55 protein-coding genes and 1 riboswitch (2 of these 56 cut by a window edge) are annotated in these 57,671 nt (G+C 38.2%); of the genes, 37 read left to right on the top strand and 18 right to left on the bottom strand.

Going from position 1 to position 57,671, the window contains the following annotated elements; translation table 11 throughout:
* Positions 1 to 706 carry the 3' portion of a nitric oxide synthase oxygenase gene (locus V2145_RS20160; RefSeq protein WP_442956802.1) on the top strand. The gene continues 359 nt to the left of window position 1, outside the view, so only the last 706 of its 1,065 coding nucleotides appear in the window; its start codon lies beyond the left edge, outside the window; it ends in the stop codon at positions 704 to 706.
* Between the two features lie 112 nt (positions 707 to 818).
* Here V2145_RS20160 and V2145_RS20155 read toward each other — a convergent pair whose 3' ends face one another.
* Positions 819 to 950: a YflJ family protein gene (locus tag V2145_RS20155; RefSeq protein ID WP_094911318.1), complete on the bottom strand. Its 132-nt coding sequence runs from the start codon at positions 948 to 950 to the stop codon at positions 819 to 821.
* A 148-nt stretch (positions 951 to 1,098) separates the two neighbouring features.
* Positions 1,099 to 1,548 carry an RrF2 family transcriptional regulator gene (locus tag V2145_RS20150; RefSeq protein ID WP_210611252.1) on the bottom strand — a complete coding sequence of 150 codons (450 nt, stop codon included), beginning with the start codon at positions 1,546 to 1,548 and terminating at the stop codon, positions 1,099 to 1,101.
* 231 nt (positions 1,549 to 1,779) lie between these two features.
* Here V2145_RS20150 and hmpA point away from each other — a divergent pair, with 231 nt between their 5' ends.
* From hmpA to V2145_RS20130, 4 genes are all read left to right on the top strand, one after another.
* On the top strand, positions 1,780 to 2,982 hold the full coding sequence (gene hmpA, locus V2145_RS20145) for an NO-inducible flavohemoprotein (protein ID WP_311859704.1): 1,203 nt from the start codon (positions 1,780 to 1,782) through the stop codon (positions 2,980 to 2,982).
* A gap of 72 nt (positions 2,983 to 3,054) precedes the next feature.
* The gene (locus V2145_RS20140; RefSeq protein WP_311859703.1) at positions 3,055 to 4,344 is read left to right on the top strand and encodes a lysine N(6)-hydroxylase/L-ornithine N(5)-oxygenase family protein; all 1,290 of its coding nucleotides are present in this window, start codon (positions 3,055 to 3,057) and stop codon (positions 4,342 to 4,344) included.
* Positions 4,345 to 4,907: 563 nt separating this feature from the next.
* On the top strand, positions 4,908 to 6,239 hold the full coding sequence (locus tag V2145_RS20135) for an alanine/glycine:cation symporter family protein (RefSeq protein ID WP_256993332.1): 1,332 nt from the start codon (positions 4,908 to 4,910) through the stop codon (positions 6,237 to 6,239).
* A gap of 131 nt (positions 6,240 to 6,370) precedes the next feature.
* Entirely contained in the window at positions 6,371 to 6,886 is a 516-nt protein-coding gene (locus V2145_RS20130) for a type 1 glutamine amidotransferase domain-containing protein (RefSeq protein WP_094911323.1), read from the top strand.
* 13 nt (positions 6,887 to 6,899) lie between these two features.
* Here V2145_RS20130 and V2145_RS20125 read toward each other — a convergent pair whose 3' ends face one another.
* The gene (locus V2145_RS20125; RefSeq protein ID WP_131887217.1) at positions 6,900 to 8,111 is read right to left on the bottom strand and encodes an MFS transporter; all 1,212 of its coding nucleotides are present in this window, start codon (positions 8,109 to 8,111) and stop codon (positions 6,900 to 6,902) included.
* A 438-nt stretch (positions 8,112 to 8,549) separates the two neighbouring features.
* Here V2145_RS20125 and V2145_RS20120 point away from each other — a divergent pair, with 438 nt between their 5' ends.
* Complete coding sequence (locus V2145_RS20120) at positions 8,550 to 9,257, top strand: CAP domain-containing protein (RefSeq protein ID WP_094911325.1); 708 nt, start codon at positions 8,550 to 8,552, stop codon at positions 9,255 to 9,257.
* Positions 9,258 to 9,526: 269 nt separating this feature from the next.
* Here the strand turns inward: V2145_RS20120 and ade are convergent, their stop codons facing one another.
* Both ade and V2145_RS20110 read right to left on the bottom strand, forming a co-directional pair.
* On the bottom strand, positions 9,527 to 11,260 hold the full coding sequence (gene ade, locus V2145_RS20115; protein WP_330988181.1) for an adenine deaminase: 1,734 nt from the start codon (positions 11,258 to 11,260) through the stop codon (positions 9,527 to 9,529).
* 77 nt (positions 11,261 to 11,337) lie between these two features.
* Positions 11,338 to 11,439: riboswitch (purine riboswitch) on the bottom strand.
* Between the two features lie 184 nt (positions 11,440 to 11,623).
* Positions 11,624 to 11,851: a DUF1128 domain-containing protein gene (locus V2145_RS20110; RefSeq protein ID WP_094911327.1), complete on the bottom strand. Its 228-nt coding sequence runs from the start codon at positions 11,849 to 11,851 to the stop codon at positions 11,624 to 11,626.
* Between the two features lie 148 nt (positions 11,852 to 11,999).
* Between V2145_RS20110 and V2145_RS20105 the strand changes: the two genes are divergently transcribed.
* Genes V2145_RS20105 through V2145_RS20095 form a run of 3 tightly spaced genes read left to right on the top strand, consistent with a single transcriptional unit; the run spans position 12,000 to position 13,693 of the window.
* Positions 12,000 to 12,473 (top strand): low molecular weight protein-tyrosine-phosphatase, encoded by a 474-nt coding sequence (locus tag V2145_RS20105; protein ID WP_330988180.1) that lies wholly within the window; start codon positions 12,000 to 12,002, stop codon positions 12,471 to 12,473.
* Positions 12,474 to 12,496: 23 nt separating this feature from the next.
* The gene (locus V2145_RS20100; protein ID WP_094911329.1) at positions 12,497 to 12,841 is read left to right on the top strand and encodes a hypothetical protein; all 345 of its coding nucleotides are present in this window, start codon (positions 12,497 to 12,499) and stop codon (positions 12,839 to 12,841) included.
* Between the two features lie 15 nt (positions 12,842 to 12,856).
* A complete protein-coding gene (locus V2145_RS20095; protein WP_311859689.1) occupies positions 12,857 to 13,693 on the top strand; it encodes a YihY/virulence factor BrkB family protein in 837 nt (278 codons plus the stop codon).
* Between the two features lie 245 nt (positions 13,694 to 13,938).
* Here the strand turns inward: V2145_RS20095 and V2145_RS20090 are convergent, their stop codons facing one another.
* Entirely contained in the window at positions 13,939 to 15,855 is a 1,917-nt protein-coding gene (locus tag V2145_RS20090) for a heavy metal translocating P-type ATPase (RefSeq protein ID WP_222582524.1), read from the bottom strand.
* Between the two features lie 207 nt (positions 15,856 to 16,062).
* The gene (locus V2145_RS20085; RefSeq protein WP_035319822.1) at positions 16,063 to 16,212 is read right to left on the bottom strand and encodes a BH0509 family protein; all 150 of its coding nucleotides are present in this window, start codon (positions 16,210 to 16,212) and stop codon (positions 16,063 to 16,065) included.
* 325 nt (positions 16,213 to 16,537) lie between these two features.
* Between V2145_RS20085 and V2145_RS20080 the strand changes: the two genes are divergently transcribed.
* Complete coding sequence (locus V2145_RS20080) at positions 16,538 to 16,855, top strand: ArsR/SmtB family transcription factor (RefSeq protein WP_210611247.1); 318 nt, start codon at positions 16,538 to 16,540, stop codon at positions 16,853 to 16,855.
* A 12-nt stretch (positions 16,856 to 16,867) separates the two neighbouring features.
* Positions 16,868 to 17,803, top strand: a complete 936-nt coding sequence (locus V2145_RS20075) for a cation diffusion facilitator family transporter (RefSeq protein WP_094911334.1) — start codon at positions 16,868 to 16,870, stop codon at positions 17,801 to 17,803.
* Positions 17,804 to 17,849: 46 nt separating this feature from the next.
* Here the strand turns inward: V2145_RS20075 and V2145_RS20070 are convergent, their stop codons facing one another.
* Positions 17,850 to 19,079 carry an MFS transporter gene (locus V2145_RS20070; protein ID WP_286175257.1) on the bottom strand — a complete coding sequence of 410 codons (1,230 nt, stop codon included), beginning with the start codon at positions 19,077 to 19,079 and terminating at the stop codon, positions 17,850 to 17,852.
* Between the two features lie 104 nt (positions 19,080 to 19,183).
* Between V2145_RS20070 and V2145_RS20065 the strand changes: the two genes are divergently transcribed.
* The 6 genes from V2145_RS20065 (at position 19,184) to V2145_RS20040 (ending at position 27,224) form a co-directional block, all read left to right on the top strand.
* Entirely contained in the window at positions 19,184 to 19,567 is a 384-nt protein-coding gene (locus V2145_RS20065; RefSeq protein ID WP_094911336.1) for an OsmC family protein, read from the top strand.
* 198 nt (positions 19,568 to 19,765) lie between these two features.
* The gene (locus tag V2145_RS20060; RefSeq protein WP_094911337.1) at positions 19,766 to 20,278 is read left to right on the top strand and encodes a hypothetical protein; all 513 of its coding nucleotides are present in this window, start codon (positions 19,766 to 19,768) and stop codon (positions 20,276 to 20,278) included.
* A gap of 216 nt (positions 20,279 to 20,494) precedes the next feature.
* Positions 20,495 to 20,872, top strand: a complete 378-nt coding sequence (locus V2145_RS20055) for a hypothetical protein (RefSeq protein ID WP_094911338.1) — start codon at positions 20,495 to 20,497, stop codon at positions 20,870 to 20,872.
* Positions 20,872 to 21,351 (top strand): hypothetical protein, encoded by a 480-nt coding sequence (locus V2145_RS20050; protein ID WP_094911339.1) that lies wholly within the window; start codon positions 20,872 to 20,874, stop codon positions 21,349 to 21,351. The genes V2145_RS20055 and V2145_RS20050 overlap by 1 nt, the downstream gene beginning before the upstream one ends.
* A 368-nt stretch (positions 21,352 to 21,719) precedes the next feature.
* Positions 21,720 to 25,886 (top strand): S8 family serine peptidase, encoded by a 4,167-nt coding sequence (locus tag V2145_RS20045; RefSeq protein ID WP_330988179.1) that lies wholly within the window; start codon positions 21,720 to 21,722, stop codon positions 25,884 to 25,886.
* A gap of 90 nt (positions 25,887 to 25,976) precedes the next feature.
* Complete coding sequence (locus tag V2145_RS20040; RefSeq protein ID WP_330988178.1) at positions 25,977 to 27,224, top strand: helix-turn-helix domain-containing protein; 1,248 nt, start codon at positions 25,977 to 25,979, stop codon at positions 27,222 to 27,224.
* 99 nt (positions 27,225 to 27,323) lie between these two features.
* Here V2145_RS20040 and V2145_RS20035 read toward each other — a convergent pair whose 3' ends face one another.
* The 4 genes from V2145_RS20035 to V2145_RS20020 all read right to left on the bottom strand — a co-directional run bounded on the left by V2145_RS20035 (position 27,324) and on the right by V2145_RS20020 (position 32,047).
* A complete protein-coding gene (locus V2145_RS20035; RefSeq protein WP_094911342.1) occupies positions 27,324 to 28,736 on the bottom strand; it encodes a sodium:solute symporter in 1,413 nt (470 codons plus the stop codon).
* A 59-nt stretch (positions 28,737 to 28,795) separates the two neighbouring features.
* Positions 28,796 to 29,773 carry an agmatinase gene (speB, locus tag V2145_RS20030; RefSeq protein ID WP_094911343.1) on the bottom strand — a complete coding sequence of 326 codons (978 nt, stop codon included), beginning with the start codon at positions 29,771 to 29,773 and terminating at the stop codon, positions 28,796 to 28,798.
* 157 nt (positions 29,774 to 29,930) lie between these two features.
* Positions 29,931 to 31,340, bottom strand: a complete 1,410-nt coding sequence (locus tag V2145_RS20025) for a sigma-54 interaction domain-containing protein (protein WP_330988195.1) — start codon at positions 31,338 to 31,340, stop codon at positions 29,931 to 29,933.
* Between the two features lie 110 nt (positions 31,341 to 31,450).
* Positions 31,451 to 32,047, bottom strand: coding sequence for a class I SAM-dependent DNA methyltransferase (locus tag V2145_RS20020; protein WP_330988177.1), 597 nt, complete (start codon positions 32,045 to 32,047; stop codon positions 31,451 to 31,453).
* A 160-nt stretch (positions 32,048 to 32,207) separates the two neighbouring features.
* On the opposite strand from V2145_RS20020, the gene V2145_RS20015 reads away from it, so the two are divergent.
* Positions 32,208 to 33,260 (top strand): aldose epimerase family protein, encoded by a 1,053-nt coding sequence (locus V2145_RS20015; protein ID WP_222582529.1) that lies wholly within the window; start codon positions 32,208 to 32,210, stop codon positions 33,258 to 33,260.
* A gap of 46 nt (positions 33,261 to 33,306) precedes the next feature.
* Here the strand turns inward: V2145_RS20015 and amyS are convergent, their stop codons facing one another.
* Complete coding sequence (gene amyS, locus V2145_RS20010; protein ID WP_330988176.1) at positions 33,307 to 34,857, bottom strand: alpha-amylase; 1,551 nt, start codon at positions 34,855 to 34,857, stop codon at positions 33,307 to 33,309.
* 210 nt (positions 34,858 to 35,067) lie between these two features.
* Entirely contained in the window at positions 35,068 to 35,478 is a 411-nt protein-coding gene (locus V2145_RS20005; RefSeq protein ID WP_094911347.1) for a pyridoxamine 5'-phosphate oxidase family protein, read from the bottom strand.
* 202 nt (positions 35,479 to 35,680) lie between these two features.
* On the opposite strand from V2145_RS20005, the gene cax reads away from it, so the two are divergent.
* Together cax and V2145_RS19995 are read left to right on the top strand one after the other, a co-directional pair.
* Entirely contained in the window at positions 35,681 to 36,733 is a 1,053-nt protein-coding gene (cax, locus tag V2145_RS20000) for a calcium/proton exchanger (RefSeq protein WP_094911348.1), read from the top strand.
* A gap of 130 nt (positions 36,734 to 36,863) precedes the next feature.
* Positions 36,864 to 37,676 carry a YfkD famly protein gene (locus V2145_RS19995; RefSeq protein ID WP_094911349.1) on the top strand — a complete coding sequence of 271 codons (813 nt, stop codon included), beginning with the start codon at positions 36,864 to 36,866 and terminating at the stop codon, positions 37,674 to 37,676.
* A 40-nt stretch (positions 37,677 to 37,716) separates the two neighbouring features.
* Here the strand turns inward: V2145_RS19995 and yfkAB are convergent, their stop codons facing one another.
* Complete coding sequence (gene yfkAB / locus V2145_RS19990) at positions 37,717 to 38,835, bottom strand: radical SAM/CxCxxxxC motif protein YfkAB (protein ID WP_210611233.1); 1,119 nt, start codon at positions 38,833 to 38,835, stop codon at positions 37,717 to 37,719.
* Between the two features lie 181 nt (positions 38,836 to 39,016).
* Between yfkAB and V2145_RS19985 the strand changes: the two genes are divergently transcribed.
* The 5 genes from V2145_RS19985 to rlmD all read left to right on the top strand — a co-directional run bounded on the left by V2145_RS19985 (position 39,017) and on the right by rlmD (position 44,104).
* The gene (locus V2145_RS19985) at positions 39,017 to 39,208 is read left to right on the top strand and encodes an SE1561 family protein (RefSeq protein WP_025908669.1); all 192 of its coding nucleotides are present in this window, start codon (positions 39,017 to 39,019) and stop codon (positions 39,206 to 39,208) included.
* A 250-nt stretch (positions 39,209 to 39,458) separates the two neighbouring features.
* Entirely contained in the window at positions 39,459 to 39,977 is a 519-nt protein-coding gene (locus V2145_RS19980) for a YfiT family bacillithiol transferase (protein WP_330988175.1), read from the top strand.
* A 140-nt stretch (positions 39,978 to 40,117) separates the two neighbouring features.
* Positions 40,118 to 41,659, top strand: a complete 1,542-nt coding sequence (locus tag V2145_RS19975; protein WP_094911352.1) for a fumarate hydratase — start codon at positions 40,118 to 40,120, stop codon at positions 41,657 to 41,659.
* A 78-nt stretch (positions 41,660 to 41,737) separates the two neighbouring features.
* Positions 41,738 to 42,565 (top strand): delta-lactam-biosynthetic de-N-acetylase, encoded by an 828-nt coding sequence (gene pdaA, locus V2145_RS19970; RefSeq protein ID WP_094911353.1) that lies wholly within the window; start codon positions 41,738 to 41,740, stop codon positions 42,563 to 42,565.
* Between the two features lie 144 nt (positions 42,566 to 42,709).
* Positions 42,710 to 44,104, top strand: a complete 1,395-nt coding sequence (gene rlmD / locus V2145_RS19965; RefSeq protein ID WP_076512869.1) for a 23S rRNA (uracil(1939)-C(5))-methyltransferase RlmD — start codon at positions 42,710 to 42,712, stop codon at positions 44,102 to 44,104.
* A gap of 61 nt (positions 44,105 to 44,165) precedes the next feature.
* Here rlmD and V2145_RS19960 read toward each other — a convergent pair whose 3' ends face one another.
* A complete protein-coding gene (locus V2145_RS19960) occupies positions 44,166 to 44,378 on the bottom strand; it encodes a hypothetical protein (protein WP_094911354.1) in 213 nt (70 codons plus the stop codon).
* A 132-nt stretch (positions 44,379 to 44,510) separates the two neighbouring features.
* Between V2145_RS19960 and V2145_RS19955 the strand changes: the two genes are divergently transcribed.
* The 8 genes from V2145_RS19955 to V2145_RS19915 all read left to right on the top strand — a co-directional run bounded on the left by V2145_RS19955 (position 44,511) and on the right by V2145_RS19915 (position 52,681).
* Positions 44,511 to 45,785 (top strand): MFS transporter, encoded by a 1,275-nt coding sequence (locus V2145_RS19955; protein WP_330988174.1) that lies wholly within the window; start codon positions 44,511 to 44,513, stop codon positions 45,783 to 45,785.
* Positions 45,786 to 45,922: 137 nt separating this feature from the next.
* On the top strand, positions 45,923 to 46,486 hold the full coding sequence (locus tag V2145_RS19950; protein ID WP_094911356.1) for a DUF4256 domain-containing protein: 564 nt from the start codon (positions 45,923 to 45,925) through the stop codon (positions 46,484 to 46,486).
* Between the two features lie 446 nt (positions 46,487 to 46,932).
* The gene (locus V2145_RS19940; protein ID WP_311859637.1) at positions 46,933 to 48,195 is read left to right on the top strand and encodes a Y-family DNA polymerase; all 1,263 of its coding nucleotides are present in this window, start codon (positions 46,933 to 46,935) and stop codon (positions 48,193 to 48,195) included.
* 19 nt (positions 48,196 to 48,214) lie between these two features.
* Positions 48,215 to 48,547, top strand: coding sequence for a YolD-like family protein (locus V2145_RS19935; protein ID WP_131887206.1), 333 nt, complete (start codon positions 48,215 to 48,217; stop codon positions 48,545 to 48,547).
* A gap of 129 nt (positions 48,548 to 48,676) precedes the next feature.
* Positions 48,677 to 49,213 (top strand): WGR domain-containing protein, encoded by a 537-nt coding sequence (locus tag V2145_RS19930; protein WP_330988173.1) that lies wholly within the window; start codon positions 48,677 to 48,679, stop codon positions 49,211 to 49,213.
* Between the two features lie 154 nt (positions 49,214 to 49,367).
* The gene (locus V2145_RS19925) at positions 49,368 to 50,288 is read left to right on the top strand and encodes a DoxX-like family protein (protein WP_206782841.1); all 921 of its coding nucleotides are present in this window, start codon (positions 49,368 to 49,370) and stop codon (positions 50,286 to 50,288) included.
* A complete protein-coding gene (locus tag V2145_RS19920) occupies positions 50,285 to 50,962 on the top strand; it encodes a DUF4166 domain-containing protein (RefSeq protein ID WP_094911360.1) in 678 nt (225 codons plus the stop codon). The genes V2145_RS19925 and V2145_RS19920 overlap by 4 nt, the downstream gene beginning before the upstream one ends.
* Before the next feature lie 15 nt (positions 50,963 to 50,977).
* Complete coding sequence (locus V2145_RS19915; RefSeq protein WP_330988172.1) at positions 50,978 to 52,681, top strand: YndJ family protein; 1,704 nt, start codon at positions 50,978 to 50,980, stop codon at positions 52,679 to 52,681.
* A gap of 15 nt (positions 52,682 to 52,696) precedes the next feature.
* Here V2145_RS19915 and V2145_RS19910 read toward each other — a convergent pair whose 3' ends face one another.
* Positions 52,697 to 52,999 carry a hypothetical protein gene (locus tag V2145_RS19910; protein WP_330988171.1) on the bottom strand — a complete coding sequence of 101 codons (303 nt, stop codon included), beginning with the start codon at positions 52,997 to 52,999 and terminating at the stop codon, positions 52,697 to 52,699.
* Between the two features lie 121 nt (positions 53,000 to 53,120).
* Here V2145_RS19910 and V2145_RS19905 point away from each other — a divergent pair, with 121 nt between their 5' ends.
* From V2145_RS19905 to V2145_RS19890, 4 genes are all read left to right on the top strand, one after another.
* On the top strand, positions 53,121 to 54,440 hold the full coding sequence (locus V2145_RS19905) for a hemolysin family protein (RefSeq protein ID WP_094911363.1): 1,320 nt from the start codon (positions 53,121 to 53,123) through the stop codon (positions 54,438 to 54,440).
* A gap of 213 nt (positions 54,441 to 54,653) precedes the next feature.
* Entirely contained in the window at positions 54,654 to 55,139 is a 486-nt protein-coding gene (locus V2145_RS19900; RefSeq protein WP_222582536.1) for a DUF2975 domain-containing protein, read from the top strand.
* 10 nt (positions 55,140 to 55,149) lie between these two features.
* Positions 55,150 to 55,374, top strand: a complete 225-nt coding sequence (locus tag V2145_RS19895) for a helix-turn-helix domain-containing protein (RefSeq protein WP_094911365.1) — start codon at positions 55,150 to 55,152, stop codon at positions 55,372 to 55,374.
* A gap of 434 nt (positions 55,375 to 55,808) precedes the next feature.
* On the top strand, positions 55,809 to 57,050 hold the full coding sequence (locus V2145_RS19890; protein ID WP_094911366.1) for an MFS transporter: 1,242 nt from the start codon (positions 55,809 to 55,811) through the stop codon (positions 57,048 to 57,050).
* A 147-nt stretch (positions 57,051 to 57,197) separates the two neighbouring features.
* Here the strand turns inward: V2145_RS19890 and V2145_RS19885 are convergent, their stop codons facing one another.
* Positions 57,198 to 57,671: the 3' portion of an MFS transporter gene (locus V2145_RS19885; RefSeq protein WP_330988170.1), read on the bottom strand. It continues 888 nt past the right edge of the window; 474 of the gene's 1,362 nt are visible here — the last part of the coding sequence; its start codon lies off the right edge, out of view; its stop codon occupies positions 57,198 to 57,200.

Genomic DNA, 57,671 nt, shown 5'->3' with positions numbered 1-57,671 from the left:
TCACCAGCTTCTGAGGTACGCGGGCTATGAAATGGAATACGGCCAGCTTGGTGATGCGGCATCCAATGAGTTTACAAAAGTGTGCCAAGAGTTAGGTTGGGAAGGGGCAGGTACGCACTTTGATTTACTTCCTTTAGTTATTCAAGTGGATGAGAAGCAGCCACAATGGTTCTCGATTCCTAAAGAACTTGTCAAGGAAGTCATTATTACACACCCAGAGATAGCAGAATTTGCTGACCTACAGCTTAAATGGTATGGAGTGCCAATGATTTCTGATATGAAGCTAGAAATTGGTGGAATTGAATATGTTGCAGCACCGTTTAACGGCTGGTATATGGGTACAGAAATTGGTGCACGTAACTTAGCGGATACAGATCGTTATAATATGCTTCCTAAAGTGGCTTCTATTATGGATCTAGATACTCGCTATAATGCAACGTTATGGAAGGACAAAGCGCTTGTTGAACTAAATGTGGCCGTCTTGTCTTCTTTTAAAGAGCAAGGGGTCAGCATTGTTGACCATCATACAGCTGCTCAGCAGTTTCGCTTATTTGAAGAGCGTGAAGAGAAAAATGGACGAGAAGTAACGGGGAACTGGACTTGGCTCATCCCACCCGTTTCACCAGCAACTACGCATATTTTTCACAAGCCTTATAAAAACAAGGTGCTGTCACCAAATTATTTTTATCAGAAAAAACCATATTAAAAGCCACGAGAGTATGATTTCTCGTGGCTTTTATTTTCTTATAGAAAGAATATGTTCTTTATTTAGCGGTTTGACGTTACCAAAGCCGCGGAAAATTAGTTAATGGTTATGCTTATCTTTTGTGCTTATCAAGTAGATTAGCAAGTACATACGTTTTGTACTTTTCAATTTTACGTCCTTCATGGTGTCGTACACCATTTCGTTTTAATTGTTCAACGTACCAACCTTTACTTCCTACGTGCATCCTATAACACCCTTTCTTCTCATTTGTAGTTACACAGCTGAACAGAATGAGGTTCATTGTCTGCTTGAATGGAAGAGCTTTGTCTTTCCAATCTGTGTGCCATTGTAACATCTTTTAAAATAAGAAAAAAGGGGGTGAAATCAATTTTTTAATCGAGCTGCTGACGGGATAACAATAAGAAATTTAGTTCATCTTTATTTGTGATTAAGTCTTCAAGCGTATAACTATCAAGTACTTTAATAAAAGCCTGCATAGCCTCGTAAAGCACATGTTTAAGCTTACATGAAGGAGAAATGGTGCATTTATTGAGTTCATTGTTAAAACATTCAACAATATGAAAGTCTTCTTCAGTTTGGCGCACGACGGAGCCAATATTAATTTCTTTAGGGTTTTTTGCCAATCGAATGCCGCCTTTACGTCCGCGAATCGTCTCTATTAATCCAAGCTTTCCTAGTTCATGAGTTACCTTCATAAGGTGATTTTTTGATATTTGATAAGCATCGGCAATTTCTTTAATATTGCTTAAGCTTTGACGATCTCGAACAGCTAAGTAAAGCAGCACACGTAATGAATAGTCTGTATACTGTGTTAGCCTCATAGTCTCACGCTTCTTTCTTCACCAACTGTAGTAATCATATCATGCCTGTTTGCGAGAGGAATAGCAAGTTGCTCTTTTTTATACACATCACTAATTTGTGAATTATTTATTACGCTTTTCAGAAGTAGCTATTTTTTTCAAAAATTTTAGGTTATTATAAAGATGTATTTTTGATACATCTTTATAATTTAAAACATATATATTAAATATATCTTTTAGGGGGACAACAAAATGAATCAGCATGAAATTGATATTGTGAAAAGTACGGCTCCTATTTTAGCTCAGTATGGTGAACAAATTACAACCTGTTTTTATCGCAATTTATTTGAAGCTCATCCTGAGTTATTAAACGTATTTAATCGTACAAATCAAAGAACAGGGCGTCAACAAACTGCTCTTGCTAACACGGTGTATGCAGCCGCACAGCATATTGATCAGCTCCACGTATTAGTTCCGGTTGTGAAGCAAATTGCACATAAACACCGAAGCATTGGGGTGAAAGCTGAGCATTATCCAATTGTAGGTGAGTTTTTACTTGGTGCTATTAAAGAGGTCCTTGGAGACAACGCAACTGATGATATTTTGGAAGCTTGGAAAGAAGCATACGGAGAAATTGCTGCTATTTTTATCACTGTTGAAAAAGAGATGTACAAACAAGCTGAGCAAACTGATGGTGGATGGGGTGATTATAAACCGTTTGAGGTTGCTAAGAAAGTTAAAGAGTCGAGTGATGTGTATTCTTTTTATTTAAAACCAGTGGATCAAAATCCGTTACCTTCCTTTGTACCAGGACAATATGTAAGTATTCGTGTTCAAGTGCCTTCAGAAGAATATACGTCTATTCGTCAATATAGTTTATCTCATACTTGGGAGCAATCGTACTATCGCATTACGGTAAAAAGAGAGCTGCATGTAGAAGAAGGAAAGGTTTCAGCTTACTTACATGATCACTTAGAAGTAGGTGGCCAAATTGAAGTGAGCGCGCCTGCTGGTGACTTTGTTTTAGAAGGAAGTTCAGGACAGCCAATCGTCTTAATTAGCGGAGGAGTTGGCATAACGCCAACAATGTCAATGCTGAAAAAAGCTATTGAAGAGCATCAAGATGTTACGTTTATTCATGCAGCTAGAACGAAAGAACAGCATATTTTTAAAGAGGAGCTAGAGGAGCTTTTCGCTAAGCATCCGTTTAGCTACCATGTAGCATATAGTGGTGGGGATGTAGATGCTGACAAAACGTATGACCAAAAAGTTGGACGTATTACTCAAAAGGATTTACAAAAGTGGTGCAAAGACCCAGAAGCTTCTTTTTATATTTGTGGCTCACCATTCTTTATGGAAGAAATGATTAAAAGCTTAAAGATAATAGGAGTGAAAAGGAAAAACATTCATTTTGAAGCCTTTACCCCTAAAATGAGCGTAGCGATAGCTGAATAAATTTATGTAGAACGGGTAAAAAGCTAACAGGACTATAAACTGTTAGCTTTTTTGGTGAAAGGGAGTTTTTGAATGAATGAACAAGTATATGATGTGATTGGAATTGGTATTGGTCCATTTAATTTAGGACTTGCTGCGTTAATCGAGCCGGTTGAAGAAATAAGTGCAGTGTTTTTTGATAAAGAGGAGAACTTTGAATGGCATCCAGGTATGTTAATTAACGGAACAGATTTGCAAGTACCATTTTTAGCAGATTTAGTTACGTTTGCTGATCCGACTAGTCCCTACACGTTCTTAAATTATATCCATAAGCAAAAGCGGATGTATCCATTTTTCTATTTTAATCGATTTGATATTCCAAGGCAGGAATATAATGAGTATGCTAAGTGGGTAGAAGCTCAGCTTAATTCGTGCCATTTTCAACACGAAGTTGTTGATGTAAAGGATCACGAATATGGATATGAAGTAACGGTGAAGCAGACGAAGAGTAATAAAGAAGAGCTATTTTATGCGAAGCATGTGGTGCTAGGAACAGGTGCAGTCCCGTTCGTACCAAAAGGCCTTAAGTATTCCTTGGGAAATGATGTTGTACATAGCAGTTCATATTTACAACACAAAAAACATTTGCAAGAAGGGCATCATATTACCGTCGTTGGTTCTGGTCAGAGTGCAGCAGAGATTTTTTATGATCTTTTAGAAAATCAGCCTACATATGGCTATCATTTGAGCTGGTTTACCCGCTCTTCAAACTTTCAGCAATTGGATCAGTCAAAGCTTGCTCAAGAGCTATTCTCACCAGATTATGTTCAGCATTTTCACAGTCTACCTTTTAAAGAAAGAATGCAAGCATTAGAAGATTTAAATCCTTTACGAAATGGGATTGAAGCTTCTACTCTTCAGCACATTTATGATTTAATGTATCATCGCTCAATTCAAGGTGAGGTTCCAGTTACGATCCGAGCTTCAATCGAAGTAAAAGGAATAACAAATAAAGGTGGCTATCATTTACATTGCCGCCAAAAGCAAACGAATAAAGAATTCTCTTATGAAGCTGATCGAGTGGTTCTTGCAACGGGTTATAAGCCACATGTACCAAAGTGGATGGATAGATTTCATCATGAAATTGAGTGGGAAGATGATAAACGCTTTAAGGTAATGAAAGACTATCGTTTGCAGTTCAAAACTCCTCGTGACCATCACATATTTACATTAACAAATATTGAACACTCCCATGGTTCAAGCGCAACAAACTTAGGGTTATCTGTTCAGCGCAATCAATGTATCATTAATACAATTGCGGGGAAAGAAATTTATCCTGTTTCCTTTAATACGACCTTTCAACAATTCAATTTACCTGAGTGAGAGTGTGACCTAACTACATCAATGCTTCTTTAAAGAAGGATCGGAGCTGTTTTAAATAAGTTAAATTGTTAGAACACGTTCGTTTCATTTTACTACAGGCACTCGTTTTCCGCGGGGAGGAACCTTATCCTCCTCGCTTTGATGCGGGGTCTCAGTTTTTCCTCTAGTTCCCGCAGAAGTCGCATCTCCTAACCTGTATTCCGCGCTTTTCTTCAACTTGTTTTCCCAGTCAACAAATAATGGAATTATAAAAAAAGAGATAACTCTCAATCGTTTAGATATATGATGGAATGAAAGACTTATGTACCAGCCTCATTTTTATGAAAAATGTAAGTGTTTACAGTTAAAAACTTACTTTGTCTTTTTATTTTTTTTCGGTATAATGACATAATTGTGTTCAATAAATCAGGAGTTTTGTCTCAGTATTGTCAAAGGATATGGTTCGGTGTCTATCGCATCGACACTTCTACCTTCTACTTTGTCATGACAAAGTAGAAGGTAGAAGTGTGGATAAAACATACATGTTGATTTAACCATTATAGTATTTGAGGTGAGTAGAAAAAGTGAACATATCAGAATTTGTAAACAGCATAAATGGTTTTTTATGGGGGCCATTTATGATTACATTTTTATTGGGGATTGGTATTCTTTATACGTTTCGTTTAGGGTTTATCCAAGTAACAATGCTCAAGCAAGCATTTGTTCAAACGTTTGGCGGAATGTTTAAAAAGAACCCTGACAATAAAGATGGAATATCTCCCTTTCAAGCGCTGGCAACATCAGTTGCTGCTCAAGTTGGAACAGGGAATTTAGCAGGTGTGGCAACAGCCATTGCTCTTGGAGGGCCTGGGGCCATCTTTTGGATGTGGATTAGCTCATTTTTCGGCATGGCCACGATTTTTGCAGAGGCGGTTCTTGCACAAAAATATAAAGAAGAAAAAGATGGCCAGATTGTTGGAGGGCCGGCTTATTATATCCGAAAGGGCGTAGGGAGTAAATGGTTAGCAGGATTTTTTGCGGTGTCCATTATTATTGCGCTCGGGTTTATCGGAAATATGGTGCAGTCAAACTCCATTGCGGCATCATTTGATACGTTCAATATTCCACGCGTCGCTGTGGGAATTGTTGTTGCAGTGCTAATTGGCTTTATTATTTTTGGTGGAATTCAGCGGATCGCAAAAATTGCTGAGTTTGTTGTGCCGTTTATGGCGCTCTTCTATATAGGAGGAAGCTTAGTTATCGTATTTGCAAATTTCTCTGGAATCGTGGATGCATTTGTATTAATCGTAGAATCAGCGTTTAACCCCACTGCTGCCACTGGCGGTGTTATCGGGGCAACGATTAAAGAAGCGATTCGCTATGGGGTTTCAAGAGGTCTATTTTCGAACGAAGCAGGGATGGGTTCAACGCCTCACGCTCACGCTGCGGCAAACGTAAAACATCCTGCTCAACAGGGATTAGTGGCAATCATGGCCGTTGTAATCGATACAGTCATTATTTGTACCCTAACGGCTCTCGTTATTATTATGACTAAATCCTATGAAACGGGCTTAAATGGTATCCAGTTAACTCAGGAAAGCTTCACAAGAGGTCTCGGCGAGTTTGGCCATCCGTTTATTGCAATTTGTCTATTCTTCTTTGCTTTTACAACCATTTTAGGTTGGTATTACTTTGGAGAAAATAATATCAATTATCTGTTTGGAAAAAAAGGAATTAGCGTTTATCGTGCGCTTGTACTACTTTTTATCGTTTTAGGATCTACTTTAAACGTTACGCTTGTATGGGACTTGGCTGATACATTTAATGCATTAATGGTTCTTCCAAACGTAATTGCGCTCTTCATTTTGAGCCCTGTTGTAGTTAAAATTTATAAAGAATATAAGACAAAATGGTAAAGCTTTGCGATCAGCAAAGCTTTTTTTATACATATCGTTCTTCAATTCCATGTTTAAGGTGAAAGGACAGGGGTACATTATTTATAGAACAAAAGATATTACACATAGAAATAAAGGAGTTGCTTGTTGAGATGAGTAAAAAAATCGCAGTATTAGTAACAGATTTATTTGAAGATGTGGAATACACAGATCCTGCAAAAGCATTAAAAGAAGCAGGTCATGAGTTAACAACGATTGATGTTGAAGGTGGAAAAACGGTAAAAGGTAAGCAAGGGGAAGCAACGGTAAGCATTGATAAAGGCATTAAAGAGGTAAAGCCTGAGGAATTTGATGCTTTATTCTTACCAGGAGGCTTTTCACCTGATATTCTGCGTGCTAACGATGATGTTGTTGCATTTACAAAAGCATTTATGGATGAAAAGAAGCCAGTAATGGCGATTTGTCATGGCCCTCAACTTTTAATTAATGCGGATACGTTAAAAGGTCGCGATATTACAGGCTATAAGTCAATTGCAATTGACTTGAAAAACGCAGGCGCAAACTTCCATGATAAAGAAGTTGTTGTATGCCAAAACCAACTAGTTACAAGCCGTACGCCTGATGATCTACCTGCATTTATTCGTGAATCAGTAAATGTATTATCGTAAAAATAAAAAGCGCTCAGCTGAGCGCTTTTTTCTTGTTTAAGGTGACTTTTTGCCGCGTTTGTTGATACCAAATGTAAAATAGGATAGTAAGAACAATAGACACGATTCCAAAAGCAACCGTCATTAACTGAAAACCAATGCTGTCTAGCAAGAACCCTGTTGTTAAAAGCACCACTTGAAAGACGATACGCTCAAGCATATTACGGAACGAAAAAAAGCGACCATGAAAATCTTTTGGGACCGTTGTTTGAAAAATTGTTGCTGCTACTGGGAAGAAACAGCCGACGGCAAATCCAAAGATAGTAAAGGCGGTAATTGTGATAACAGAGCTTGTGGCCATGTAAAGCATGAGCTGCGACACGCCCACAAAAAATGAAAACACAAACAGAATGTGTACTTGGCTCATATATTTAGTGAGCGGTTTAACTGTAAATGCACCAAGCATAAAAGCGATGCCTTCTGCTGTGTAAATCCAACCTTTAATTGCAGCACTATCTTGTAGCTCGCTAATATTAATAACGATTAAGTTAAATCCACCAATAAATAACAAAGGAATTAACAGCATGATAAGCGTAATTGAAACAAGTGGCTCTTGCTTAATTATTGGGAATAAAGTGCTGAAATTCCGCTTTTCTTTAACACGATCTGCAACCTTAGACACGCTATCATCTTCAACTTTTAATAACATAGTTAATAGAAATAGAGCGAGATAAGCAGCGAATGAAAAAAGGTAAAGCATGTGTAAGGGTAAGACAACTAAAAGAGCACCGCCCAGTGCTGTACCTAAAATTCTAGACAGCGTAGAAACATTCATATATACGCCATTTAGCTGAAGTAATTCTTTCTCATCTACAACAAGAGGAAGCGTAGCCTGCAGAGCAGGAAAGTAGAACGCAGCAGAAATTTGAATTAAAATAAGGAAAACAATCATCCAACCAATCGAACCAGTTGCCAATGCAAGGAACATAAATAAGACGCTGATTGTTCGAAGCAATCCTGCTGCTAGCATTACTTTCTTTTTATGTATTTGGTCAGTAAGCTTTCCAGCAAGAGGGCCTAGAGCCACCCCAATGACAATTCCGATGGCTAAGATAATTGATTTCATAAAATCGGAAGGGATTTTAGCCTGCATAAACTCTAGGTTGCCGATAATCCCCATCCATAAACCTAATCCAGCGATTAGCTCACCCGACAGTAAAATCCATACGTTGCGATTTTTCCACATAATATCGTTCCCCGATCATTTTAGTAAGTATATCTACGAAGCACTTCTATTTACTAACTACTTCGTGTTTCTAAATGAATCCACACATTGAATCATATCACAAAACCTTTTTCTTGAATGGTAAAAAAGGATATAAAATGGTCTCGTTCCTATTATTCTCATTCTTTTCTTGTAACGTTTGTAACGCTATATTTACAGTTATATTACTAACGACTTTAATAGAGCAGGCAAAGAGAGGAGAAAAGTGAGGAATACCAACGGCTAACAATGTATTAAAAAAAATTACAAAAAACTCTAGTTAATTTTGGTAACGGAAAAGCGGTTGATTGACTCTATGAATCCATGTAACAATGAATATGCAACGCGAGATTAGCAGATTCATTCTGTAGCGTAGCTGTCTACAAATACAGATATATCATTCAAGGAGGAATTTACAACATGAATAAGAAGTTCCGTATTGCTACAATCGCAGGTGCCGTTTCAATCGGCTTATTAACAGCAGGACAAGCTAACGCAGCTGCACCTGACTGCAACACACCAAAGCAAATTACTATTAAAGATGCTCAAGCAGCACAAAATATAAATGTCGATGAGTTAGTAAAGAAATACAACGCTCAGCCACAAAAAGCTGAAGCAGCAGCACCAGCTAAAGAAGAAGCACAGCCAAAAGCTGAAGCTCAACCACAAAAAGAAGCTGCAAAGCCAGCTCAGCAAGCTGAAGCAAAGCCAGCAGAATCTAAAGATTCAAAAGCTGAAGCAAAAGACGTAAGTGAGTTTGAACAACAAGTAGTTACATTAGTAAACGAAGAGCGTGCGAAAGAAGGTTTAAAACCACTTGAGCTTGACACAGAACTAAGTGACGTAGCTCGTGAAAAATCAAAAGATATGATGGATAAAGGTTACTTTGATCACACTTCACCAACGTACGGTTCACCATTTGATATGATGAAGCAATTCGGTATTAAATATTCATCTGCAGGTGAAAACATTGCAAAAGGTCAAAAAACACCTGAAGAAGTAATGGAAGGCTGGATGAACAGTGATGGTCATCGTAAAAACATCATGAATCCTGACTTTACTCACATCGGTGTAGGTTTTGTTGAAGGAGATTCAACTTACTGGACACAAATGTTTATTTCAAAATAATTCATGACACAAGAAAGCAAGCAGAAGAAAATCTGCTTGCTTTTTTATGTTTTTTATTAAAGAAAGTCGGGTAAATTAATGTCATAAGACAAGGAAAGGGTGCGATGCACATGAGAAGAGTTTTAAAAAAAATCATAGTGGCTGTATTCCCTATTTTAATGAAAGAAGGCTACCAGTACTATAAAAACCGCAAGAACCGTTCAACAACGTCTACGCGTACGTATAAATAAAAAGCTCACTCTCGTTACGAGAGTGAGCTTTTTTATGAATTAATCTGCTTCTATTCCAATATGCTTAAAGCTTGTAAAGTCAAAAAGTCCTTTATCCGTCAATTTTAAGCATGGAATAACGGGTAAGCTTAAAAAAGATAAAGTAAGTAATGGATTGAAGGCATTGCTAATGTCTAATCCTTTTAACGCTTCATGCAGAACGTGAAGCTCTTTGTTTACTTGTTCGTAAGGGAGAGGAGACATTAGACCTCCAATTGAAAGTGGAAGAGAAGCAAGTACCTTTTCATCCTTCACCAGTACAATTCCACCTTGGATTTTTTCCATTTCTTTAATAGCCATCAGTAAATCCTGGTCATTTGTACCAACAGCAACAACATTGTGAGAGTCGTGGGCAATTGTTGTTGCGATGGCTCCATCTTTTAATTGAAACCCTTTAACAATCCCCAGTCCAATGTTTCCTGTTTGGTGATGACGCTCGGCCACGACTAACTTTAAATGATCTCTGTCTGTATCAATCCTAAATGTTCCGTTTTCAACTACTACTTCTTCCACTACGTGGTTGGTAATAAGCTGATTTGGAATGATTTCAATAATATTTGCTTTATTGTTTTTCATGTTAATTTGTAGCTGTTCAATGGAAATAGATTTTAAATTTACGGAGTGCATCAATTCTTTAGGGTCACTTGTTTCATTAGACGGTTTAATTACTAGCTGGCCGCTTTTGGCCACCACTTCTCCATTTGTAATAACCGTTGACGCATAAATATTTTCTAATTCATCAAATAGCATGATGTTTGCTTTATATCCAGGAGCAATAGCACCTTGTTGGGCTAATCCGTAGCACTCAGCCGCGTTTAATGAAGCCATTTGAATTGCCATAAAAGGGTCTAAACCTTCACTCACTGCAAGGCGAACGTTGTGGTCGACAGACCCTTCGGTTAGCAAATCATCTAGGTGCTTGTCGTCTGTACAGAATAAGAATCGTCGAACGTTGCGCTCGTTAACAGCCGGAAGTATTTGCTTCAAATCTTTAGCAACAGATCCTTCGCGAATAAGGACATGCATGCCCCGTTGTACGCGTTCTAGTGCTTCATCAGCCGTTACGCACTCATGGTCTGTGGAAATGTGAGCTGTTCGATAAATATTAATTCCTGTTGAATCTAGTCCTGCTCCGTGGCCATCGATTACGCCCTGATGATCTTTTGCTCCCTGAAGCTTAGCAAGCATATCATCGTTTGCGTCACGAACAGCAGGAAAGTCCATAACTTCAGCTAAACCAATCACGCGTTCATGGTTGAAAAATGGTCGTAAGTCCTCTGCTTTTAGGACAGCTCCAGAGCTTTCAAACGGAGTAGCTGGAACGCTTGATGGTAAGTTAACAAGTACTTCAAGCGGAAGGTTTTCAGAGTTTTGAAGCATAAATTCAATGCCTTTTTCGCCTGAAACGTTGGCAATTTCATGAGGATCGGTTACGACAGTAGTAACACCTCTTGGCACAAGAAGCTTTGCAAACTCTTTAGGTGTGACCATTGATGACTCAATATGAACGTGGCCATCAATGAAAGTGGGTGAGATATATTTACCAGTAGCATCAATTGTTTCTTTGCCATCATAGTGGCCAAGGCCGACAATCATTCCATCTGCAATGGCGATGTCTGCTTCAAGAATGCTTAACGTAAACACATCGATGATGCGTCCGTTTTTAATGACTAAATCAGCTGGGATTTGTTTATTTGCAACAGCAATTTGCTTTTTAAGTGAATGGTTTGACATAATGGTTTATCTCCTCTCATTGTGAAACAATGAAGGACTAAAAAGAGTAGAACACCGCTCAGAAGTAATATAGAGGTATAAAAATGTTCAACTCTCGTAGTCCAACTATTTACGGTAGTTTGGTAGAAACTCTTGGACCCTATTTCCAAGATTATACGAGTGTATGCTTATAGGTATTGCGATACATTGTATCTGTATTTTTAACTATCGTCAATTACTCTCGGAAAAGAAAGACTTTTTAAAAAATTCTACTCGTATAATGTTTTAAAGAAAGATAAACAAATGTAATGAAGTGAGAAGAAGCCGTGTAGGTAAGAAAACGCCGTCAATGTACAAGATAGACACTGACGGCGTTTGTGAAGCTTAAGCTTGCTTGCGTAATGCCCCTAATTCTTCTGCAATTGCTTGCATTTCACTTGGACTGAATGAATCTTTACGCATAACCATTTCATATAAATATTTTAAATCCTCGTACATTTCTTCATCAAACGCATCGCCTTTAATTGCACCGATGTTTAACATGCGAAGCTTTTCGCTAATTTGATCAATCATAAACGTAATGTTTTCTGGAGACTTTACTGATAAATCCACTATGTTCATCCTTCCGAGCTTTTTTTTCATTGTAACATGTTTTTATAAGAAGAACACTGTGTTGTCAAACTCTTTGACCAAAAACAGGGTTTTCTTAAATGAAAAGGCTTGTATATAATGTTTGTAATAAGAGAAAGGAGTCGAAACTATGGTTAAAGTACTATTTGTATGTCTTGGAAACATTTGTCGCTCTCCAATGGCAGAAGCAATCTTTCGAAAGCTCGTAAAAGACAAAGGACTTGAGAAGCAAATTGAGGTTGATTCAGCTGGAACAGGAAATTGGCATGAGGGCAAGCCACCCCATGAAGGAACGCTTAGCATCTTAACAGATAATAAAATTGACGTTACAGGTTTAAAAGCGCGCCAAGTTATTGAAGAAGATCTGAATCAGTTTGATTACATTATTGGCATGGACGCTGAAAATGTGGGGAACTTAAGACGTATGGCTGGACATCGTCGTGATGTATGCATTGAACGTCTGTTAGATTATGTCCCACATTTATCCGTTGAGAACGTTCCTGACCCTTATTATACGGGGAACTTTGACGAGGTATACGATCTGGTTACGGCAGGATGTAAGCAGTTAGTAGAAGAAATTATAACAGAGCATAAATTAAGTTAATTAAACAAGAGGAGAGTGAGAATATGAGTCAAGGAAAAAGCAAACTACTTGAAGGGATTATTATTGGAGCAATCGCTGGTGCTGCAATTTCAATGCTTGACAAAAATACGCGTAGAACGGTTATTGAAAACAGTAAAGCTGTTAAAAATAAGACGGTACATATGATTAAACATCCAGATGAGGTAAAGCAAAACCTTCAAGAAAAATATGCTGCCGTGCGTGAAACAATTGAGCAAGTATCCGATGACGTTTCGTTTTTAACGACACAGGTGGAGCAACTTAAGAAAACAACTCCCCAAGTGCTAGACGTAGTAAAAACAACAAAGGAGACTTTCTCACATAAGTATGGCCAAGACGAACAGGAATAATTGAGAGGTGAGCATATGGCCGACACAGCAAAGATTGTAGCTTTTATAAAAGAATTAGCAGCTCGCATTCATAACGATGAACTGCCAAGCCTGTCAGCGGAGCTAGCGTACTATCTGTTGTTATCCCTTTTTCCATTCTTAATCTTTCTCATTACGCTTATTGGCTTTTTACCCGTTCAGGCCCCTGATTTATTAGGGCTTGTTGAAAGTTTTGCGCCAGATCAAGCAATGAGCATGATTGAAAACAATCTAGATAATATTATAGGCTCTCATAACGGAAAGCTGTTATCGTTTGGAATCATCGCGACAATGTGGTCAGCGTCTAACGGAATTAATGCTATTGTCCGAGCGTTTAACCGTGCTTACCATGTACAAGAGAACCGTCCTTTTCTAGTGGCAAGGGGCATGGCTGTATTACTAACGTTTGCGATGATTTTCGTGATTATTGTGGCGCTGTTGTTGCCTGTGTTTGGTCATATGGTCGGCTTTTACCTATTCTCAACTTTTGGGCTATCTGAAACCTTTTTATCACTATGGGCCGCTTCTAGGTGGATTATTAGCGGCGTTATCTTATTTATTGTGTTTATGGGGCTATACTATTTTGCTCCTAATAAGCGCTTGACTTTAAAGAACGTTGTACAAGGAGCTGTTTTTGCAACGATTGGTTGGACAGTTGTGTCGTTTATTTTCTCTTATTACGTTAATAATTTTGGAAACTATACGGCGACATACGGAAGCTTAGGCGGCATTATTGTGTTGCTGATTTGGCTGTATTTATCAGGGATGATTATTGTCATTGGTGGAGAAATTAACGCTATCTTTTATGAGCGAAAAAAAGCAATCAAAGCATAAGGCGAAGACCCTATTTGCACATATTGGTATGAGACGAAGACTGGAAAGTGGGCATACTAATAGTGAAATGAAAGGGGGATTTACCATGACAAAACATACGAAAAAAGACGGAAGTAACACAAAACAAAACAAGAAAAGTCATCCAAAACATAAAACAAGCAACAGCCAAAATGGACAAAACGGTTACCATTAAGCAATTTGCTTTTATAAAAAAAGAGGCCTGATAAAAGGCCTCTTTTTGGGTGTTAAGACTTTAATAAACGCAGTCCATTTAAGATAACGAGAATTGTGCTCCCCTCATGTCCAATCACGCCAAAAGGCATATCGAGAACTTGAAGGAAGTTTGATGCGATTAATAAGAAAATAACGCTGATTGAAAAAATAACGTTTTGCTTAACAATGCTGTTCATTCGCTTAGATAATTTAACAGCATCGGCAATTCTAGATAGATTATTTTTCATTAATACAACGTCAGCCGTTTCTAATGCAACGTCTGTACCTTCTCCCATAGCAATTCCAACATTGGAAGTAGCAAGAGCCGGAGCGTCGTTAATTCCGTCTCCAACCATAGCTACAGTCGAATATTTTTCTTTTAATTCCTTTACTTTATCCACCTTTGTTTCAGGCAAGCATTCAGAAATATATTCATCTACCATGCATTCTTTTGCAATGGCTTCCGCTGTTTTTTCACTATCTCCCGTAATCATAACCGTGTGGATACCTAAAGATTTCAGGACTTTAATTGCTTCGACTGCTTCTGTTCGCACCACGTCTTTTAATGCTAGGATTCCAATAACGCCGTGTTCATCTCTTGCATAAACAACAGTTTTTCCCTCCGAAGCAAGAGCCGTTGCAGAACCGTCCTTAAAGGACATTGCATCGTTCTTGCCAATAAAATCTGCTTTTCCAATCTTCCACTGCTTACCTTGAATGGTACCAATAACACCAAATCCCGGAACATCTTCAAGAGATTCAGGTTGAAGTAACTGAAGGTTTTTTTTATCTTTTGCAAATTGTACAATTGATTGAGCAAGCGGATGGTTTGAATGACGTTCAATTGAAGCAATTTTAATTAAAAACTCATCTTCAGAAACGCCGTCACGAACAAGTACATCCGTTACCTCAGGCTTTCCTTTCGTAAGCGTCCCGGTTTTGTCAAATGCAACAGCGTTTAAATGGTTTAATCGCTCTAAATGTACGCCCCCTTTAAATAAGATTCCTTTACGGGCTCCGTTTGAAATAGCTGACAGAGAAGCTGGCGTAATAGACGCTACAAGTGCACAAGGAGAGGCGACAACCAGTAAAATCATCGCTCTGTAAAATGTTTCAGTCCAACTCCACCCAAGAACATAGTGAGGAAGGAATAGCATGATGGCAACAACGGATAGAACCACTTTTACATAGGTTCCTTCAAATCGTTCAATGAATAGCTGAGAAGGTGATTTCTCGCTTTGGGCACTTTGAACAAGCTGAATAATCTTTTGGAATAGCGTTTCCGTACTTGGCTTTGTCATTTGAATGACGATAGCGCCTTTTAAATTTACCGTACCTGCAAATACTTCTTCATCAGCCGTTTTTAAAATGGGAACTGATTCACCGGTAATCGCAGCCTGATCAATTGTTGTTTCACCTGATAAGACAATGCCATCTACAGGTACGCGTTCACCAGGCTTCACAAGTAAAGTATCGTTTACTCGTAGTTCAGAAATAGCTACGACTTCTTCATGATCCCCGTTTAAACGAGTTGCTTCTTGAGGCTGTAAATCCATTAAAGCACTGATTTCGCGACTGCTTTTATTCATGGTGTATGTTTCAAGCGCTCCGCTTAATGCAAAAATAAAGATAAGCATGGCACCCTCTGTCCAGTAACCAATTACAGCGGCACCAACAGCTGCAATAATCATCAGCATTTCTACGTTTAGTTCTTTATTTTCAATTGTTTCTTCAATGCCTTCTTTAGCTTTGGCAAATCCGCCAATAACATAAGCAAGCACGAATAACGTAATAGATAAGGTCGAAGCATCTTGTTTTGATAAAAGCCAAGCAGCTAAAATAAGCACGCCGCTTACAAGAGCAGCAATCAATTCGCCGTGTGCCTGCATGCCAGCAAGGAACGAAGAAGCTGATTGATTCTCTTGTTTTTTTGCTAATGTTTGTTCCATAAAAAGCCTCCTATAATGTAGTAGTTGAGAAGAATAATCACAATCATTACCTCTAAAAAAGCACAAAAGCTGCCATCTCAGCGATAGCAGCACGTCTTACAATTGTTATAAGGTTTTTTGAATATATTAGTAACAAAAGTATAACATGGAATAGCTACAGAAGGAATAGTGAAAATTGCGTTTATAATCTAAGAAGAGTATATGCTCTTACATATCTAAATGTTCTTCATACAGTCGATATGCAGAAGAATAAACATGTTCGATGTCAGCGTCCGTCATATACATTAATGTCTCACGATCAAACCCCTTAATTGTTTCAATAAACATAATCATATTCTTGCGTTCTTGTCTGCTCATTGTTATTTCTCCTCTCAATCTGTTTTAATACAGTTTATTATTATTAATTGTATTATATAACAGTTTTCTGAATTTTGTGTAGCTTTTTTTTAAAATTAGGCTTATTTTTTTAAAATGATTGATTCAGTCTAGAAATCACAGACGTTATATCTAGTTTTAACTCGTTAAATAAAGAATGATGAAGCAGCACGGCATGCTACCCCGTAGTAATGAAAACAGTATTTCTGGAAATAGTAACAGTTGACAAATATTTTTCTGAAATTTACAATAAAGTATATGAGCATATGTTCATATACTATTGTGTATTGTGGAAGGGGAAGCTTTAATGAAAAGAGAAGACCATCACTTTTTATCGGCCAGAACGGTCGATGAAGCGTCTCGCATGCTAAAAGCAATTTCTGATCCTACAAGAATGAAAATTTTATATTTACTGTTTCAAGAAGAGTGTTCCGTTGGCCATATGACAGAAGTATTAAACATTTCACAATCCGCTGTATCCCACCAGCTAAGCTATTTGCGAAATTTACGATTAGTGAAATACAGAAGAGAAGGGAATACATACTTTTACACATATGCCGACGAACATGTTGTAGGTATTTTAAATCAAGTGATTCAGCACATTGAATGCGTGCACGAAGAATAGGGAGGAGATTGAATGAGTCACCACCATCATCACCATCACGGCCATGACCACCATGGGCATCATCATTTTGACAGGCAGCGTGAGGGCAACCAAAAAGGACTTCTTATTGCTTTATGTATTACAGCAGGTATTATGATTTTAGAATTCATTGGAGGACTTGTGACAAACAGCTTGGCACTCCTATCCGACAGTGGGCATATGCTTTCGGATACAAGTTCACTAGCACTAAGTCTTGTAGCTATTTGGTTTGCAAACCGTGCAGCTTCATCGGAAAAAACGTACGGATACTATCGATTCGAAGTGTTGGCTGCCTTATTTAACGGAGTAACGCTCTTTGTTATCGCAGGTTTTATTATCTATGAAGCCTATGAACGCGTGCTGCATCCTCAAACGGTTGCGAGCGGTATGATGATGGTTATTGCAGCTATTGGTTTAGGTGCTAACCTGCTTAGTGCTTGGTCGCTTTTACGACAAGGCGACGTAAAGGATAACGTTAATTTGCGAAGTGCATATCTGCACGTGTTAGGAGATGCTTTAGGTTCTGTTGGCGCTTTAGTTGCCGGGTTACTCATGCTTTTATTTAATTGGTATATTGCCGACCCTATTATTTCTGTGGTGGTAGCACTCTTGATTTTAAAAAGTGCTTGGGGAGTGTTAACTCATAGCGTTCATATTTTGATGGAGGGTTCACCTGCACACGTAGATACAAACGAAATTAAGGGATTACTTAAAGAAATTGATGGTGTAAAAGATGTTCACGATATTCATGTATGGACGATTACATCTGGACTTCATTCTTTTAGCTGTCATTTACAAGTAAGTGACGACCAGGATTGTCAGGCTATTTTACAAAAGGCACTGAACTTAGTGAAGGAGCAGTGTGGTATTGAGCATTCGACGATTCAAGTTGAGAAGCCAGGACTTGAGCATGGTGAGCTGAAGGTATAGAGAAGAATAGAAAAGGAGGTTGCAATAAAGCAACCTCCTTTTCCATTCACTTTGATAAGGTAGTCTTTTTGTAGCTTTGCACGGATGTGCCAAATAAAAAGACGCACAGAAAAATTAAAAATAGTACAGAACTAATAACGACAAAAAAGCTTAGTCCTTCAAATAATCCGATAAAAGTTCCACCTAGGTACGGTCCCGCTAAGCTTCCAACGCTAAAGGAAATTCCACACAGCAAGTTGCCTGTTGGTAGCAGCGAGTTTGGCATGAGATCTGTCATATAACTGATTCCTAGACTAAACGTAGAGCCAAGGAGCATCCCTCCGATAAATAAGCAAGCTAATAGTGGAATTGTTGTAGATTCTAGTAGCGTTGCCAATAAAAATGCTCCAGAGCCTAAAAATAAAATCCAGTGAAGAACAAACTTTCGTCCATATTTATCACTCAGCATGCCAAGAGGGAGCTGAAATATAATACCGCCGACTGCGAAAGAGGTTAGCAAAAGTGAAATAAATTCTACGTTTAAACCAATTCGCAATCCGTAAATCGGAAAGCTTCCATTTAGTGACGACTCTAAGAACCCGTAACCAAGCGGTGGTAAAAACGCAATCCAACCGTATTTTATGGCTTGTGAAAAGCGCTTCATTGTTGCAGCAAAAGACATTGTACTTATTTCTTCATCACCCGTTGGAATTTCATTTTTTAATAAAAATAAAAATGCCCATGTGATGAAGCAAATGAAAGCTGAAAAAATAAACGGCAACGATTCACTTACGTTAACCAAATTGGCCATCAAAGGACCGACCGCAAAACCAATGCCAAAGGAAAGGCCGTACAGTGAGATGTTTCGTCCGCGCTTTTCAACAGGTGAAAATGCTGTAATCCACGTTTGCGTAGCAAAGTGAAGAGCATGATCCCCAATTCCAATTGCGAGACGAAGCAAAAACCAAAACGTAACCGATTTCCAAAGCGGAAACAAAAAGAGGGATAAGATTACTAAAGCTCCTCCCCACATGATAATCGGTTTATAGCCATACTTTCGTAAGAGTGGCTCCATAAATGGAGATGCCAGTAAAATACCAATATATAAGCCAGCAGCGTTTAATCCATTTAAAGTCGATGATACCCCATCTTTTTCAAAGATAATAGCAATAAGTGGTAACAACATACCTTGACTAAAGCCAGAAATCGCTACTAGGCTAACCAAGACCCAAAATCGTGTTCGTAACGTTCTGTTCATATAAGTGACCTCGTTTTTAGATGTTTTTTCTCCACGTATAATCGTATAGAATCTATCTGAAAATGACAATAAGGGAACTTAAATATTTGAGTATCGTTCCAATTCGTGATATAACGAATTAAAACCCTAGGAGGTATTTTGGGATGGAATTTAAAATGCAAGAAGTTGGTTTCTCAACAGATTTACCATTTGGGAATTTGCAGGTGGCAGGAGATGATGAATACGGCTTTCGTCCGTTTCAGCTAATGGTTTCATCCATTGCGGTTTGTAGCGGTGGCGTTCTTCGTAAAATATTAGAAAAGAAGCGCATTGAAGTGAAAGATATTCACATTTCAGCAGACGTGACGCGAAATGAAAAAGAAGCAAATCGCATTGAAAGCATCCATTTACACTATAAAATTAGCGGTGAAAATCTTCCGCACGATAAAATTGAAAAATCAATCGAACTTGCTAGAAAGAATTGTTCAATGCTTCAATCTGTTGTTAACAGCATCAATGTAACGGAAACATTTGAGTTGATCGCATAAATTTATCCCTCTCAGAATAAATCTGAGAGGGTTTTTTCTTGTTATCTATGATTATGCTTAATCTATTCCTTATGAAAGAAGGTTCAATTTTAACTAAAATCATCTATAATAAAAAAGTGTTTAGAATATATTCCCATATGTAAAGCAGAGCGTTTTAAAAATTAGGACGTCACCCTAAAAAAGAGGAGCTGATACAATTTGGTTCAATTAAAAGATTTTATGATTGATTTTGACTATACAAAAGGAATACCTTTTTTCCAAGTTCATCAGAACAATAGAATCCGATTTGATCTTTATGAACTATCGCTGGCTGATTTTAAAAGTATTATTAACGAAGTCTTTCCTGAGAGGAAAGACATTAATGCTATTTTTATTTCAGCGTACATCTTTAATGGAAAGCGTCGGTCAGCTAAATCCAGAGTTGGTCTTACCTTTCAGTTGAACAATTGGAAAGAATACATAGTAGGGGAAGATAAAAATAATGCAGTTGTCTATGCTTCTATCAAAAATTTAAGTTCTAACGATATTTATAATTATTGTTTGAGTATCAGAAAGGGAGGAAGGCCAGCATATATTTCATTTTATTCGAATGACTATTTGTTATATGTAAGTACGGATGTTATTGATATTGTCTCAAACGATACAATGAACATCGCTAAGTTAAAAGATGACTATAACGGCTTGTACGATACGTATTATGCACATCAATAAGATACGCATCACCTTACATGAAATAGGTGTATAGAACTAATTGAAGATTGAAAGAAAAGGAAAAGACAAGTAAGATAGATTTGATTACTAAAGGTTTCTTAGAATGATGATAGGACTATCGGCTAGTTTTAGGGCTTTGATTCGAAATGCTGAGTTTATCAATGTATAATTCAGTATGAATGAGATAATCGATATACAAATAAGGGAGGATTTACCATGGTATTACTTATAGTTAGTTTACTAGGAATAGCTATTGTATTGCTTATTCTATCTTTCAGAAAAACAAAACAAGCACAAACTCATACAGATCAGCAGCTAGAACAGTTGACGCTGACCATTGGACAAGAAATGAATGAATTGAATGACCGTATTCGTACTCTTGAAATTGATGCGGCGATTACAGCAGAAAAATCAGGTGTATTAGGTCTAGAATCACCTGAGCGTAAAGATCTTCGCAATATGATTGACATGCACAAGCGCGGTTATTCATCTGAAAGCATTGCAGGACGAATGAAAGGCTATACGCAACAAGAAGTGGAACAAATGCTAGCTCCTTACACGAAGAAGAAAGATGAAGGGAGCATGATGGCATAATGACACCGAATACGCTACGCAGCTTTGCTATGGGTTTACTCGTTGCAGCAACGGCAACTGGCATTGTGTACTTGCTTGAGCCATCTTCAACTTCAACTTCTAAAGAGTTATCAGAAGAAGAGATGCAAATTCAGTTAGAAGACAAAGGATTTGTGGTTCAAACACAAGATGAACTGGACAAGCAGTTAGCTGATGCGCAAGCAGAAGCAGCACAGGAAGCTCAAAAAGAATCGAAAGAAGAAAAAGAAGAGCAGTCAAAAGAAGAACCAGTTTATCGCACAATTATCAACGTGTCATCTGGTATGACGGCAGTTGATGTTGGTGAGGTTCTTGAAAAAGCTAAAATCGTAAAAAGCGGCTTTGAGTTCTACAAAAAGGTAGAAGGACAAGGCGTGGAAAACAAACTTCGTCCAGGAACGTTTGAAGTTGATAGCAGCATGACCGAAGATGAAATGATTGCTGTGATTTTTAAAGGGTAACAAGAAAACTCTCTTAAGTAAAACTTAAGAGAGTTTTCTTGTTATGGTTGATTGAAGGGCTTGGCTGTTTCACTCACAATAGTAGGCTATTGTAGTGATCTGGAAGTAACTTCTATATAAATTGTACCTTCTTTGTACTAAAAGAAGCAATTGGGGTTTTTTACTAGATATCAAAACATATTATGTAACATACAACTCTCTTTGTGAGAGTTCTTAGCATATATTTTCATAACTTTAAGGTTATTATTTGCCATCAATAGGTTCTTTCTTCCCGTTTTATTACCCCAATTTACTTCTTCTCCTTAATCCCGTTACGATAAATATAGATTCGATTTATAAACTATATTTTTCATATAAGGGGGATTCAAATGAAAGCAAAAAAACATTTGCTAAAATGTGCTTTAGTAGCTGGTGTGATAATTTCTACCTCTACACCTTACGCTGCTTTAGCAAAAGAGCCAAGTATCACGATGAGTGAAGCGGAACAAGTACTAAATAATTTATCAAAAGAACAAAGAGAAGCTTTACAACAACTTGAAATTGGACCTGGCTTTATTATTTCATCCGATATTAATACTACAACCCCAGAAAACGTTGAGATTATCGTTGAGTTTAAGCAAGATCCAGCAAAAGTAGAAGTGAAAAAACAAATGCTTAATCAAAAGAAAATCTCTTTAGGTACTGCAAAACAAAGAGTTGAACAGTCACATAAAGAATTCAAAACGTATATAGATCAATTAAAAACTAAGAAAAAAAAGGCGGTATACGATCCAAGTAAGATTAACGTGAAGCATGAGTATAAAAATGCCTTTAATGGTGTAGCAATGAGCCTTCCTGGAACGGCAGTTGAAGAATTATTGAATTCTGGAGAAGTAAAAAGAATTTGGAGCAATGTTCAAATTCAACTTGAACTTCCTAAGTCAAAAGGGGAGAAAGCTACTCCTAAAATGATTGACAGCATTCCACAAATTGGAGTAGATAAGCTTCATGATGAAGGAATTACAGGTCAAGGTATTAAAGTGGGAGTGCTGGATACAGGCATTGACTACACACATCCAGATTTATCAGATTCATATAAAGGATATCGATCAGCAGAAGGAAGCGATGGAAAAGGTGTAAATCCGTCTTCTGTAAAGGGATGGGATTTTATTAACAATGATGCCGATCCGATGGAAACAACGCATAAAGATTGGAAAGCAACGAGCTCTCCTGAATTTAATGCTTCAGGAAATGCATATTATACGTCTCATGGTACTCACGTATCCGGTACAATTGCGGCTCAAAAAGATAATAAGGTAGATTACGCAGTAAAAGGCGTAGCGCCAGATGTTGAATTATATGCTTATAAAGTACTTGGTCCCTATGGTTCTGGTGCAACTGAAGGAGTTTTAGCAGGTATCGATAAAGCTGTGGCAGATGGAATGGATGTCATCAATTTATCGCTAGGGGCAAATGTAAACGATCCGCTGTATCCTACATCTGTTGCAATTAACAATGCGATGCTATCAGGTGTTGTATCCGTAGTAGCAGCTGGAAATACGGGACCATCTGAAAAGACGGTTAATTCGCCGGGGACAAGTGCATTTGGAATTACCGTAGGAGCTAGTGATGCAGCTATTTCCATCCCAACTTTTTCAGTAACGGCAGGTAATAAAACAATTGAATCAATGAAGCTGTTAGGAAAACATTTTAATGACAGTTTAAGAGAATTTGAAGGACGTACCTATCCTATTGCGTCAGTTGGATTAGGAAAACCAGAAGACTTTAATGGTAAAGATTTAAATGGAAAGATAGCGCTTATTCAGCGCGGCGAGCTTACATTTGAAGCAAAAATACAAAATGCTAAGAAAGCAGGAGCAACAGCCGTCATTATTTATAATAATGAAGAGGGTGACATTCCTTCTTATATGGGTGAAAGTACGAAATATATTCCAACATTTCAGCTTACAAAAACAGATGGAGAACAATTAAAGAATGAAGAATCTATTACATTTAATACTCTATCTAGTGTGAAAACAGGAGGAGACTCTTTAGCAAGTTTTAGCTCTAGAGGCCCTGTTAATAGTAACGATGATATTAAGCCAGACATCGTTGCGCCAGGAGTATCCATTTTTTCTACGTATCCAGAATTTATGAATCACCCACAAGACGGTGAGGATTTTACAACTGCTTATGCTCGCTTAAACGGTACTTCAATGGCTACGCCACACGTAGCGGGTGTAGTAGCACTTATTTTACAAAAAAATCCAAATGTTGATCCGTTTGAAATGAAAGCTATGCTTATGAATACGGCAGAAGACCTAAAGAGCAATTATTCTGTTCACGAAGTAGGGGCTGGACGTATTGACGCATATCAAGCGGTTCATTCTGATATATCTTTTAAAGTATTAAATCGCACTGATGACATCCAAAACGGTGAGTATGTAGAAATCGATAATTTAACAGGTTCGATTAACTATGAAAGTCATTACTTAACAGGAAGTCCTATTAATGAAAACCGCCTCATCAAAATAATAAATAAAGGAAGAGAAGCGAAGTCGTTTCAAGTTAATGTGGAGTACCATAAAGCTGGGACAGGGATACAAGATGGCATAACCAATAAGATAAAAGTTAACGTACCTCAACAATTGCATCTTGACCCAGAAAGTACTCAAGAGATTTCTGCTGAAATTACGGTTCCAAGTGATGCAAAGCCTGGACGCTACGAAGGATATATTCATATTGTAAATGAAAAAGATGAGAAAGATCATTACCAAATTCCATTTGCTATACGAGTTGTTGAAAAAGGTATTGCCGTAGCGGAACCTCTTGTACCGTCCGTTACAAATAATACACCTTTTCATCAATATTACACGCCAGGAACTCACATTGTATTTAAGTTGAATAGTCCAATGGAGCATTTCGATATTGTAATGAGAGATAAAAAAACCGGCCAAGCAGTTGGAGTAATTGGTAGCTACGATGGAAAAGGTGCGATTCCTGATAAAGAATACTTAATTTATTTTGGGCATAGAGGCCTTGTCTATCCATTCACTGGTGACAAAAAGCAACCAATTGGCGATTATATTCAAAAAGTTCCAGAAGGTGAATATGTCATTGAATTTATTGGTAGAGATAAAGATGGAAAAACATATAGCAAAGAAAGTGTGGGAGTAATAGATAATACACCACCAAAGATAGATTTAGCTCTTGAACCAGGGCCGATTGAGGTTACGAAAGATATGTTATCTGAAGAAGATGGGTACTATGGGCTTTGGGTACATGGAACAGTCAAAGATAATACCGTCGACTTACTGAAACAAAGAGGCTTTAAGTATACTCAAAAAACAAATTCAGTTGCTTACTACGAAAGTGGCCCACCATTTATTAGAGGATTTTTGCAAATTGAAGATAATGGTGAGACAAAGTTTGGAGTTCTACCAGAAGAATATGAGAAAAAACCTTATGAACTACGCTTGTTCCCATGGGATATGGCAACAGCCGCTGATTATCATTACTCACCTCGTTATATCTTTATGAATGAAGGGACGGAGTATGCAGGAGGTTACTTTAATAAAGAAAAAGTGCAATTAAACGATGAGGCAACATTGACTGTAAGCCTTAATAATGTAAAAGAGTTTATGGCTGGCTCACTGAAAATAGATAATAACTATGTATTACAGTTCAAAGAAGTAAAAGTTAACAAGGAGTTTCAAGAATTAGCCAACAAATATGGAGCTGAGGTTAAGCTTGATGAGCCAAAGGTGTCTGAATCTTCTGTTCAGGTGGGGGCTTCTTTGGTGAAAGATGGATTTAATGGTATTAGCGGAGATACGCCTTTCCTGGATGTAACGTTTAAATTAATAAACGACACAGAGGTTTCTAAAAATACTGGTGCACAACTTACAAACCTGTCTTATAAAAAAGCAGGGAAGACAGAAGATATCAGTATTCCAGCTTATAGTTTCAAAAACATGGAGGTTATTTCAACACATAGTAGGTTTACTGGTAACTTCGCGCCGGAAGCATTTTTAACTCCAGAAGGATACAGTAATAATAAATATGATTTTACAAAGATTAATGCTAACATTTATGCCAAGAATAGTAAGGATGAAGTATTTGAAGCTAAATTAGATAAACGCGGGGGTTATGAATTCATTGTCCCAGCAGATAAAGACGCATATAAAATTTATGCAAAAGTTCCTGGACACCTCACACAATCTATGCACGTGATGGGAAGCATTGAAGAAGAAGGAGAATATCGCGGTATTTATTGGAGACAAAACCCAGGTAAAAACCTAGTAGGTGATGTAACTGGAGACGAAGTTATTGACATTCGTGATGTAAAAGAAGCAGTTGAAGACTACGGTAAACAAGGAGGAAAAGCAGATCTGAATCAAGATAACACAGTCAATGAAACCGATATTCGGTTAATTGAACAAAATTTCCTCACAAAAGGTCAATTGGCTGGAAAAGGCAATAATCCAAAAGAAACAATTGGTAAAAAGGATCTTGCATATTATCTAAAAGAAGTAGGTTTAACACCTAAAAATTAACGATAAATTTGAAAGAAAGCGTTGGAGATTTCCTTCGCTTTTTTTTTATGCTTGCTATAATATAGGAAAACACTTTAAGTGAGGTTGATTATGGTTGAAGAAAAAATTATAAAATTTTATCGAGAAAAAAGCGGTTTAACGCAAGCTCAACTATGTGAAGGTATTTGTTCAGTTACTCACTTAAGCAAGATTGAAAGAGGACTTACAGAGTATTCAAAAGAGATTACAGGTATGCTAGCTCAAAGGCTGAAAATTAACCTTCAAGCAGAAACTAATCGCTATCACCGCTTGTCTAAAAAATTGCAACAATGGGAACAAGCTATTGTCATGCAGCATGGCGCAGAGTCCAAAACCTATAGGGAGGAGCTAGAAAAAGAACCGCTTATTAAAATGCCTGAATTTCAACAAATCTATCAATTGCTTTCTGTTAGATACTTTTTGTTTAATCAAGACCTAAATACAGCTAACCAACTTATAAAAGAAATTCAAAGGCAGGAAGGAATTTTGTCGGGCTATACGCGTAATATGCTAAAACATATTATAGGTATTTATTATTTTCAAATGGGTGAATTTCGTCATTGCATTGAGCATCTTACCAAAATTGATATAGAGCACTATAATAACGAGGAATATTTTTACCATCTAGCACTTGCTTACCATTCAGTCCATTCTAATATCACTGCTTATTATTATGGAAAAAAAGCATTAAGTTTTTTTCAGCGAACGTTAAATATTCTACGTATTATTGATACAGAATTAATGCTCATTGTTCAACTTAATGCAAAAGAACTCCATCATTTTGAAGAAACAAAAGAGAAATATGAACAACTACTAAAATTATGTGATTCAGTGCGCTCGCCAGCATATAAAGCAAAGGTTTACCATAATTTTGGCTTTGAATGTTATAGAAGAAAGCTGTATTCCGAATCGGTAGGGTATTTTAATGATGCATTGGCACTGATGGATCAATCTTCTCCACAGTATTTAACAACGCTTTACCAATATATTAATGCTTCGTATAGAGGGAAATTAACTCCGGTGACTACATTGTTAACTTTAGCAGAAAAAGGGTTCAAAGGAGCGAAAAAAATAAATTCACCTCAATGGATGGATTTTCAAATGGTTATATATGAAATCAAGGACGATAATGAGAACTACTATACACTAATTGAAGAAACTATATTACCCTATTATCAAAAAATAGGTTATTTTATTCTTGTTGAGCACTATGAAAGAAAGCTTTTTTACTACTACTCTGAAAAGGGAGATTTAAAGAAGGCAATGAAAATAGCTCATTCTTATATCGGTTCAAAAACAAGCTTTTATGATCACCATTAAAACTATACATAAAATTAGCTATATGTTACTTCTACAAATAAAAAGGTAAGCCTTTTCATCAGCTTACCTTCTACTGTCCGGTAGATTTTATCTTTTTGTTTAAGAAACAGACTGTTTTTTTGGTAGCTTAGGATTAGTAGAGATTTGAGTTTGTTTACTAGTAAGTGAAATAGTAACAAAAGAAATAAAGCTCGTAATCAGTCCGTAAACGATAGGTTCGGTGGCTGTAATACCTTGAACAACCAGTCCGATTAAGATGACTGCTGCGCTTAATAGAATAGAGAAGAAAGCAGCTTTGGACGTTGCCTTTCTCCAGAAGAAGCCAAATACAATTGGAAAGAACAATGAACCAGATAGCACTGCGTACGCCACATCTAATGCGACAAGAACGTCTTGAATCCATACGGCAAAGATCATGGTCACAACACCGACAGCTAAGGTCGTAAAGCGAGATGCTTTTAAAAATATTTTTTCACTCATAGATGGGACAAGGGGCTTGATAATGTCATTGACAATTAAAGTAGAAGAGGCAAGTAGTGTTCCTGATGAAGTTGACATTAACGCAGATAATACGCTAGCAAGTACAATGCCTAAAATACCTGTTGGTAATGTTTCAAGAGCCATACTTGTAAAAGCTGTTTGTGGATCGTTTAAAGCAGGGATGGCTACAAAAGCACACATACCAATAATGCTAATAGCAATTGCGTAAAATAAACTATAAATACCAGCTCCTAAAGTCCCTAAACGTGCTACTTTTAATGTTCTTGCAGTAAACAACCGTTGCCAAATGTCCTGTGCCACCACCATTCCTAAGCAGAATAGTAGAAAGTATTGAAAAATTTCCATTCCGCCAATGCTACTAATACCAAAATAAGAAGTAGGGAGCTCTGTTTGCAAATTGCTCCAGCCGCCAGCTTTGGAAAGACTCATTGGTAACATAATAGCAAAAATTCCAATTGTCATAATAATGAATTGAACAATATCGGTCATTGTAACGGACCACATGCCCCCAAGAATAGTATAAGAAAGAGCAATAGTTCCTCCAATTATCATTGAAAACGTGAGATTCCATCCAAGAAGAACGTGGAGCACTGTTCCCATTCCAATTACTTGAGTTACTGATACCATCATTGCATAAATAGCCGCTACTAATGCGCTAATAACACCTGTTTGTGCATTATAGCGCTCTGTTAACATTTGACTAATTGTTAACACTTTTAACGAAAAAATCTTCTTTGAAAAAAAGATTCCCATGACGACTATTCCTAAACCAAGCATGGCAACTAGCCACAGTCCTGATAACCCAAATTCATAGCCAAGCCTAGCTGTTCCTATTGTGGATGCTCCTCCTAAAATCACGGCTGCTAAACATGCAAGATACATGGTAAACCCTAGGTTTCTGCCTGCTACGATATAATCTTCAGACGTTTTTGCTCGTCGAGAGCCTAAAATACCAACAAAGATTAACAGTAAAAAGTAAATAATAATAACCAAACCATCAACTGTATTCATCGATTCGCTCCTTTAGTAGAAGGAGAGAAGAAACTCTCTCCTTGGAATTAAGAATTCTATTATTCTACGGATTGAAGCTCTTTTTTTGTTTTGGTTTTTTTCGCTAATGCCACAAGCGTCACAAATTCATAAAGAATGTTAGCAGCAGCAGCTGCTGTAATGTCTCCATGATCGTAGGCTGGAAGTACTTCTACTAAATCAAAACCTACAAAAGATAAGCCTTCAAGCCCTCTTACAAATGCCAATGCATCATCAATCGAGGCGCCTGAAACCTCTGGGGTTCCTGTTCCTGGCGCAAATGAAGGATCAAGAAAGTCAATATCAAACGTTAAGAAAACAGGGCCTTCCTGTACACGAGTGTGAATCTTTTTAAGCATGGCTTCTACACCGTGTTTTTTATAATCATTTGTAGAGTACACGTCTAACCCTAAATTACGCGCATCTTCTAAATCTTCAGGTCCATACAAGCCGCCCCGCATTCCGATTTGCATGGAACGGGAGACGTCTATTAGACCTTCTTCAATAGCGCGGCGAAATACAGTACCATGATTATATTTTTTATCAAAGTAAGTATCCCATGTATCAGAGTGAGCATCGAATTGTAAAAGAGCTACAGGACCATGCTTTTTAGCAATTGCTCGTAATTCTCCAAGCGTAACTGAGTGATCACCGCCAATTGAAATAGGAATAATATCTTTATTAACAATCTCTGTAATTGCTTCTTCGATATTTACGTATGTCTCCTCAATATATCCCGGAACGACATTAATATCACCGTAGTCGATACCAGAGACATAATCAAAAATATTAATGTTTTGTTCTACGTTATACGGACGAAGTAAAATAGAAAAGTCTCTTACTGCTTGAGGACCGAAGCGGGCTCCAGTTCTAAATGATTGACCTGAATCAAACGGAATACCCGTAATGACAAAGTCCATATCATAATCAAGCTGTTCAATATAAGGTAAACGCATAAACGTACGTGGTCCACAAAAGCGAGGAGATTCAAATGAGTTTTTTGGTTCATACTTAGCCATCAGTAAATCGCTCCTTTAATTAAATAGATTGTCCTTTCTTTTTTATATTGCAAATACTGTGCCAAGTTTAAAAACCTTAAAAAAACCTTATGAACAGCATCTTGATGCTTAATCCATAAGGTTGATTTGATTCAAAAATGAATTTTTTATGGTAATTTTAATTCATTTTTGAATTAATTTGATATTTGTGTAAGCGTCTAACAACAGTTGCTTGACTCATTTCAAGCTCTTTAGCTATATCGTATGTAGTTTTATTTTCCTTGGCAGCTTTTAGTAAAAAGTGCTTTTCTACTTCAGCTAAGGCCTCTTTTAATGTTAGGTCTTGGTTTAGGTAAATCGAATTTTTATGCTGAACAGGTGTTTCAGATGTGTGAATACCATACGAGAAATTTTCATTTACATGAATGATATCAGTAGGAGAAGTGACTACGAGCCGTTCAACGAAGTTTTCCAATTCCCGTACATTCCCTGGCCAGTCATAACCACTTAAATAATCAATGGCTTTAGGATTAAATGACTTTTGAACATAATACTGCTCATTAAAACGATCTAAAAACATTTTTAGTAAGCTATAAATATCTTCTTTGCGTTCTCGAAGAGGTGGGATGGTAATAGGAATCACGTATAGGCGATAAAATAGATCTTCTCGGAACGTACCGTTTTTAACTTTTGCTTTTAGGTCTTGATTGGTAGCTACGACTAAACGAAAATCAATCTTTTTTGTCTTTCCTCCTCCAAGACGTGTAATTTGTTTTTCTTGGAGTACTTTTAGCAACTTAGTTTGAATATCAAGTGGAAGTTCGCCAACTTCGTCCAAAAAGAGAGTACCTTTATCAGCTTGTTCGATTAACCCTTTACGGCCTCTATGGTTAGCACCAGTAAAAGCACCGCTCTCATAACCAAACATTTCAGATTCAAATAAAGAGCTTGGAATAGCACCGCAGTTAACTTCAATAAAAGGACAAGCTTTTCGCTCACTGTTTTGATGCAAAGCGCGAGCAAAGACAGTTTTTCCTACACCGGATTCTCCTAAAAGAACGACATTAGCATCACTTGCAGCTACTCGCTCAGTAAGTTCCCAAACGTGCTGCATGTTCTTACTTTTAATTACCATGCCATTTCGAATTATTTCTTTTTCTTTGAGCTGTTGAATCTCAACTTCGTATTGCTTAAGTTGCTGTTGAAGATGTTCATAATCTTCTTTTAATCGTTTAAGCTCTGTTAAATCATGAGAGAAGCTAACAATTCGATACAGGATTCCTTTTTTATTAAAGATTGGGATGCCAGTTGCCATGATTAATCCACCGTCTTTGTTTCTTTGCATCAGCTGAACTTTCTTCTTTTTCTTTATAACGGCCAGCGTAACAGAAGGTGAGAATACCTGCTGTTTTTCAAGTTCGTAAGCAGATTTTCCGATAATAGAGTTAGAGTCGTATCCATAGATTTCTTTACAGTTCTTACTTGCTTTTAAAATAATTCCATCGCTATCAGCTATCACTATATTATCATTTGAAGCATCTAAAATAGCTTCCATTTCCATCATTAAGCTTTCATAGTGTTCAGACATCATTCACATACCCCTTTGTGGAATGGTTTTTATATAGAATTTTCAGTTTATTAAACTATTTTATATATCTTTTTAGGGAAATGGCAATGTCTTTGAAAGAAGTGAACTTATTACTTTAGACTGGTGGATAAAAACATTGAAGCATCTTGGTTCATGAAAATACGTTCACCGTAATGAAAAGTGTGAATTGTCGTTGATGAAAATCCAACGTCCAGCAACAATTCTTTTAGTTCGCTGTGAGAGAAGCCATTATGAACTTTTGGATGACTAATTTTCGGATTTTTATCAAAATCCACAATAATGAGCTTACCATTGTCATTTAGAAGAGTGAATAATTGTTGCAACACTTGCTTAGTGTCTGGAATATGAAGAAGAACAAGTGACATTAAAACAATATCTGCTTTAACGATAGGCACTTTTTGTGTGAAGTCTGCATAGAGCATTTTGGCATTTTGAATATCGTTATAGGCAATTTTACTTTTTGCAATATCGAGCATTTGCTCAGAGGAGTCTACTAATAAAACGGAATCGACTAAATCCGTTAGTTCTAAGCTGACAAGTCCCGTTCCGCTTCCGTAGTCCAGTAATGATTTTGATTGACTATCTTTTAACTGAGTTTTTACCTCTTTAACAATAACCTTAGCTAATTCTATTCGGTCCTCGGTATCATATCGTTTGGCCATTTGTTCAAATGGGTTATTTTCCATATTTACCTCCATCTTTTATAACGTTAGATTGTATTATAGCAAAAGAATAAGGGGCAATACATGTATCCGCTTTGGTCAAACTAGCAGGCGCTAAAAACCAATGATATACTTTCAATTATACTTACGCATTACATATACTAACGAAACAGAGGGGAAGCAGATGAACATTACACAACGCTTGTTTGGAGAACTACACGGTCAAGAAGTGATGGCATACACGATGACCAATGATAACAATATGTCCGTAACGTGTATTAGCTTAGGAGGCATCATTACTAAAATTCAGGTGCCAGATCAAGCTGGAAAGGTTGAAAACGTGGTACTAGGTTATGATTCGGTAGAAGACTATCTTCATAACACGGCTTACTTCGGGGCAATTGTCGGACGGGTAGCAGGAAGAATTCATCCAGCTAAAGTTGAAATTGATAATAAAACATATGAGCTTTCAAAAAATGAAGGGGAGAAGCATCTTCATGGTGGAGACAAAGCGTTTAGCCACGTCATTTGGAATGCTGAAGTGAAAGAAAATCAGGATGAGGTAAGCGTTACGTTTACATATAACAGCCCAGACGGTGAAAATGGCTATCCGGGTAATTTAAAAGTCAGCGTAATGTATACGCTTACGAATGAAAACAAGCTTAAAGTGTCATATCATGGAATTTCAGACCAAGATACGCTACTGAATATGACGAACCATACGTACTTTAACTTAAGTGGGAACGTCAAAAGAGACGTTTTAGAACATGAATTAATAATGAAGAGTGATGCTTTTTTAGAACTTAACGATTTTATGCTTCCTACAGGTGAAAAAATAAACGTAACGGACACTGCGTTTGATCTTAGAAAAGGGAAGAAGGTTCGAGCCGGTGTAGAATCTCAGCATCCTCAAAATGTGAAGGTTGGCAATGGTTACGATCACCCGTTTTTACTGAACGAGAATCAAAATGAAGAAATAACGGTGGTTGATCATGATAGTGGGCGTAAGCTTATTGTAGAAACAGACCAGCCATGCGTCGTGTTATATACGGCGAATATGCTTGAAAATACAGGAATGATTCGCGATGTGAGAAGTCGTGAGTACCTTGGCTTGTGTCTAGAGACGCAGAATTTACCAAACGCTATTCACCATCCAGAATTTCCATCCATTGTATTAGAAAAAAACAAAGTGTACTCTGCAAATACGACATATCAATTCGGAACAGTTGAGAGTTAACTAGTAAAAAGCTCTGCGGGATAATCGTTCACCGCAGAGCTTCTTTTTATTGCTGAACGTAAACAGATACAGATCCACCGTTTACTTGGAAATTCCCCCATCCATCTGCATTAATCGTAATCTTATCTGTGCGATTACCTGTGATATCGTACCAAACCTCACCGGCATTTTGCTTTCCAACATACATCCATTTAGACCCGCCAGGTCCATCTGTGACAAGAGTTGCGAGACCAGATTTTGCTTTTGTGCTGTCTCCTTCTCGCGTCCATCCAATTACGTCCCAATGGTCCATGTAGTTGTGCTGTGTACCGTAAGCGTAATCTTTACGAGCTTTTAATAGAGGCTCTATCTTTGTTTTTAAAGCTGGGATCTCATATGAACTGTTTCCTTTCGTGCCGTACATATCACCGTAAAATACGCTTGGATAACCTTCTGCTCTTGTTAAGATAAATGCGTAAGCTAGCGGTTTAAACCAAGGTTGTACAACAGATTCTAGGGATTGACCTGGTTGTGAATCATGATTTTCAACTAACGTTACGGCCTTTGTTGGGTGCGCAGCCACAACCGTTCCGTTTAATAAGTTTCTCATATCATAATTCCCGCCAGACTGAGACGCATAGTGGAAATTATAGTGAAGAGGTGCGTCAAAGACAGAATGGTTATAGTTTACCTTTGCTAGATAGTTGTTAATGGCATTCACATCGTTTTGCCAGTATTCCGCCACTGTAAACATTTCTTTTCCGGTTTTCGTACGAACATGATTGACCCAATCGCCTAGGTAAGAATGCTTAATATGTTTTACTGCGTCTAAGCGAAAGCCGTCTAAGCCAACTTCGTTTGCATACCATACGCCCCAATTCTTCATTTCGTTCGCAACATCTGGATGATCAAAATCAAGGTCAGCATACATTAAATAATCATAGTTGCCGTTTTCACTCGATACTTCCCAGTCCCATGCTTTTCCTGTTCCACGGAATTTAAAAATGCGGCTGGCATTTCGTGATTGATCCCAGTCCGTTCCGTCAAAATGATACCACTGCCATTTAAAGGGACTGTGTGTAGTCCCGCGACCTGGAAAGTTAAAGCCAGTCCATGCTTGGATGGTATATTCACCTGAAGTTTCCTGATTTCGGTTAGAAGGGTTTACTTCAACCGCTGTCACGTTTTCGGTATAGTCAGCGCCACCTTTATGATTCATAACGACATCTCCATACACTTGAATGCCGTTTGTTTTGAGAGTACTAACCGCTGATTTTAATTCTGCTTTTGTTCCATACTTTGTTCGAACCGTTCCTTTTTGATTGAATTCCCCTAAATCATAGAGATCATAAGCCCCGTATCCAACATCATTTTGGCTTGTACCTTTATAAGCAGGAGGTGTCCACACAGCCGAAACACCTACGCTTTTTAAGTATGCTGCATCGTTGCGCAATCGGTTCCAGTGTTGGCCATCATTAGGCACGTACCATTCAAAGTATTGCATCATCGTTCCGTTTTGAGCTGCTGCTTCCGCTTTATGATTCGGTGCAACCGTTGGCACAAAAATCAATAAAGCGAGAAGTAAACTAAACCATCTTCTTGACCATTTTGTTCTCACATTTCCATCCCCTTCACTTTTATGTAAGCGTTACCAAAAGAGAAATTAGAGATGAGCAATAAAAAATCCTTCTTTTTTTTCAAAAAAAAAGAAAGAAGGTTATCTAATTTTTTAAAAAAAGAAAAATTCATCAGCTTTATCGACTATATATAAAGCTACAAGCATAAAAAAGCTCAAACAAGAAATTTCTTGTTTGAGCTTCTTAAAGGATTACAACTCTTCTGGTTCACTACCTGCTTTTTCAAAATAGCGAATGTTTTCAGGTGTTAGCTGAAGAAGTACGTAGTTTGGATCGTCTGGGCTGTTAATCCATTCTTTTAAATGATCGTTCCAAAACTTTTCTTTTAACTCTTTGTTGTCTTCAATTAGAGCTTTGGCTTCAATTTCAACATACGGATCATTCCAGCCTTGGCCGTCGTAGCCGAGGAGAATATGAACGTATGGATTAGATTGAATGTCATCAACCTTATGTGCGTTTTTGTTTGTTGCTGTGTAAAGTACAAGGTCATCGTGAGAAAACATCATAAAGCGAGAATAGGGTTTGTTATTTTGGATTGTAGCAAGCGTACCAATCTTATAGTTATCTAAAATGGACAGTACTTTTTGTTTTACATCTGACATATGCTCAACTCCTTTTTTCATCTTTCTTACTTTTGCTAGTTTGGGCTTTTTTTAAACATTTTCTTAAAGAAGAATTTATTTTGTTCATAAAAAGTTTATTTTTTTAAAATAAAAGGGTAACAAGGGTAATGAATAAACAGGCGTTAGAAAGACGAAGCTTGTAGAGTGAATGGATTTAACTTAGAGAAGTAGGTGCATATGAATGAATCGAGTGTTTTTTATAATGGTACTCATTGGTGTTCCGCTATCGGTGATTGGGAATCTTCTGCACTGGTCGCAGGTTCTCATGTTTGCAGTGTTTTGCTTAACCATTATAGCTTTAGCAGCTTATATGGGTCGCGCCACAGAAAGTCTCGCTGTTGTCGCAGGACCGCGAATTGGAGGTTTATTAAACGCAACGTTTGGTAATGCCGTTGAACTTATCATTTCTATTTTCGCATTAAAAGCTGGATTGATAGGCGTTGTGTTGGCTTCATTAACAGGTTCTGTTTTAGGCAATCTGCTTCTTGTTGGCGGCTTATCTTTCTTTATTGGCGGATTGAAATTTAAGCGTCAGGAGTTCAACGTATACGATGCGCGTCATAACTCTGGTCTATTGATTTTCGCTGTAATCGTAGCATTTGTTATTCCAGAAGTATTTTCTCAAGGAATGAATGATCAAAAAACGATAGTCCTAAGCGTTGGTGTATCCATTACGTTAATCCTTCTATACTTAGCGGCATTACTCTTTAAGTTGGTGACTCATCGCGGGGTGTATCAGCATAAGAGCGAACAGGTGGAAGAACATGAAGAGCCAGAATGGTCAAAAGGCAGAGCAATTCTTGTTCTACTGCTTGCGACCGTCGCTGTTGCTTATGTGGCAGAAAGTTTAGTACATACAATTGAAACCGTTGCGCTTCGGTTTGGCTGGAGTGAGCTGTTCATCGGGGTTATTATCGTGGCCATTGTCGGAAACGCAGCGGAGCACGCATCTGCCATCATTATGGCTGTGAAAAATAAAATGGGTGTAGCCGTTGAGATTGCGATTGGCTCTACCCTTCAGGTAGCTATGTTTGTGGCCCCTGTATTGGTGTTAATCTCTTTACTGTTTGAGGAGCAAATGCCGCTTGTCTTTACGTGGCCAGAGCTTATTGCTATGGTAACAGCAGTCTTTGTTACTGTGGCCATCTCAAATGACGGAGATACGAACTGGTTTGAAGGTGCAATTTTATTAGGGGCATACATCATTATGGGAATTGGATTTTATTTAATTTAAGGAAAAGCCGAGCAGAAGAAGCGCTCGGCTTTTTTTGGTTATAATTTCCTTTGGTTAAAACAGGATAAAGAGCTATTCCTTTGAAAAAACTATGCGTACATCTATTCATGAGGTTGAAAGGAGCTCTTATATGCTACGTCAATTATCTATCGTAACGTTCGCTATTTTCTTGTCATTTTCAGGTTTGCATACAACAGAAGCGAAAAACAAGGAGACAAAAACACCAAGTACGGCTGTTCAAATTCCTAGCTCTACGCTTCATATTGCAAAGGAAAATACAAATCCAAATACGAGTCAAGATACGCCTTATCTACAGCCAAGTGAACTGTCTCAAGAATTACTTGAAACGTCCAATGTGCCAATTCAAAATCCAGATTTAATTCGTATCTTAAATGAAACATCCATTTCAAAGACACCGTGGGCAATTGGTTTTCGAGCAACAATTTATCTTGGCCAATGGCCGCTTAACTATGAATCTGAAGCAACAAGTGTGAATTGGCAGTATCAAAAAGTGAACACAAATCATTATGATAATCGTTCAGGGAAGTCTCAGCAGCAAATGCACTATAATCAAGAATCACAAAGCATTGTAAAAGGCGGTTTAACGTCTCGTATTAACGAAGCGGACCACGTGAAGCAAATGATGCTTTTAACCGCTTCAAAGAAAACAAACCTAACGTTATCATTCCAAACGATTATCGGTGCCGGTACCAAGAAAGATCAGGTATACAATATTGCACCTAAAAAGGTTGGGTATCTATACGCATATACACCGGCCGTTCATGAAAAAGGAAAAGTAACGTATGGTGAAGTGTATTTAACCATGAAAGGCAGCAAGCGCATGATTGTCGTTAAAAACGTAACGTCACAAGGAATTGGTGCTTGGATTCCGGTACAGGATTACGTGTCATTAAGCTTTGGTGCTTACGATCAGCCTCGTTAATCAAAAAGAAAACCTCTCCAGCCTACTGGAGAGGTTTTACTTATTTCGTAATCAATGCTTTGCGCGTTGAAAAATCCGTACCTTGATAGTAGCTGTTTTTTACCAAAATGTTTGGTCCAAGACAGGAAACGGCTGAGCAGTGACAGCTAAGTTCTTTTGAAATTGATGATTGCTGCCATGTGTCAAAAGCACTCTGTAGCTTTGTATCTTGAATGTTACCAAGCGGAGGCGTATCGCCAAAGTCGGTCACGATAATATCGCCATCAAAAATGTTCACGTTTAAGCGAGAACGGCCGTCTGGATCGTTCCGAACCGTTACGTTTTTGCTGCTGTATAAACGCTTTAACAACGCTTGGTCTTCTTCGTTATCATTACACGCATAGAACGGCAGCGTACCAAAAAGCATCCACACGTTTTCATCACGGATATCGAGCAAGTGGTGAATGGCGCTGCGCATGTCTTGTAATGACAATGTTTCAAGTGCGCTTGCAAAGTCACTTGGGTACATAGGGTGCACCTCATGTCTCTGACAAAGCATTTCATCAACGATTTGACGATGAATTTTTTCCATATGAGGAAGCGTACGTTTGTTGAGCATTGTTTCAGCTGATACCGTTACGCCAGCTTTTACGAGCGCACGGCTATTTTCAATCATGCGATCAAAATATTTAGCGCGCTGCTCGTATGTTGGTTTTCGGTCCATCATCGCAAAGCCAGCTTCAACAAAATCATCCATCGTTCCCCAGTTGTGTGAAATATGTAAAACATCAAGGTATGGAATAATAAGTTCATAACGTGCTAAATCAAGCGTTAAATTTGAATTAATCTGTGTACGAATGCCACGTTCATGCGCATACTTTAAAAGAGGCACTACGTAATTTTTGACAGATTTTAAAGACATCATCGGCTCGCCCCCTGTAATGCTTAGAGCGCGAAGAGTCGGTACTTCATCCAAACGCTTTAAAATCAAATCAAGAGGTAAAGCATTCGGATCTTTTGGCTGAAGTGTGTAGCCAACCGCACAGTGTTCACAGCGCATGTTACACAACGTTGTTGTTGTGAACTCGACGTTTGTTAAAGTTGGCTTTCCGTAATCTTTTATATCTAAATAAGCTTCCCACGGGTCATAAGACGGCGTGATCTTTTGTAAAGTGGTCATCACAAAAACTCCTTTTTTTCATTCAACGTGTTACCTAGCTTAAAAAGGACACTAGTGACTATTATGAAATCCAATGCTTTTAGTTGTCAAATGCAAAATCATTCGTTACGATAAAAGAAATTAGTTCTTTTACCAAGTAGAAAAGCGCATTTAAATTTATCATGAGAAGGTGTAGACAAGTATGGGAAATGCAGTACATGATTCAGAATCACAAGTTCGCTATCTAAAAGAACGTTTAAATATGTTTATGCAGGTGCTTGACTCAATTGAACCTGAAACAACAGAGCTTGAAGATATTGACCGTTTAATCACAATGATTGATGACCTTGAATTAAAGTGTGAGCAATTTAAAAAGAGCGACGATAATAAGTAAGAGAAAGCGAAAAGGCCAAAGAGTCTTTTCGCTTTCTTTATGGAGCTAAAATCTTTATATTTCATTATTAATTCGCTATGCTAAAAAGTGGAAGATATGAGTAGAAGATAAAAATGATTGAGAGTATGTGAACATGAACTTCGAGCACTATCTCTAGAGCGTATACAGAATTGGAATGAACGAGATATTTGACGATGTTAAAGAATGAGTATACTTACATAGTTTGATTAATGGTCAGGGGGAGAAACTTATGTTTAACCAATATCCAATTGGAGTATTAACAATTCAGCAGCCTATAACAAATGAACAAATTAAGAACTGGATTGTAGAAATTGATGAAGCACCTACTCAATTGAAAAGAGCGGTAGAAGGGCTTACAAAAGCCCAGTTAGCTACACCTTATCGAGAAGGCGGTTGGACGTTGCAACAAGTGGTACATCACATGGCTGATTCTCATTTAAATGCTTATATGCGCATAAAGCTTGGTTTGACAGAGAATAACCCTACAATACGTCCATACGACGAAAAAGCGTGGGCACTCTTATCAGATAGTGGTCTATCAATTGAGGTATCCATTGGACTCTTATCGTCTTTACATAAACGTTTAGTCACGCTGCTTCAATCTTTGACAGAAGGTGAATTAAAAAGAACCATTCGACATCCTGATAACGGCACAATGACCATTGCAGAAGTAATTGGAACCTATGCGTGGCATGGAAAACATCATATTGCACACATTACAACGCTGAGAAAACATAAGAACTGGTAGTCAGCTAATTCCAAGGAAAACCTTTCAGATTATAAGACAAGAGAGTATAATAAAAGTGAAATGAAGAACGGAAACGGCCGGCTCTTCTACAAATAAAAAAACGCTTACATTTATTTAGGGGACACGGGAGGAGATCTACAATGATTGAAGCTTTAAAAAAGAGTATGTACGATCTAATTGTTGAAACATCCACGAAGCTACCAAAGGATGTGCGACGTGCTATTGCAGCGGCAAAAGCAAAAGAAAATGCGGGTACGCGTGCAGCGATGTCACTTGCAACAATCACAAACAATATTAAAATGGCGGATGAAAACATCTCACCAATCTGTCAGGATACGGGGATGCCGACATTTAAAATTAAAACTCCAGTTGGCGTGAACCAAATTGAAATTAAAAAAGCGATCTATTGGGCAATTGAAGAGGCAACAAAAGACGGAAAGCTGCGCCCAAACTCCGTTGACTCGTTAACAGGAGCAAACAGCGGTGATAACTTAGGTGCAGGAACTCCGGTTATTAAGTTTGAACAGTGGGAAAATGATTATATTGACGCGCGCCTCATTTTAAAAGGCGGCGGCTGTGAAAACAAAAATATTCAGTACAGCTTGCCATGTGAGCTTGAAGGTCTAGGCCGTGCTGGTCGTGACTTAGACGGTATTCGAAAGTGCGTAATGCACTCTGTATACCAAGCCCAAGGCCAAGGCTGTAGCGCCGGCGTCATCGGCGTGGGCATCGGTGGCGACCGTACAACAGGCTATGAGCTAGCAAAGGAACAGCTTTTCAGAAGCTTAGATGATGAAAATCCAAATGAGCAGCTAAAAGAACTTGAGGAGTACGTGATGGAAAATGCTAATAAGCTTGGCATTGGTACAATGGGCTTTGGTGGCGAAACAACGCTTCTTGGGTGTAAAGTTGGCGTTATTAATCGTATTCCAGCAAGTTTCTTCGTATCGGTAGCTTATAACTGTTGGGCATACCGTCGCCTTGGCATTAAAATTGATGCAGCGACAGGTGACGTAACAGAATGGTTATACCAAGAAGGCGAAGAAATTGACTTCTCTGAACAAGCGGAGAAAGAAGAAGATAAAGTAGCGAATAAAACACGAGAAGTTGTTCTGCAAGCACCAATCACAGAAGAGCAAATTCGCGAATTAAAAGTAGGTGACGTGGTAACGATTAACGGCATGATGTATACAGGCCGTGACGCAATCCACAAACACTTAACAACGAATGACGCTCCGGTTGACTTAAACGGCCAAATTATTTATCACTGTGGTCCAGTTATGTTAAAAGATGATGCGGGCAACTGGAAAGTAGCTGCAGCAGGACCAACCACAAGTATTCGTGAAGAGCCTTACCAAGGTGATATTATGAAGAAGTTTGGTATTCGTGCTGTTATCGGTAAAGGCGGAATGGGGCCAAAAACCCTAGCAGCTCTACAAGAACACGGAGGCGTCTATCTAAACGCAATTGGCGGCGCAGCGCAGTACTACGCAGATTGCATTAAGAGCGTTGAAGGCGTTGATTTAATGCAGTTCGGTATTCCTGAAGCAATGTGGCATTTAAAAGTTGAAGGGTTCACAGCAGTTGTAACGATGGACTCTCATGGGAATAGCTTACATGCCGACGTTGATAAATCATCGCTTGAAAAGCTGGAGCAATTTAAAGAGCCTGTGTTTAAGTAATTGGTAAAAAGTAGCGAGCATACGTAAACGAAAAGGATGAATACTAAGCATAAACTGACCTTTGGAAAGGAGCACGTTATGCGTAGATTCATCCTTTTCCTCGTTGTTTTAGTAGGCGTAACGATTCCAGTTTCAGCACAAACCTATTCAAATAAACCAATTAGCTGGGGGTTTCAAAAAAGTAAAAATCACAAGCCGGCTGATGCAGGAGCTTCTCATGAAAAGCTATTAAAGAAATACGAAGCTTTTTACCTTGGTGATACAACCAAAAAAGAAATTTATCTTACGTTTGACAACGGCTATGAAAATGGCTACACAGCAGACGTTCTTGACGTGTTGAAAAAGCGTAAAGTACCGGCAACGTTCTTTGTGACAGGGCATTATCTAAAAGACCAGCCAAAGCTGATTAAACGAATGGTACGAGAAGGCCATATTGTTGGAAATCACTCTTGGCACCATCCGGACTTAACGCAAGTAAACGATAAGCGTTTTAAAGAAGAGCTGCAAAAAGTAGAAGATAAATACAAAGACATTACCGGACGAGACGATATGCAATATATTCGCTCACCCCGTGGCGTCTTTAGTGAACGTACGCTAGCTTTATCACAAGAGGAAGGCTATATTAACGTTTTTTGGTCACTGGCATTTGTGGATTGGATGACAAATGCACAAAAAGGCTGGCGCTATTCTTATGACAACATTATGGCTCAAATCCACCCGGGTGCTATCTTACTTCTTCATACCGTTTCAAAGGATAATGCAGAGGCGCTTGATAAAGCAATTCACGATCTTCAAGAAGAAGGATATACGTTCAAAAGCATTGATGATCTTGTGTTTGAGCGTGAAAAAGTAGCTCCAATTGAGAAAAAAGAACCTACCGATATGACAGAGCAAAAAACTCCTTAAAATCGACAAGAATCCTTGTCGGTTTTTTTGTCGTGAAAGTGTTATAATATGCCTTGGTTCTTTTTTAAGAAAAACATCATCGGTTTTATGAAAAGGTAAAACCGTGCATAAATAGAAACAGAAACTATAATCGGAGTTGTTAGAATGAATAAACCTAAACAAGAAATGAAGGTTCAAAAAGGACAAACCTTTCCGCTTACTATTAAGCGTCTTGGTATTAACGGTGAAGGAGTTGGATACTTCAAACGCCAAGTTGTCTTTGTTCCTGGTGCGTTGCCAGATGAAGAAGTAGTTGTTGAAGCAACGAACGTACAGCGTAACTTTGCGGAAGGTCGTATTAAGCGTATTCGCAAAAAATCACCACAGCGCGTTAACCCGCCCTGTCCCATCTATGAGCAGTGTGGAGGCTGCCAGCTTCAGCACTTGTCGTATGAAGGCCAGCTTGATTCAAAGCGTGACATTGTCTCACAAGCCTTTGAACGTCATAGCTCATTGAAAAACGTTGAGTCAAAAATCAAATCAACAATTGGTATGGAAGATCCGTGGCGTTATCGAAACAAGTCACAGTTTCAGGTTGGAATGGACAAGCAAAAAGTCATTGCCGGCCTATATGGAATCAATTCACATCGCTTAATTGACATTGAAAACTGTCCGATTCAACATCGCGCGACAAATCATGTGACAAAAGAAATGAAGCGTATTTTACAAGATTTAAAAATTCCTGTGTACGACGAGAAAAAGCGCGGTGGGGTTGTTCGTACAATTGTGACGCGCGTTGGATTTGAAACAGGTGAAGTGCAGCTTGTTTTAATTACGGCACAAAAAGATATTCCGCGTAAAGACTTACTATTAGAGGAAATCAAACGTTGTCTACCGGAAGTGAAATCTGTTGTTCAAAACGTAAACGGTCAAAAAACGTCGCTAATCTTTGGTGATGAAACGTTTACGCTAGCAGGCAAGCCAGTCATTCAAGAAACGTTAGGAGATATCTCATTTGAACTATCAGCTCGCGCTTTCTTCCAATTAAATCCTCAGCAAACCGTTAAGCTTTATGACGAAGTGAAAAAAGCAGCGGCGCTAACAGGAGAAGAAAAAATCGTTGATGCTTACTGTGGTGTTGGAACGATTGGTTTATGGTTAGCGGATGACGCCAAAGAAATCCGCGGAATGGATACAATTGAAGAATCAATTGTGGATGCGCGTAAAAATGCGAAAGATCACGGCTTTGAAAATGCCACATATGTAACAGGGCCAGCCGAGCAGTGGTTACCAAAATGGGTAAGTGAAGGCTGGAAGCCGGACGTTATCGTCGTGGATCCACCGCGTACGGGCTGTGACGAAAAGCTTTTAAAAGCAATTTTACAAGTGAAGCCGAAGAAAGTTGTTTACGTATCTTGTAACCCATCGACTCTTGCAAAAGACGTCCAAATTCTTTCAAAGTACTACAAAGTAAAAAACGTACAGCCAGTCGATATGTTCCCTCATACGGCTCACGTTGAGTCTGTGACGACATTGAAGTTGAAAAGTATGCATAAATAAGAATGTACTAAAGACCCAAACCTCGCGTGGTTATGTGCGATTTTTGGGTTTTTTTGTCTCTTTAACTTTCCTCATCAAGTTCCATTAGTTCTCTTTCAATAAGGAATACAGAAATTTCAAATGCATCTATACGTCGCCTAGCTAAAGTGATTTGCGATTTGTACCTGCTGGGAATTTCTTTTGCTTCTAGCGTTTTGACGGTTTCTCTGAGCTTATGTAAAGTTGAATCAATTTGACGTTTTGCTTCAACTAATTCAGATTTTGAGAATTCCACTGTAATACCTCCGTTGATTATTTTTTAGTAGTAAATGAGCTGCTTTTATTTTGTAAAGATATAGTATCATAGAAAGAGTAATTATTTGGTTTTTAATTATGTAAGGGACCATATTCTTGGAGAGGCGGTTCGATGATGACAAACACAAGTACTGCAAAAGAAATACATAGCTACGTGCTTTCGGAAGAAAAGCAACAAGCGCTCTATAAACGTATTTTATTCATTGTTAGTATCTCACAAATACTTGGTGGTGCAGGGCTCGCTGCAGGAGTGACGGTTGGTGCACTTATTGCCCAGCAGATGCTCGGAACAGAAGCTTATGCAGGAGTTCCTTCTGCGCTGTTAACTTTTGGATCGGCTGGAGCTGCGCTGCTAGTGGGCAGACTTTCACAACGATATGGACGGCGTATTGGGCTATCAACTGGCTTTTTCTTTGGTGGTATCGGTGCAGTTGGGGTCATATTGGCAGCTATTCTAAACAGTATTGTACTGTTATTTGCTTCGCTGCTAATATACGGAGCAGGCACAGCTACAAATCTGCAGGCTCGCTATGCGGGCACAGACTTAGCCAACAGCAAGCAGCGAGCCACAGCGATTAGTACGACAATGGTGTTTACGACATTCGGTGCCGTAGCGGGTCCTAACTTAGTAGGCGTGACGGGAGAATTTGCCCAGTCAATCGGGTTTCCATCTCTTACAGGTCCGTTCATGTTAGGAGCAGCTGCTTATCTTTTAGCTGGAATCTTCCTTTTTATCTTTCTTCGTCCAGAGCCATTAGTCATAGCAAGAGAAATAGAAATGATGAAGCAACATGATAAAAAGGAGGCTACGGCTTCAGCAGCGATGAAAGAAGATAAAAGAGGAATTGTAATTGGTGCCACAATTATGGTCATTACTCAAATCGTGATGGTTGCCATCATGACGATGACACCTGTTCATATGACTCACCACGGCCACGCCTTAGGAGCCGTTGGATTAGTAATTGGCTTTCATATTGGTGCTATGTACCTTCCGTCACTGTTTACTGGAATCCTTGTCGATAAGCTTGGACGCGTTCCGATGGCGATTGCTTCTGGAGCTACCTTGCTGTTAGCTGGATTAATCGCAGCACTAGCACCAGGAGAATCCATGTTTTTATTAGTCCTTGCCCTTGTTTTACTTGGATTAGGGTGGAATTTTGGCTTAATAAGCGGTACGGCACTAATTGTGGACTCTACGAGCATCTCTACACGAGCGAAAGTGCAGGGAACGGTTGATGTTTCCATTGCCTTATCAGGAGCTGCAGGTGGAGCTTTATCAGGAGTGATTGTAGCAGGTTCAAGCTTTCCCACGTTATCACTAGTTGGGGGGATGCTTTCGTTGTTATTGATTCCAGTTGTAGTGTGGCAGAGAAGAAGTAAACAGTAAATGCATTTGTGAAAAAATAATATTTGGGAAGGAAACCTTCTTACCGGTTAGAAAAATAAGCTAGTATAATAAATATGTTCGTCTTTACCTTTATTTTTTTATGAAGCTATTTCGAGAGTTGCCAAGGAGGCTTTAATATGACAAATAACGAAAAGCAGTTGTCATCTGAACAGAGTGAAGAAATTATTACAGTATTGAGAGAACGTTTTGAAAAAAATATAAATCGTCATCCAGAGCTTGAATGGAGCAAAGTAGAAGCAAAGCTCAAAACAAATCCTGAAAAACTCTGGTCCCTTCATGAAATGGAGCGAACTGGCGGCGAGCCAGATGTAATTGATTATGATACAGAGGATGTATACACGTTCTATGATTGTTCAGTAGAAAGTCCAAAAGGACGTCGAAGCGTTTGTTACGATCGTGAAGCGCTGGAATCAAGAAAGAAGCACAAGCCTGAAAATACGGCTATTGATATGGCTACGGATATGGGAATTGACCTTTTAACGGAAGAACAATATCGATATCTACAGGAGTTTGGAAGCTTCGATAATAAAACATCGAGTTGGGTACAAACACCAGCCCCTATTAGAAAGCGTGGTGGAGCTATCTTTTGTGATCGTCGCTACGACACAGTCTTTGTCTACCATAACGGAGCGGATTCTTACTATTCTTCCAGGGGCTTTCGAGGTCTATTAAAGGTTTAAACAATATTTATTTAACCCTAAATTCTTTGAGTTAGAGAGAGAATTTAGGGTTTTTTATTATGTTTCTTTTTTGTTTTAAAAAACAAGCCAAAAGCAATGTTTCTGTGTTTAGTAAGTATATGGAGAAAGGGTGAGTTTGGGAGCATAAAGAGATTGAACTTGACCCAATTGGGGTGGATTTAAAAGAGGGGAATGAATAGAAAATAGTAAAAAGAGCAGAGTTAATTCTGCTCTTTTTACTATATGAAAGCTAAACCTTTTCATAAACAGCTGGGGCTTGACCAGTGATTCTGCCATCCGGCTTTGTTAAGTCTGAAATCAGCTTCATTTCCGTTTGAGATAGTTCAAAATCAAAAATTTTATTAAAAATTTATTGATTAAAGAACAAATGTTCGTATATAATGAGAACGAATGTTCCTCACTTTTTCTTTTAAGGAGTTATTTTCATGGATTATGGTCAGTTACCGAACAGAGTCATTATTTGTATTGATATGAAAGCATTTTTTGCATCGGTTTCTTGCGTTATTAGGGGATTGAATCCATTGAAAGTAAAACTTGCTGTTGTGGGAGACACGAAGCGGCCTGGCTCAGTTGTTTTAGCAGCCACGCCCTTGTTAAAGAAAGAAGGAATCAAAACCGGCAGTCGGCTGTTTGACATTCCTAAAAGAAAAGACGTTTATGTGGTGAACCCATCTATGAAGCGCTATATCAAGGCTTCTAACTATATTTCAAGCTTGGTATTACAGTATGTAGCGCCTGAAGATTTTCATGCATACAGCATTGATGAATTGTTTATTGATGTGACAGCTTCTCTACATTTATTTGCCAAAACTCCTGAAGAATTAGCCCATCGAATACGTGATGAAATCTACCAAAAGACGAGGCTAACAGCCACTGCAGGAATAGGCCCCAACCTCTTATTAGCTAAAATCAGCTTGGACCATGAAGCGAAGAACAGCTCATCAGGTGTTGCCTATTGGCGCTATGAGGACGTTCCTATTAAACTATGGTCAATTCATCCATTGAAAAACTTCTGGGGGATTTCATCGGCTACGGAAAAACGATTACACCGTTTAGGCATTACGACTATAAAAGAGCTTGCGCTTTCTTCCAAAGAGATGTTGAAAAAAGAGTTTGGTGTTATGGGAGAAGAGCTTCACCAACATGCTAACGGAATTGATTTTAGCCGTATTTCTGACGTGTATGTTCCAAGCTCTCGTTCTTTTGGAAAGAGTCAAATTTTATTTCAAGACTATACAAGTCGAAAAGAAGTGGAACTTTTGCTATTGGAGCTGTTAGATGACGTCTGTTTTCGATTGCGTATGCACCAAGTGGTGGCTCAAACTGTTCATTTATCCATTGGCTACAGTAAGCAAAAAGGAGGATTTTCCAAGCAAAAGAAAATGATGCGGGCGTCAAACTTGACCCAAGATATCTTTCCATATTGTTTAACAATCTTACATACATTTGATAGTGGAATGCCTATTCGATCGATTGGTATTTCGCTATCAAAAACAAGCATTCAAAGAGAAGAGCAAATGAGCTTATTTGAAGATAGTGATCAGCGTGAAAGAGCCTACGCGCTTTCCAAAACGGTTGATGATATTCGGCTACGCTACGGAAAGAACAGTATTCTACGAGCTTCAAGCCATCTCGATCACTCAACAGCTCACTATCGAAATGGCCTCATTGGGGGGCATAAAGCATGATAAGAAAGAGGGAGATTTTATGCAAAATAGAGGAATGAAAAAATGGCGACCATTTGCAACAATGCCAGAGCAATATATAGGTATACAAAACATAATTAATAAACAATTAGAAGTTTCACAGCCAGTTTTAGCCGAAGATCAAATAGAGCACATGAACTTTACTTTAATTGAAGCATTACATGCAAATCGAAAAGTTTATCTTACATACTACAAGCAAGGGCATTATATAACGGAAACAGGATTCATTCAGTTTGTCGATTCATTGAGGGCCCTTTTTGTTTTTATTGACGATGCATTAGAAGCCAAACGTAAAATGAGATTAAGTGAGCTGATTGATGTACGGTTTGTGTGAAGCACGGTCACTTAACAACCTCATATTTTGTAAAGTAACAGTGACTATTTTAGTTTGTAATCAGAAAAAATAGTGAAAAAATTTTCAAAATACATAGTATAATTTACTTAACAAAAGTCATAGGGGGTAATGATTGTGATCAAAATGCTGAAAGAAGTAAACGGTGAGCTCCTTTATTGGGAAGTCTGGGAAGATGAGAAAACGTTATTGATTCACCATGGACGAGTTGGAGATGCAGGCGAGACTCAAGAAAAGAAACTATCGCGACTTCACAATGCAGAAAAGTTAATGGAAGGCCTAGCAGAAGCAAAAGTTGATGAAGGCTATGATTACATAGATGAAGATGAGCTTATCGAGCTGGTTGTACAGTATAGCTATGAAGATGGGGAAATGGAAGAAGTACTTGATAAGAGACATCACGTTGAGGATTTAATGAATGAATGCTTAGGGTGGACAGGTAATGGCTTCTGCGATGGTGGAGACATTGGAAGTGGCACAGCGAATATTGTAAACTATGTGATTGACCCCGAGAAAGCCACTCAAACTATTATCCAAGATCTTGAAAAGAACAACGTGCTTGAAGGCGCAAAGGTTGCCTATTTAGATGATGACAGCGATGAATACGTAGCGCTTTATCCAAAAGGAGCAGAGTTTGAATTAATTTAACATCGTTATTGATAAAAGGCATTTTGTTACTCCTTACATAAATAAATTTAGAAGAGTAGTAGTTACTCTTCTTTTTCTAGTTTTATCAAAAAGGACTTTCTATGAACATACTGAACTACTAAATAAGACAATTTATTAAAAAGAGGAGCATTATATGGCGAAATCAAAGCCAATTTATGTGGAAATAGTAATTGATTGTGAAATGGAGAAGCTTTGGGAATATACGCAAAAACCTGAGCTACACCAGCAGTGGGATTTGCGATTTTCAAATATTGAATATTTACCGAAAGAAAAAGAAGAAGCGCCTCAGCAGTTTCTGTACCAAACGAATATTGGGGTTGGAATTAGCGTAAAAGGAACGGGAGAGAGCGTAAAAACGATTGAAAAAGATGACGAGCGCATTTCCTCACTAAAATTTTGGGCAGACCACCCAATTTCGCTAATTAAAGAAGGTAGTGGCTACTGGAAGTATATAAGAACTGATCGAGGCATCCAGTTTTTAACTCAGTATGACTATAAGACTCGCTTTAGTTTTTTTGGCCGAGTGCTAGATGTCCTCTTTAAACCTCTGATGGGTTGGGCGACAGCTTGGAGTTTTGACTGTCTACGGTTATGGATTGAAAAGGAAATTCCACCGCGCATTTCGATAATGAAAACCCTGTTTCAAATCATTTTAAGTGGTATCCTTGCTTTTATCTGGATTTACCAAGGGCTTGTTCCTAAAGTTTTATATCAAGAAGCAGGCGAGCTGGCGTTATTAAAAGGAACAGGTTTACTTCAAGGAAAAGAAGAACTTTTTTTATACGGACTAGGAGCTGGACAAATTACCTTCGGCTTGCTTTTTTTAATATTTAGCCGAAGCAAATGGCTTCATTTGATAAATATTGTCGCGTTAATTAGCTTAGGTGTTGGCGCAGTAATGAGTGGAGGTAGTATCTTTGCAGCACCTTTCAATCCAGCCACCTTAACGCTTGCAATGATTGGCTACTCAGCAATGGCGCTTTTGAACTTACGCGATTTACCAAGCGCGTCAAGTTGCAAAAGAAAACGAACGACAAAAAGGGGAAAACAATGATTTCAATTTATGAACGAGCACTTGGAGAAGCTTACAGTCGGCTTCACCCAGAACTTCAGAAGAAATTTGGCTTAACGAGCGAGGCTAGAACATCTATTATCTGTACTGGAGTGATGGAAGAAATATGGGGCGGAAAAGTTTATATGAAACCTTTTCTTCATCTAGGTGCACAGAAGAACATTACATTTTCAGAAAGAGGGAGAAATATCCCATTTACGTTAGAGAATTACGCGTATCGAAACGCACAAGGTCAGGAGTGCATGGCTTGGATTCGGAAATTTCAATTTGACCCAGTACGCAATTTTGATGCCACAATGATCTATAGTTCGAAGAAGAAAGGAATTGTAGATTATCTAGGTATCGACCAAGACTTTGTCACGGATATTGATATTTCCGTGTTGGAAAACGGCGGGATTCGTTTACTTTCAGGACCGCTTACGTTTTCGAAAAAAGGTTTAAATCTAAAGATACCGGCCGTTTTTTCAGGTACAGCGGAAGCAATTGAGTGGTATGACGAAGAAAACGAGTGCTTTCACATTCATGTGGCAGTAACGAACGGAAGCTTTGGCACAGTATTTGGCTATAAAGGAACGTTCACGATTGAGTACGTGACTTGTGAAGATCCTCCCGCCTACGCAAAACCAAGGCGTGAAGCAGTAGTAACAGCGGTTTAGGAGGAAAGCTGAGTTATGAGAAAGTTCACATCCATACAAGCACTTATCGGATTTATTATGTGGCTAAGTTTCTTTCTAGCTCTTGAAGTTAATCAAATTGAGCGGCTTTTACTATTTGCCATGCTCGTCATTGTACCGCTTATCTTAAACGTTATTGAAACAAGAAATCGCAACGGCGATACGTTTAAAACGTACATATTCAGCGTATATCTATATCCAATAGCCGCCCTGTTAGCTTGTTTGTCATTCTTTTTTTCCACAGGAATAACAGCAGGGTTATTATCGCTTGGTTGGTTAATATGGACAGCAATGGTGTTTTTATATGGTGCATCAAGGCTTTTGGCAAGAGGCCTTTATTTAATTGAAGAAGTAAGTATTGATATTGGGTTAATGTATCTCCTGCTTGGAGGAGCTTGGTTTTCAACGTTTCAATTTGGCATCGACGTGGTGTCATTTGGACCAACAATTACGCTATTGACCGCTATCCACTTTCACTTTTCGGCTCTGATTACGCCAATCTTTATAGGTTTTGTTGGAAGGTTACTGAGGCAACGAGGTGAGAAACTACCAGTTATGTATCACATAGCAGCAATTGGTATTATGGTAAGCTCGATGGGTATTGCGGTTGGCATTACGTTTTCTCGATTGGTTGAATTCGTGTTTGTTGTAGTGTTTGTCATTTGTCTGTGGCTATATGCCTATTTTACAGTAGTAAGGATACGAACCTTAATCAAAAGCACAATTGCGTATGTTTTTCTTGTCTTATCATCGGGGACACTTTTGTTGACCATGCTACTGGCAGGGTATTATGGCTTATCACGCGTACTACACGTCGAGCTCATTTCAATTCCAAATATGGTGTCGCTTCATGGGATTGGGAATGCATTTGGATTTGTCTTTCTAGGGGTCATCGGCTGGTCTTTTATTCGTCCAAGTATGGTATTCAACCCATACGCAATGCCTACTAGCAATCTTTTTGGAAGGTGGAAAATTGGCGCTGATTTCTTTCAGCAGTACGAATCAAAAGATAGAAAGCATAACCACTATGAAGGGCTAGTAGATAACTTAGGTGAATTTCAGCAAAGAGGTTTCAATGCTCAGTCTGTTCATCCTACTGTTCGACATTTTTATGAACAAACTCTTGAATATGAGCTTCATTCTAAAACATATTGGCATAAAGGATTTGGTTTTCTATCCAGAATCTATAAGCAATTTAGCTCAAGTATTGAGCAAATTAACCTACCGCTTAATCATGAAACGGAAGAGCTAGTTGTGGATAGCAGAATTGTTGGAATTAGCAGTAAGCAAGATGGAAGGCAGAAAGTTCGAGCTTGGATTCGAACATCAAGAGAAACGAATAAAGCTGTTTTTGTCGCTGCGTATTCATCCCATGAATATCAGGAGAAAAAGTACTTAAATATTGCGCTTCCTCTACCGTCTGGCCAAATGACCGGCGTGCTGCGCTTTGAAAATCCACAGGATAAGCAGAGAGAAAGAGGCTTTATTTTAACTAGTCTAAAACAGTCAGCTGATAAAGGTGATGAAGGGATTTACTACGTAACAAAGTGGTTTACAATTCGCTTACCAATAAATGAGCATTTTACAGTATGGCCAGAGACAGGCTTACATCAAATCAAAGCTAGTCATAAAATGTGGATTTTTGGAATTCCGTTTCTTTCAATTGATTACACCATAAAAAAGCGTGAAGGTCTAGCATAAACCTTCACGCTTTTTTTATTTGATCAACCAATCGCCATAATACTCGTACCATAAGTTATCTGCTGTAGCTATAATAACAAAAACGATAAAAAAAGCAGTAACTATTAACAACACCTTAGTACTCGTTTTCTTTTGGTACTTGTCAAACAGCTTGCTCGCCAAATTAAATAATAGGAAAAAGATAATTACTTTAATGATAATAGCAACGATAAGAGTTAGCGAAATGGAACCTTTAAGATAATCTTCAAGTACGAGATCCTGTACGAAATAAAGGAACCAACTTAAAATAAAAAGTCCTAAAAACGTAAACCAGCGCATAGAAGCTCCTTTAAAATTAATTTATATTGATTTTACCATCAATGAAAAATAATGGTATTACTTATTGTTCAAGCGGGTAAGTTAACTGTATATTATTACGTTAAAGGCCGGTGAAAACCTCTTGAATAGTATTTGGGTTTCGATTGTTATTGTTTTAATCCTTATTGTCGCAAATGGACTCTTTGCGATGACCGAAATTGCAATTGTAACGTCTAAAAAGAATCGACTTGAAAAATTAAAAGAACAAGGTGACCGCAGAGCTGCATATGCATTAAAGCTTGCTGAGGATCCAAACCAGCTGTTATCAACCATTCAAATTGGAATTACGTTAATTGGTGTAATAACAGGGGCATTTGGAGGAGCCACAATTGCCCGGCAGCTATCAGGCTATGTAGACCAAATTGATGCTTTGGCTGCGTTTAGCTATCAGTTAAGCTTTATCATTGTGGTAGGTCTGTCTACATACTTGTCGTTAATTATTGGGGAACTGGTCCCAAAGCGAATTGGATTAAACAATCCAGAAAAAACGGCATCGATTGTGGCAAAGCCAATGTATTACTTCTCAAAAATTGGTAAACCTCTTATCTTTATCTTAAGTAAATCAACAGAGTTTGTATTAAAAGTGCTGAGAGTAAAGCCAAATGATGAGCCAGATGTAACGGAAGAAGAGATTACTCAGCTGATTGAACAAGGCGTATATAGCGGAGTTGTTGAATCCATTGAACAAGATCTTGTGGAACAAATCTTTTACTTAGGAGATAAGCGATTAGGCGATATTTTAACACCACGCCCTCAGCTCGTATGGCTTGATTTAGAAGATCCATTAGAGGAAAACATTAGGATTATGAAAGAAAATTCATATTCTAGGTTTCCTGTAGGAGAGGGAACGCTTGATGATTTTAAAGGAATTGTTCATGCGAAAGACATGTTTGCAAAGCTAGTGTCTGATGAACACTTTGACTTGACAGAATGTATACGTCAAACAATCATTCTTCCTGAATCAATGAAAGCTTTTCAAGCGATGGAAATGTTGAAAAAATCCGCACACCACGAAGCAATTGTAATCGATGAATATGGCGGGGTGGAAGGATTAGTTACTCTTCACGACGTGTTTGAACATATTATTGGTGAGATGCCAGAAGAGCACGAAACAGAGCTTCAAATCGTCCAGCGTAACGAAAATTCTTGGCTTGCAGATGGGCTGATACCAATCGACACATTTGTCAGGTACTTCGACCTTGAAGGTGTCGAAAACCTAACGAGCAATAAAAATTTTCATACTCTTGGTGGTTTTATCACCAGCCAAAAGGGAGAAATTCCTAAAGTAAAAGATGAAGTTCGCGTAGGGGATTTGTTATTGGAAGTGGTTGATATGGATCAGTTTCGTGTAGACAAGGTGATGGTTTCAAGAGTTGAAGAAAGTTCATTAGGCGAAATGTAGCAATGGTATATAAAATAGTATGAAAAGCAGCCCATATTATACAAATATGGGCTGCTTATTTTTATTAGCATAGGAAAAAAGCAGATGAATGAACAAAAGCCTTTTGTGATTTAACAATAATAAAATCATGAATAAGATAAAATATTTATTGAAAAACAATAAATTTCGAGTTACTATCATATTGTAAATAATAAATTAAGTGAGGTGCTTTATATGAAACAAGGATTATCAACACTGTTTTTAAAGGTAGCTGTGATTTTGATTGGAATACCTGTTCTCCTCTTATGTATATTTTTAGTTCCAGAGTTGGCTGGTGTTACTGAAAAATTACTTCCTGAATTTGCGTATATGAAGTATTTCGTTTCCGTTGCGTTTTATGCTTCAGCCATACCTTTTTATTTTGCTTTATATCAAGCTTTCAAGCTTTTACGCTATATTGACAAAAATAAGGCTTTCTCTGAATTATCTGTAGAAGCATTAAAGAAAATTAAATATTGTGCCGTTGCGGTTAGTATGCTACATCTTTTTGTGTTACCATTTTTCTATCTCTTTGCGGAAAAGGACGATGCTCCGGGAGTCATTTTGGTCGGCTTAATTGTTCCATTTTCTTCCATTGTTATCTCTGTGTTCGCCGCGGTTCTTCAAAGGATTTTAAAAGAAGCAATCAATATCAAATCAGAAAACGATTTAACAATTTGAGGTGAAGAATATGGCTATTATTATTAATATCGATGTGATGTTAGCCAAGCGGAAAATGAGCGTAACTGAACTGTCAGAGAAGGTAGGAATTACAATGGCAAACCTTTCTATTTTAAAGAATGGTAAAGCCAAAGCGGTACGTTTCTCAACGTTAGAAGCTATATGTAAAGCTTTAGACTGTCAGCCAGGTGATATCCTAGAGTATCAAAATGATGAGGATATGTTAGACACATAGAAAATAATTATTTTTGTGAGCCCGCCATCTTGTTTAGTCGAAACGGTAAAGGTTTGTTCTTTTTGATGAATGAAACGCTCACTTAACGCATATTGATTCTAAAAGGTTGTTAATTCCAAGTAAAAAGGTAATTGTATCAAACAGGTCTTTTTGCTATGATAATAGTATCTAATAAGAAATGGGGGTTTTTCTGTTGACAGCATCAATGAGATTACGTTTACCAATGTTCATTCGCTAATTGAATAATTGGAAGCTCTGCCTGCGCTCAGAGCAACGGAATTGGTCTGTCTATTTTTAAGAAAACCCTATATTTTACGGTTATTTTAAGAAGAGAGGAGAATATTCCTCTCTTTTTTGTTGTCTCAAAATAGGAGTGCATGGACGGAGTTAGTAGGTAAATGAGATAAAAATTGAATAGAAATGAGCTGTTAAATATGAATAGTGCAGAAAACCATTTACAAGAGAACTGGTTAAAGAATATTATTCTTTTTCTTAGTAGCCAGACAATTTCACTGTTTGGATCGTCCCTTGTGCAGTATGCTATCATGTGGCACATTACGTTAACCACACAGTCGGGCTTCATGATGACGTTGTATATTATCTGTGGATTTATTCCGACCTTTATTTTATCGCCCGTTGCTGGGGTTTGGGCGGATCGCTACAATCGAAAAGTCCTCATTATGCTCGCGGACGGTTTAATTGCCACTGCAACACTTGTTCTAGCAATTCTCTTTTTAATGGGATTTGATAGTATTTGGCTTCTGTTTGTGATGGCAGCAGTCCGTGCATTTGGAGCAGGGATTCAAACACCTGCTGTTGGGGCCATTTTGCCACAAATTGTGCCAAAAGATAAGCTGACCAAAGTAAACGGAGCAAATGGAAGTATCCAGGCAATCATTATGTTTATATCACCAATGATTAGCGCTGCTTTACTTACTACAATGTCGCTTGAGGTTATTTTTTTCATTGATGTAGTTACAGCAGCACTTGCTATCTTGACGCTGCTTACTTTCGTGAAAGTTTCTGTGCATAAAAAAGCTGTTGGGAAACAGGAAGTAAGCTATTTCAGTGATTTTAAACAAGGAATTCGCTACGTGAATAATCATGCTTTCTTAAAGCAATTTTTCTTATTCTTTGCGGTGTTCTTTGTACTAATGGCACCAGCTGCATTTTTAACTCCGCTTCAGGTTACGCGAAGCTTTGGTGATGATGTGTGGCGACTGACTGCAATCGAAATTGCATTTTCAGTTGGAATGATGATAGGTGGAGGGGTTATTGCAGCTTGGGGTGGCTTCCAAAATCGTATTAAAACGTTGGGCCTAGCAAGCATAATCATGGGCGTTTGTACGTTAGCCCTTGGTTTAGTTCCTATCTTTTGGCTGTATTTAGGATTTATGGGCCTTTTTGGAGTCGCTATGCCTATTTTTAATACGCCAGCTACCGTATTATTGCAAGAAAAGGTAGAAGAAGAGTATTTAGGGCGTGTATTTGGGGTGATGGGCATGATTTCTACTTCTATGATGCCGCTTGGAATGCTGGTTTTTGGACCTCTTGCAGACTTTGTTAGCGTAGAATGGCTTTTAGTTGGAACAGGTATCTTTATCGTTGTTCTTGCAATTTTCTTAGGGCAAAATAAAGTGCTAATTGAATCTGAAAAAAATACGCTCAATGCTTAATAGTGAGAGAATAGAAGGTAAACAGCAAAAACGAGATCATTTTATATGATCTCGTTTTTCTTCTTTTATTGGTTTAAGATAAGGAACTGTGCGAACAGATGCCCTGTGAATGTTTGTTTTTGTGCTTTGCTCCTCACCATGTACTATTCAGCTTGAAACCTTTGATACTTTAAAATGCGCAGGTGCGGTTATTCTCTCTTCTGCATGTCCATGGCGCTCTTGAACAAATAAAAGAGCGATACATCCGATGATACTAGGAACGGCAAAAGCCATAAATGCTTGCTGAGGAGCTAAGCTGGTTGTTAATAAGAAGCCGATAATTACAGGAGTTAAAATAGAACCTACTCGCCCAATGCCTACTGTTACACTTAACCCGGTTGTGCGAATTTCCGGTGGGTAGAACCCTGAAACATAAGGATTTACTAAGTTTTGAGTTCCAGCTGTACACGCACCGCTAATCGCAATTAACACGTATAATAAAAGCTGCTGAGATGTGAGGCTTAGCGCAACAAAACAAAGTGAACCGAGTAAAAACATGTATAAAAGAACTTTTCGGTGACCGATGCGATCAACAAAATACCCGCCTAATAAAGAACCTCCGATTTGACCTATTCCTAAAAC

The organism is Priestia sp. GS2 (assembly GCF_036409025.1).
GTDB classification, from domain to species: Bacteria; Bacillota; Bacilli; order Bacillales; family Bacillaceae_H; genus Priestia; species Priestia aryabhattai_A.
The sequence above is the reverse complement of the archived record's forward strand: the minus strand, read 5'-3'. Positions and strand labels throughout refer to the sequence as shown.

What these genes read in the sequence shown, in the direction of transcription:
- V2145_RS20155 (WP_094911318.1), bottom strand. Translation starts at nt 950, where the DNA reads ATGCACGTAGGAAGTAAAGGTTGGTACGTTGAACAATTAAAACGAAAT.
- V2145_RS20150 (WP_210611252.1), bottom strand. Translation starts at nt 1,548, where the DNA reads ATGAGGCTAACACAGTATACAGACTATTCATTACGTGTGCTGCTTTAC.
- hmpA (WP_311859704.1), top strand. Translation starts at nt 1,780, where the DNA reads ATGAATCAGCATGAAATTGATATTGTGAAAAGTACGGCTCCTATTTTA.
- V2145_RS20140 (WP_311859703.1), top strand. Translation starts at nt 3,055, where the DNA reads ATGAATGAACAAGTATATGATGTGATTGGAATTGGTATTGGTCCATTT.
- V2145_RS20130 (WP_094911323.1), top strand. Translation starts at nt 6,371, where the DNA reads ATGAGTAAAAAAATCGCAGTATTAGTAACAGATTTATTTGAAGATGTG.
- V2145_RS20125 (WP_131887217.1), bottom strand. Translation starts at nt 8,111, where the DNA reads ATGTGGAAAAATCGCAACGTATGGATTTTACTGTCGGGTGAGCTAATC.
- V2145_RS20120 (WP_094911325.1), top strand. Translation starts at nt 8,550, where the DNA reads ATGAATAAGAAGTTCCGTATTGCTACAATCGCAGGTGCCGTTTCAATC.
- ade (WP_330988181.1), bottom strand. Translation starts at nt 11,260, where the DNA reads ATGTCAAACCATTCACTTAAAAAGCAAATTGCTGTTGCAAATAAACAA.
- V2145_RS20105 (WP_330988180.1), top strand. Translation starts at nt 12,000, where the DNA reads ATGGTTAAAGTACTATTTGTATGTCTTGGAAACATTTGTCGCTCTCCA.
- V2145_RS20100 (WP_094911329.1), top strand. Translation starts at nt 12,497, where the DNA reads ATGAGTCAAGGAAAAAGCAAACTACTTGAAGGGATTATTATTGGAGCA.
- V2145_RS20095 (WP_311859689.1), top strand. Translation starts at nt 12,857, where the DNA reads ATGGCCGACACAGCAAAGATTGTAGCTTTTATAAAAGAATTAGCAGCT.
- V2145_RS20090 (WP_222582524.1), bottom strand. Translation starts at nt 15,855, where the DNA reads ATGGAACAAACATTAGCAAAAAAACAAGAGAATCAATCAGCTTCTTCG.
- V2145_RS20085 (WP_035319822.1), bottom strand. Translation starts at nt 16,212, where the DNA reads ATGAGCAGACAAGAACGCAAGAATATGATTATGTTTATTGAAACAATT.
- V2145_RS20080 (WP_210611247.1), top strand. Translation starts at nt 16,538, where the DNA reads ATGAAAAGAGAAGACCATCACTTTTTATCGGCCAGAACGGTCGATGAA.
- V2145_RS20075 (WP_094911334.1), top strand. Translation starts at nt 16,868, where the DNA reads ATGAGTCACCACCATCATCACCATCACGGCCATGACCACCATGGGCAT.
- V2145_RS20065 (WP_094911336.1), top strand. Translation starts at nt 19,184, where the DNA reads ATGGAATTTAAAATGCAAGAAGTTGGTTTCTCAACAGATTTACCATTT.
- V2145_RS20055 (WP_094911338.1), top strand. Translation starts at nt 20,495, where the DNA reads ATGGTATTACTTATAGTTAGTTTACTAGGAATAGCTATTGTATTGCTT.
- V2145_RS20050 (WP_094911339.1), top strand. Translation starts at nt 20,872, where the DNA reads ATGACACCGAATACGCTACGCAGCTTTGCTATGGGTTTACTCGTTGCA.
- V2145_RS20045 (WP_330988179.1), top strand. Translation starts at nt 21,720, where the DNA reads ATGAAAGCAAAAAAACATTTGCTAAAATGTGCTTTAGTAGCTGGTGTG.
- V2145_RS20040 (WP_330988178.1), top strand. Translation starts at nt 25,977, where the DNA reads ATGGTTGAAGAAAAAATTATAAAATTTTATCGAGAAAAAAGCGGTTTA.
- V2145_RS20035 (WP_094911342.1), bottom strand. Translation starts at nt 28,736, where the DNA reads ATGAATACAGTTGATGGTTTGGTTATTATTATTTACTTTTTACTGTTA.
- speB (WP_094911343.1), bottom strand. Translation starts at nt 29,773, where the DNA reads ATGGCTAAGTATGAACCAAAAAACTCATTTGAATCTCCTCGCTTTTGT.
- V2145_RS20025 (WP_330988195.1), bottom strand. Translation starts at nt 31,340, where the DNA reads ATGTCTGAACACTATGAAAGCTTAATGATGGAAATGGAAGCTATTTTA.
- V2145_RS20020 (WP_330988177.1), bottom strand. Translation starts at nt 32,047, where the DNA reads ATGGAAAATAACCCATTTGAACAAATGGCCAAACGATATGATACCGAG.
- V2145_RS20015 (WP_222582529.1), top strand. Translation starts at nt 32,208, where the DNA reads ATGAACATTACACAACGCTTGTTTGGAGAACTACACGGTCAAGAAGTG.
- V2145_RS20005 (WP_094911347.1), bottom strand. Translation starts at nt 35,478, where the DNA reads ATGTCAGATGTAAAACAAAAAGTACTGTCCATTTTAGATAACTATAAG.
- cax (WP_094911348.1), top strand. Translation starts at nt 35,681, where the DNA reads ATGAATCGAGTGTTTTTTATAATGGTACTCATTGGTGTTCCGCTATCG.
- V2145_RS19995 (WP_094911349.1), top strand. Translation starts at nt 36,864, where the DNA reads ATGCTACGTCAATTATCTATCGTAACGTTCGCTATTTTCTTGTCATTT.
- yfkAB (WP_210611233.1), bottom strand. Translation starts at nt 38,835, where the DNA reads ATGACCACTTTACAAAAGATCACGCCGTCTTATGACCCGTGGGAAGCT.
- V2145_RS19985 (WP_025908669.1), top strand. Translation starts at nt 39,017, where the DNA reads ATGGGAAATGCAGTACATGATTCAGAATCACAAGTTCGCTATCTAAAA.
- V2145_RS19980 (WP_330988175.1), top strand. Translation starts at nt 39,459, where the DNA reads ATGTTTAACCAATATCCAATTGGAGTATTAACAATTCAGCAGCCTATA.
- V2145_RS19975 (WP_094911352.1), top strand. Translation starts at nt 40,118, where the DNA reads ATGATTGAAGCTTTAAAAAAGAGTATGTACGATCTAATTGTTGAAACA.
- pdaA (WP_094911353.1), top strand. Translation starts at nt 41,738, where the DNA reads ATGCGTAGATTCATCCTTTTCCTCGTTGTTTTAGTAGGCGTAACGATT.
- rlmD (WP_076512869.1), top strand. Translation starts at nt 42,710, where the DNA reads ATGAATAAACCTAAACAAGAAATGAAGGTTCAAAAAGGACAAACCTTT.
- V2145_RS19955 (WP_330988174.1), top strand. Translation starts at nt 44,511, where the DNA reads ATGATGACAAACACAAGTACTGCAAAAGAAATACATAGCTACGTGCTT.
- V2145_RS19950 (WP_094911356.1), top strand. Translation starts at nt 45,923, where the DNA reads ATGACAAATAACGAAAAGCAGTTGTCATCTGAACAGAGTGAAGAAATT.
- V2145_RS19940 (WP_311859637.1), top strand. Translation starts at nt 46,933, where the DNA reads ATGGATTATGGTCAGTTACCGAACAGAGTCATTATTTGTATTGATATG.
- V2145_RS19935 (WP_131887206.1), top strand. Translation starts at nt 48,215, where the DNA reads ATGCAAAATAGAGGAATGAAAAAATGGCGACCATTTGCAACAATGCCA.
- V2145_RS19930 (WP_330988173.1), top strand. Translation starts at nt 48,677, where the DNA reads ATGATTGTGATCAAAATGCTGAAAGAAGTAAACGGTGAGCTCCTTTAT.
- V2145_RS19925 (WP_206782841.1), top strand. Translation starts at nt 49,368, where the DNA reads ATGGCGAAATCAAAGCCAATTTATGTGGAAATAGTAATTGATTGTGAA.
- V2145_RS19920 (WP_094911360.1), top strand. Translation starts at nt 50,285, where the DNA reads ATGATTTCAATTTATGAACGAGCACTTGGAGAAGCTTACAGTCGGCTT.
- V2145_RS19915 (WP_330988172.1), top strand. Translation starts at nt 50,978, where the DNA reads ATGAGAAAGTTCACATCCATACAAGCACTTATCGGATTTATTATGTGG.
- V2145_RS19910 (WP_330988171.1), bottom strand. Translation starts at nt 52,999, where the DNA reads ATGCGCTGGTTTACGTTTTTAGGACTTTTTATTTTAAGTTGGTTCCTT.
- V2145_RS19900 (WP_222582536.1), top strand. Translation starts at nt 54,654, where the DNA reads ATGAAACAAGGATTATCAACACTGTTTTTAAAGGTAGCTGTGATTTTG.
- V2145_RS19895 (WP_094911365.1), top strand. Translation starts at nt 55,150, where the DNA reads ATGGCTATTATTATTAATATCGATGTGATGTTAGCCAAGCGGAAAATG.
- V2145_RS19890 (WP_094911366.1), top strand. Translation starts at nt 55,809, where the DNA reads ATGAATAGTGCAGAAAACCATTTACAAGAGAACTGGTTAAAGAATATT.